66 protein-coding genes, 1 other RNA gene, 2 pseudogenes and 2 riboswitches (1 of these 71 running past the window's edge) are annotated in these 57,671 nt (G+C 37.4%); of the genes and pseudogenes, 14 read left to right on the top strand and 55 right to left on the bottom strand.

What is annotated here, in order from left to right; all coding sequences use genetic code 11:
• Positions 1 to 111: 111 nt before the first annotated feature.
• Positions 112 to 369 (bottom strand): hypothetical protein, encoded by a 258-nt coding sequence (locus J416_RS04325; RefSeq protein ID WP_156809508.1) that lies wholly within the window; start codon positions 367 to 369, stop codon positions 112 to 114.
• 131 nt (positions 370 to 500) lie between these two features.
• Between J416_RS04325 and J416_RS04330 the strand changes: the two genes are divergently transcribed.
• Together J416_RS04330 and J416_RS15895 are read left to right on the top strand one after the other, a co-directional pair.
• Positions 501 to 1,289 carry an alpha/beta hydrolase gene (locus J416_RS04330; protein ID WP_003466004.1) on the top strand — a complete coding sequence of 263 codons (789 nt, stop codon included), beginning with the start codon at positions 501 to 503 and terminating at the stop codon, positions 1,287 to 1,289.
• Between the two features lie 19 nt (positions 1,290 to 1,308).
• The gene (locus J416_RS15895; RefSeq protein WP_003466005.1) at positions 1,309 to 1,467 is read left to right on the top strand and encodes a hypothetical protein; all 159 of its coding nucleotides are present in this window, start codon (positions 1,309 to 1,311) and stop codon (positions 1,465 to 1,467) included.
• Here J416_RS15895 and J416_RS04335 read toward each other — a convergent pair.
• Both J416_RS04335 and dapA read right to left on the bottom strand, forming a co-directional pair.
• Positions 1,464 to 1,913: a YaiI/YqxD family protein gene (locus J416_RS04335; RefSeq protein WP_003466006.1), complete on the bottom strand. Its 450-nt coding sequence runs from the start codon at positions 1,911 to 1,913 to the stop codon at positions 1,464 to 1,466. The genes J416_RS15895 and J416_RS04335 overlap by 4 nt on opposite strands.
• Before the next feature lie 101 nt (positions 1,914 to 2,014).
• Complete coding sequence (gene dapA, locus J416_RS04340; protein WP_003466010.1) at positions 2,015 to 2,905, bottom strand: 4-hydroxy-tetrahydrodipicolinate synthase; 891 nt, start codon at positions 2,903 to 2,905, stop codon at positions 2,015 to 2,017.
• 140 nt (positions 2,906 to 3,045) lie between these two features.
• Positions 3,046 to 3,229: riboswitch (Lysine riboswitch) on the bottom strand.
• A 155-nt stretch (positions 3,230 to 3,384) separates the two neighbouring features.
• Positions 3,385 to 3,491: riboswitch (TPP riboswitch) on the top strand.
• Between the two features lie 82 nt (positions 3,492 to 3,573).
• Between dapA and tenA the strand changes: the two genes are divergently transcribed.
• The 5 genes from tenA to J416_RS04365 all read left to right on the top strand — a co-directional run bounded on the left by tenA (position 3,574) and on the right by J416_RS04365 (position 7,524).
• Positions 3,574 to 4,269, top strand: coding sequence for a thiaminase II (tenA, locus tag J416_RS04345; RefSeq protein WP_003466013.1), 696 nt, complete (start codon positions 3,574 to 3,576; stop codon positions 4,267 to 4,269).
• A complete protein-coding gene (locus J416_RS04350; RefSeq protein ID WP_003466016.1) occupies positions 4,262 to 4,849 on the top strand; it encodes an ECF transporter S component in 588 nt (195 codons plus the stop codon). The genes tenA and J416_RS04350 overlap by 8 nt, the downstream gene beginning before the upstream one ends.
• 4 nt (positions 4,850 to 4,853) lie before the next feature.
• The gene (locus tag J416_RS04355) at positions 4,854 to 6,314 is read left to right on the top strand and encodes an ABC transporter ATP-binding protein (RefSeq protein WP_003466019.1); all 1,461 of its coding nucleotides are present in this window, start codon (positions 4,854 to 4,856) and stop codon (positions 6,312 to 6,314) included.
• On the top strand, positions 6,304 to 7,101 hold the full coding sequence (locus J416_RS04360) for an energy-coupling factor transporter transmembrane component T family protein (protein ID WP_003466022.1): 798 nt from the start codon (positions 6,304 to 6,306) through the stop codon (positions 7,099 to 7,101). The genes J416_RS04355 and J416_RS04360 overlap by 11 nt, the downstream gene beginning before the upstream one ends.
• Positions 7,102 to 7,209: 108 nt before the next feature.
• Positions 7,210 to 7,524 (top strand): DUF2680 domain-containing protein, encoded by a 315-nt coding sequence (locus J416_RS04365; protein WP_003466025.1) that lies wholly within the window; start codon positions 7,210 to 7,212, stop codon positions 7,522 to 7,524.
• Between the two features lie 34 nt (positions 7,525 to 7,558).
• Here the strand turns inward: J416_RS04365 and J416_RS04370 are convergent, their stop codons facing one another.
• Positions 7,559 to 8,689, bottom strand: coding sequence for a CAP domain-containing protein (locus J416_RS04370; RefSeq protein ID WP_003466032.1), 1,131 nt, complete (start codon positions 8,687 to 8,689; stop codon positions 7,559 to 7,561).
• 313 nt (positions 8,690 to 9,002) lie between these two features.
• On the bottom strand, positions 9,003 to 10,517 hold the full coding sequence (locus J416_RS04375; RefSeq protein ID WP_003466033.1) for an FAD-dependent oxidoreductase: 1,515 nt from the start codon (positions 10,515 to 10,517) through the stop codon (positions 9,003 to 9,005).
• A gap of 196 nt (positions 10,518 to 10,713) precedes the next feature.
• Between J416_RS04375 and J416_RS04380 the strand changes: the two genes are divergently transcribed.
• On the top strand, positions 10,714 to 10,989 hold the full coding sequence (locus J416_RS04380; protein ID WP_003466040.1) for an acylphosphatase: 276 nt from the start codon (positions 10,714 to 10,716) through the stop codon (positions 10,987 to 10,989).
• Between the two features lie 34 nt (positions 10,990 to 11,023).
• Here J416_RS04380 and J416_RS04385 read toward each other — a convergent pair whose 3' ends face one another.
• The 8 genes from J416_RS04385 to J416_RS04420 all read right to left on the bottom strand — a co-directional run bounded on the left by J416_RS04385 (position 11,024) and on the right by J416_RS04420 (position 19,470).
• Positions 11,024 to 11,263 carry an indolepyruvate ferredoxin oxidoreductase subunit alpha gene (locus tag J416_RS04385; protein WP_003466042.1) on the bottom strand — a complete coding sequence of 80 codons (240 nt, stop codon included), beginning with the start codon at positions 11,261 to 11,263 and terminating at the stop codon, positions 11,024 to 11,026.
• A 116-nt stretch (positions 11,264 to 11,379) separates the two neighbouring features.
• On the bottom strand, positions 11,380 to 11,943 hold the full coding sequence (locus J416_RS04390; protein WP_003466043.1) for a histidine phosphatase family protein: 564 nt from the start codon (positions 11,941 to 11,943) through the stop codon (positions 11,380 to 11,382).
• A gap of 99 nt (positions 11,944 to 12,042) precedes the next feature.
• Positions 12,043 to 12,246, bottom strand: a complete 204-nt coding sequence (locus J416_RS04395; RefSeq protein ID WP_003466044.1) for a DUF6501 family protein — start codon at positions 12,244 to 12,246, stop codon at positions 12,043 to 12,045.
• Between the two features lie 86 nt (positions 12,247 to 12,332).
• On the bottom strand, positions 12,333 to 13,379 hold the full coding sequence (locus J416_RS04400) for an AbrB family transcriptional regulator (RefSeq protein ID WP_003466045.1): 1,047 nt from the start codon (positions 13,377 to 13,379) through the stop codon (positions 12,333 to 12,335).
• 59 nt (positions 13,380 to 13,438) lie between these two features.
• Entirely contained in the window at positions 13,439 to 14,398 is a 960-nt protein-coding gene (msrA, locus tag J416_RS04405) for a peptide-methionine (S)-S-oxide reductase MsrA (RefSeq protein ID WP_003466046.1), read from the bottom strand.
• An 82-nt stretch (positions 14,399 to 14,480) separates the two neighbouring features.
• Positions 14,481 to 15,017: a VrrA/YqfQ family protein gene (gene vrrA, locus J416_RS15035; protein ID WP_169331760.1), complete on the bottom strand. Its 537-nt coding sequence runs from the start codon at positions 15,015 to 15,017 to the stop codon at positions 14,481 to 14,483.
• Positions 15,018 to 15,212: 195 nt separating this feature from the next.
• On the bottom strand, positions 15,213 to 18,314 hold the full coding sequence (locus J416_RS04415; RefSeq protein ID WP_003466048.1) for an AAA family ATPase: 3,102 nt from the start codon (positions 18,312 to 18,314) through the stop codon (positions 15,213 to 15,215).
• A gap of 1 nt (position 18,315) precedes the next feature.
• Complete coding sequence (locus J416_RS04420; RefSeq protein ID WP_040512992.1) at positions 18,316 to 19,470, bottom strand: exonuclease SbcCD subunit D; 1,155 nt, start codon at positions 19,468 to 19,470, stop codon at positions 18,316 to 18,318.
• A gap of 112 nt (positions 19,471 to 19,582) precedes the next feature.
• On the opposite strand from J416_RS04420, the gene J416_RS04425 reads away from it, so the two are divergent.
• On the top strand, positions 19,583 to 19,918 hold the full coding sequence (locus tag J416_RS04425) for a YolD-like family protein (protein WP_003466050.1): 336 nt from the start codon (positions 19,583 to 19,585) through the stop codon (positions 19,916 to 19,918).
• 21 nt (positions 19,919 to 19,939) lie between these two features.
• Here J416_RS04425 and J416_RS04430 read toward each other — a convergent pair whose 3' ends face one another.
• From J416_RS04430 to J416_RS04455, 6 genes are all read right to left on the bottom strand, one after another.
• Positions 19,940 to 20,161, bottom strand: coding sequence for a YozE family protein (locus J416_RS04430; protein ID WP_003466051.1), 222 nt, complete (start codon positions 20,159 to 20,161; stop codon positions 19,940 to 19,942).
• Positions 20,162 to 20,173: 12 nt separating this feature from the next.
• Positions 20,174 to 20,926, bottom strand: coding sequence for a twin-arginine translocase subunit TatC (gene tatC, locus J416_RS04435; RefSeq protein WP_003466053.1), 753 nt, complete (start codon positions 20,924 to 20,926; stop codon positions 20,174 to 20,176).
• A 71-nt stretch (positions 20,927 to 20,997) separates the two neighbouring features.
• Complete coding sequence (locus J416_RS04440; protein WP_003466054.1) at positions 20,998 to 21,183, bottom strand: twin-arginine translocase TatA/TatE family subunit; 186 nt, start codon at positions 21,181 to 21,183, stop codon at positions 20,998 to 21,000.
• A gap of 34 nt (positions 21,184 to 21,217) precedes the next feature.
• Positions 21,218 to 21,382, bottom strand: a complete 165-nt coding sequence (gene tatA, locus J416_RS04445) for a twin-arginine translocase TatA/TatE family subunit (protein ID WP_003466055.1) — start codon at positions 21,380 to 21,382, stop codon at positions 21,218 to 21,220.
• A 68-nt stretch (positions 21,383 to 21,450) separates the two neighbouring features.
• Complete coding sequence (locus tag J416_RS04450; RefSeq protein WP_003466057.1) at positions 21,451 to 21,942, bottom strand: dihydrofolate reductase; 492 nt, start codon at positions 21,940 to 21,942, stop codon at positions 21,451 to 21,453.
• 15 nt (positions 21,943 to 21,957) lie between these two features.
• Positions 21,958 to 22,914, bottom strand: coding sequence for a thymidylate synthase (locus J416_RS04455; RefSeq protein ID WP_003466059.1), 957 nt, complete (start codon positions 22,912 to 22,914; stop codon positions 21,958 to 21,960).
• Positions 22,915 to 23,046: 132 nt separating this feature from the next.
• Here J416_RS04455 and J416_RS16410 point away from each other — a divergent pair, with 132 nt between their 5' ends.
• Entirely contained in the window at positions 23,047 to 24,033 is a 987-nt protein-coding gene (locus J416_RS16410) for a C40 family peptidase (protein WP_003466060.1), read from the top strand.
• Here J416_RS16410 and J416_RS04465 read toward each other — a convergent pair.
• Positions 24,025 to 24,879, bottom strand: a complete 855-nt coding sequence (locus J416_RS04465) for a DUF72 domain-containing protein (RefSeq protein WP_003466062.1) — start codon at positions 24,877 to 24,879, stop codon at positions 24,025 to 24,027. The genes J416_RS16410 and J416_RS04465 overlap by 9 nt on opposite strands.
• 291 nt (positions 24,880 to 25,170) lie before the next feature.
• Between J416_RS04465 and J416_RS04470 the strand changes: the two genes are divergently transcribed.
• The gene (locus tag J416_RS04470) at positions 25,171 to 25,371 is read left to right on the top strand and encodes a cold-shock protein (RefSeq protein ID WP_003466063.1); all 201 of its coding nucleotides are present in this window, start codon (positions 25,171 to 25,173) and stop codon (positions 25,369 to 25,371) included.
• Positions 25,372 to 25,451: 80 nt separating this feature from the next.
• Positions 25,452 to 25,841: a ribonuclease HI family protein gene (locus J416_RS04475; RefSeq protein WP_003466064.1), complete on the top strand. Its 390-nt coding sequence runs from the start codon at positions 25,452 to 25,454 to the stop codon at positions 25,839 to 25,841.
• Here the strand turns inward: J416_RS04475 and J416_RS04480 are convergent, their stop codons facing one another.
• From J416_RS04480 to J416_RS15685, 8 genes are all read right to left on the bottom strand, one after another.
• Positions 25,842 to 26,123, bottom strand: coding sequence for a DUF6123 family protein (locus J416_RS04480; RefSeq protein WP_003466067.1), 282 nt, complete (start codon positions 26,121 to 26,123; stop codon positions 25,842 to 25,844).
• A gap of 53 nt (positions 26,124 to 26,176) precedes the next feature.
• Positions 26,177 to 27,310, bottom strand: a complete 1,134-nt coding sequence (locus J416_RS04485; protein ID WP_040512995.1) for a THUMP domain-containing class I SAM-dependent RNA methyltransferase — start codon at positions 27,308 to 27,310, stop codon at positions 26,177 to 26,179.
• Positions 27,311 to 27,422: 112 nt separating this feature from the next.
• Positions 27,423 to 27,819, bottom strand: an RNA gene (gene rnpB / locus J416_RS15340) — RNase P RNA component class B.
• A gap of 80 nt (positions 27,820 to 27,899) precedes the next feature.
• Positions 27,900 to 28,190 carry a cell division regulator GpsB gene (gene gpsB / locus J416_RS04490; RefSeq protein ID WP_003466072.1) on the bottom strand — a complete coding sequence of 97 codons (291 nt, stop codon included), beginning with the start codon at positions 28,188 to 28,190 and terminating at the stop codon, positions 27,900 to 27,902.
• Positions 28,191 to 28,250: 60 nt separating this feature from the next.
• On the bottom strand, positions 28,251 to 28,796 hold the full coding sequence (locus tag J416_RS04495) for an SLOG family protein (RefSeq protein ID WP_003466075.1): 546 nt from the start codon (positions 28,794 to 28,796) through the stop codon (positions 28,251 to 28,253).
• 164 nt (positions 28,797 to 28,960) lie between these two features.
• Positions 28,961 to 29,287, bottom strand: coding sequence for a CotD family spore coat protein (locus tag J416_RS15345; protein WP_240407253.1), 327 nt, complete (start codon positions 29,285 to 29,287; stop codon positions 28,961 to 28,963).
• 105 nt (positions 29,288 to 29,392) lie between these two features.
• Positions 29,393 to 29,773 (bottom strand): DUF1798 family protein, encoded by a 381-nt coding sequence (locus J416_RS04500; RefSeq protein WP_003466078.1) that lies wholly within the window; start codon positions 29,771 to 29,773, stop codon positions 29,393 to 29,395.
• Between the two features lie 78 nt (positions 29,774 to 29,851).
• Positions 29,852 to 30,013, bottom strand: coding sequence for a hypothetical protein (locus J416_RS15685; protein ID WP_156809510.1), 162 nt, complete (start codon positions 30,011 to 30,013; stop codon positions 29,852 to 29,854).
• Positions 30,014 to 30,521: 508 nt separating this feature from the next.
• Between J416_RS15685 and recU the strand changes: the two genes are divergently transcribed.
• Both recU and J416_RS04510 read left to right on the top strand, forming a co-directional pair.
• Entirely contained in the window at positions 30,522 to 31,109 is a 588-nt protein-coding gene (recU, locus tag J416_RS04505) for a Holliday junction resolvase RecU (RefSeq protein WP_003466080.1), read from the top strand.
• A 16-nt stretch (positions 31,110 to 31,125) separates the two neighbouring features.
• Positions 31,126 to 33,882, top strand: a complete 2,757-nt coding sequence (locus J416_RS04510) for a penicillin-binding protein 1A (protein ID WP_003466082.1) — start codon at positions 31,126 to 31,128, stop codon at positions 33,880 to 33,882.
• Positions 33,883 to 33,927: 45 nt separating this feature from the next.
• On the opposite strand, the gene nth is transcribed toward J416_RS04510, so the two are convergent.
• From nth to J416_RS04645, 27 genes and pseudogenes are all read right to left on the bottom strand, one after another.
• Complete coding sequence (nth, locus tag J416_RS04515; protein ID WP_003466083.1) at positions 33,928 to 34,581, bottom strand: endonuclease III; 654 nt, start codon at positions 34,579 to 34,581, stop codon at positions 33,928 to 33,930.
• A 9-nt stretch (positions 34,582 to 34,590) separates the two neighbouring features.
• Entirely contained in the window at positions 34,591 to 35,268 is a 678-nt protein-coding gene (locus J416_RS04520; protein WP_003466084.1) for a DnaD domain-containing protein, read from the bottom strand.
• A 73-nt stretch (positions 35,269 to 35,341) separates the two neighbouring features.
• Positions 35,342 to 36,631 carry an asparagine--tRNA ligase gene (gene asnS / locus J416_RS04525; RefSeq protein WP_003466085.1) on the bottom strand — a complete coding sequence of 430 codons (1,290 nt, stop codon included), beginning with the start codon at positions 36,629 to 36,631 and terminating at the stop codon, positions 35,342 to 35,344.
• 25 nt (positions 36,632 to 36,656) lie between these two features.
• Entirely contained in the window at positions 36,657 to 37,838 is a 1,182-nt protein-coding gene (locus J416_RS04530; protein ID WP_003466086.1) for a pyridoxal phosphate-dependent aminotransferase, read from the bottom strand.
• 18 nt (positions 37,839 to 37,856) lie between these two features.
• Complete coding sequence (locus J416_RS04535; protein ID WP_003466087.1) at positions 37,857 to 38,375, bottom strand: cell wall elongation regulator TseB-like domain-containing protein; 519 nt, start codon at positions 38,373 to 38,375, stop codon at positions 37,857 to 37,859.
• Between the two features lie 121 nt (positions 38,376 to 38,496).
• Positions 38,497 to 39,288 carry a ComEC/Rec2 family competence protein gene (locus tag J416_RS04540; RefSeq protein WP_156809513.1) on the bottom strand — a complete coding sequence of 264 codons (792 nt, stop codon included), beginning with the start codon at positions 39,286 to 39,288 and terminating at the stop codon, positions 38,497 to 38,499.
• Between the two features lie 56 nt (positions 39,289 to 39,344).
• Positions 39,345 to 42,026 carry an ATP-dependent DNA helicase DinG gene (dinG, locus tag J416_RS04545; RefSeq protein ID WP_003466089.1) on the bottom strand — a complete coding sequence of 894 codons (2,682 nt, stop codon included), beginning with the start codon at positions 42,024 to 42,026 and terminating at the stop codon, positions 39,345 to 39,347.
• Between the two features lie 28 nt (positions 42,027 to 42,054).
• Entirely contained in the window at positions 42,055 to 42,438 is a 384-nt protein-coding gene (panD, locus tag J416_RS04550; RefSeq protein WP_003466091.1) for an aspartate 1-decarboxylase, read from the bottom strand.
• Between the two features lie 13 nt (positions 42,439 to 42,451).
• Positions 42,452 to 43,318 (bottom strand): pantoate--beta-alanine ligase, encoded by an 867-nt coding sequence (gene panC / locus J416_RS04555; RefSeq protein WP_003466092.1) that lies wholly within the window; start codon positions 43,316 to 43,318, stop codon positions 42,452 to 42,454.
• A complete protein-coding gene (panB, locus tag J416_RS04560; protein ID WP_003466103.1) occupies positions 43,318 to 44,157 on the bottom strand; it encodes a 3-methyl-2-oxobutanoate hydroxymethyltransferase in 840 nt (279 codons plus the stop codon). The genes panC and panB overlap by 1 nt, the downstream gene beginning before the upstream one ends.
• Before the next feature lie 13 nt (positions 44,158 to 44,170).
• Entirely contained in the window at positions 44,171 to 45,148 is a 978-nt protein-coding gene (locus J416_RS04565; RefSeq protein ID WP_003466104.1) for a biotin--[acetyl-CoA-carboxylase] ligase, read from the bottom strand.
• The gene (locus tag J416_RS04570) at positions 45,129 to 46,325 is read right to left on the bottom strand and encodes a CCA tRNA nucleotidyltransferase (protein WP_003466105.1); all 1,197 of its coding nucleotides are present in this window, start codon (positions 46,323 to 46,325) and stop codon (positions 45,129 to 45,131) included. The genes J416_RS04565 and J416_RS04570 overlap by 20 nt, the downstream gene beginning before the upstream one ends.
• On the bottom strand, positions 46,318 to 47,454 hold the full coding sequence (gene bshA / locus J416_RS04575) for an N-acetyl-alpha-D-glucosaminyl L-malate synthase BshA (RefSeq protein WP_003466106.1): 1,137 nt from the start codon (positions 47,452 to 47,454) through the stop codon (positions 46,318 to 46,320). Before bshA ends, J416_RS04570 begins: the two co-directional genes overlap by 8 nt.
• A gap of 40 nt (positions 47,455 to 47,494) precedes the next feature.
• A complete protein-coding gene (gene mgsA, locus J416_RS04580) occupies positions 47,495 to 47,887 on the bottom strand; it encodes a methylglyoxal synthase (protein ID WP_003466107.1) in 393 nt (130 codons plus the stop codon).
• Between the two features lie 8 nt (positions 47,888 to 47,895).
• Positions 47,896 to 48,690, bottom strand: coding sequence for a 4-hydroxy-tetrahydrodipicolinate reductase (dapB, locus tag J416_RS04585; RefSeq protein ID WP_003466109.1), 795 nt, complete (start codon positions 48,688 to 48,690; stop codon positions 47,896 to 47,898).
• The gene (locus J416_RS04590; protein ID WP_003466112.1) at positions 48,690 to 49,034 is read right to left on the bottom strand and encodes a nucleotide pyrophosphohydrolase; all 345 of its coding nucleotides are present in this window, start codon (positions 49,032 to 49,034) and stop codon (positions 48,690 to 48,692) included. The genes dapB and J416_RS04590 overlap by 1 nt, the downstream gene beginning before the upstream one ends.
• 168 nt (positions 49,035 to 49,202) lie before the next feature.
• Positions 49,203 to 49,876, bottom strand: a pseudogene (locus tag J416_RS04595) (zinc metallopeptidase).
• Positions 49,877 to 49,937: 61 nt separating this feature from the next.
• Positions 49,938 to 50,648: a sporulation protein YpjB gene (locus J416_RS04600; RefSeq protein ID WP_003466114.1), complete on the bottom strand. Its 711-nt coding sequence runs from the start codon at positions 50,646 to 50,648 to the stop codon at positions 49,938 to 49,940.
• Between the two features lie 65 nt (positions 50,649 to 50,713).
• Positions 50,714 to 51,288, bottom strand: a pseudogene (lhaT, locus tag J416_RS04605) (lipoprotein heptaprenylglyceryl N-acetyltransferase LhaT).
• A gap of 67 nt (positions 51,289 to 51,355) precedes the next feature.
• Positions 51,356 to 52,147: a menaquinol-cytochrome c reductase cytochrome b/c subunit gene (locus J416_RS04610; protein ID WP_003466117.1), complete on the bottom strand. Its 792-nt coding sequence runs from the start codon at positions 52,145 to 52,147 to the stop codon at positions 51,356 to 51,358.
• 30 nt (positions 52,148 to 52,177) lie between these two features.
• Positions 52,178 to 52,852: a menaquinol-cytochrome c reductase cytochrome b subunit gene (qcrB, locus tag J416_RS04615; protein WP_003466120.1), complete on the bottom strand. Its 675-nt coding sequence runs from the start codon at positions 52,850 to 52,852 to the stop codon at positions 52,178 to 52,180.
• 2 nt (positions 52,853 to 52,854) lie between these two features.
• A complete protein-coding gene (locus J416_RS04620; protein ID WP_003466124.1) occupies positions 52,855 to 53,364 on the bottom strand; it encodes a QcrA and Rieske domain-containing protein in 510 nt (169 codons plus the stop codon).
• Between the two features lie 132 nt (positions 53,365 to 53,496).
• Positions 53,497 to 53,952 (bottom strand): DUF2487 family protein, encoded by a 456-nt coding sequence (locus J416_RS04625; RefSeq protein ID WP_003466127.1) that lies wholly within the window; start codon positions 53,950 to 53,952, stop codon positions 53,497 to 53,499.
• 69 nt (positions 53,953 to 54,021) lie between these two features.
• Positions 54,022 to 54,573 (bottom strand): ReoY family proteolytic degradation factor, encoded by a 552-nt coding sequence (locus J416_RS04630; protein ID WP_003466130.1) that lies wholly within the window; start codon positions 54,571 to 54,573, stop codon positions 54,022 to 54,024.
• A 21-nt stretch (positions 54,574 to 54,594) separates the two neighbouring features.
• Complete coding sequence (locus J416_RS04635; RefSeq protein WP_003466134.1) at positions 54,595 to 55,866, bottom strand: tetratricopeptide repeat protein; 1,272 nt, start codon at positions 55,864 to 55,866, stop codon at positions 54,595 to 54,597.
• Between the two features lie 152 nt (positions 55,867 to 56,018).
• The gene (aroA, locus tag J416_RS04640; RefSeq protein WP_003466137.1) at positions 56,019 to 57,311 is read right to left on the bottom strand and encodes a 3-phosphoshikimate 1-carboxyvinyltransferase; all 1,293 of its coding nucleotides are present in this window, start codon (positions 57,309 to 57,311) and stop codon (positions 56,019 to 56,021) included.
• Between the two features lie 13 nt (positions 57,312 to 57,324).
• Positions 57,325 to 57,671, bottom strand: the 3' portion of a protein-coding gene (locus tag J416_RS04645) for a prephenate dehydrogenase (protein ID WP_003466141.1). The gene runs 754 nt beyond the window's last position; 347 of the gene's 1,101 nt are visible here — the last part of the coding sequence; the start codon falls outside the window, past its right edge — the gene reads right to left on this strand; its stop codon occupies positions 57,325 to 57,327.

Below are 57,671 nucleotides of genomic sequence, written 5' to 3' on the forward strand. Positions count from 1 at the left end.
ACCTTTTAGAAAACAGCGATAAGTAAAAAACAAAACAGGGATGGTGAAACCTATCCCTGTTTTAGCATGTATCTTTTAGAAACCAGCGTTTAGGAAATACAAATGTTGACTTTAAAACGGTCCTGGGCCGTAATAAGGTCCGTAAGGAGGTCCTTGAGGTCCATACGGGCCCGGTCCGTATCCATATGGAGAGTAAGGTCCAGGACCATAGGGACCATATGGACCGGGGCCATCAATTAATTCTCCTCCGAGAAATCCTAGGCCAAACCCTAATAAACCAGCACCTAAAGGTCCTATGGGTCCAAAAAATCGCTGATCGTGCTCCTCAGTATAAGGTTGGAATTGACGCTGAACGGGTGGATGCATCATAATTGTGCTCCTTTCAAATCTGAGTTAAAGATAACTATCTCAATAGTAGCCTATGCATGAATGACAAATTAGCTAGGGTATGTGCCCATTTTTTGTTATAATAATAGAAAAAGAGAGAGGATGGTTTATGGGTGAAGGTCTTAACGCAAGAAGAATGTAATCAAGAGGACGTGGATGTAAATGAAGCATGCCCAAGTATGACAACCTATTTGCTTAGTGACGCACCGAACGCGCCGATGATTATTGTAATTCCTGGTGGTGCGTACCATCATCGAGCCTATCATGAAGGTGAACCTGTGGCAAAATGGCTCAACCAGGCTGGTTATCATGCTTGCGTACTCCGCTACCACGTCGCCCCTTTTCATTATCCAATCCAATTACAGGACGGACAATATGCCATTCGCTATGTTCGGTACCATTTGCCAAACTGGGGAATTTCTTCTCAAAGCAAAGTAGGCGTTTTAGGTTTTTCTGCAGGTGGACATCTAGCAGCAATGCTCAGTACGATGTTTGATGATGGCATTGAATCGCCGGAAGATCCAATTGAACGTCAATCAAGTCGCCCTGACTTTCAAATTTTGTGTTATCCAGTAATTACAATGGGGGAGTACACACATGAAGGGAGCAAGCAAAATTTGCTAGGTGAAACACAAGATGCGTCAATCATCAAGCAATTATCTTGTGAGAACCTCGTTAGCGATCATACACCACCTGCTTTTATTTGGTCGACAGCTGAAGACCAAGCTGTTTCTTCGATGAATAGCTTGCTTTATGTGCAAGCGTTACAAAAACGTAGCATTCCTTATGATTTACATATTTACCAAGAAGGAAGACATGGGCTTGGCTTAGCTAATGATCAACATCATACGCGTACATGGAAGGATGCATGTTTGGATTGGATGGAACATTATATCAAGTAATTGTTGGAGGTAAAAAATCATGAAAATAAAAATGCTCGTACAGTCTACGTATCAGGACCAGCTACTTCGTGCAGGTAAAATCTATGAAATAAATGATGAGACTGCTAATCGATGGGTTGTAAGTGGCATCGCTGAAAGGGTAGATGACACAACACAAAAACACGAAACGACAAACTAATATGTATAATCTTGTAATAGCTTTCGTAATGTCTTGCGAAAGCTCATTTTTTGTTCTGCCGTTAATTTTTTCGGTCCTTTTGTTCGATGACCAGCTTTTCTTGCTTTCGCATTGATGTGTCTTTCTTGTAGCATCTGGTCAATGCGTTCGGATTTATAAATAAAACCCGAGTGATGGATGACTGTACAACCTTGTTCCAACCCTAATGCAGCTAACCCATAATCTTGCGTGACAATGATATCTCCAGGAGTAGACAATTGTACGATTTTATAATCGGCAGCATCTGCACCACTATCGACATAGGATACAGTTACAAATGACGGGTACATTTGCATAGAAAAATGATTGTAACTGCGCACTAATGTAACGGGTAGCTGGTATGGTTCTACTTCTTCAATGATCGTATCTACGACTGGGCACGCATCAGCGTCGACTAAAATTTTCATAAAATGAACACTTCCTTCGATTCATTTATACATGCTATGTAAACAGAAAAACTCACTAGACGAAAAGTAGAAGAGTGGAGGTCTAGTGAGCGTTTATTGATTTATCCCGCATCATAGTTTTGATGGACGAAGTAAAGTTCGTCTTTTAAGCGTTCAGTTTCCTCTTGATTTAATGGAATCATTGGTAACCGAACAGAACCAACATCCATTCCTGAAAAAGCTAATGCAGCTTTCACCGGTGTTGGACTTGGTGCCATAAACAAGGCTTTCATGATCGGATGAATCTGCTGGTGAAGCGATGCCACTTGTTGATTTTCTCCATCTACATACGCCTGTACCATTTGTTTCATTTCATTACCAATGATATGAGAAGAAACCGAAATCACGCCGTAACCACCAACGGAAAGAATCGGTAATGTCATATTATCATCACCGCTGTAGAGAAGAAAATCATCACTTGTTTCACGACAAATTTTTGTGATGTTATCAAGATCACTACTTGCTTCTTTTACCGCGACAATATTATCGATTTGTGATAAGCGAATAATAGTTTCTGGTTGAACGTTGACGCCCGTTCGTCCTGGGATATTATAAAGAATAACAGGTAACGTCGTTTCGTTCGCGATCGTTGCAAAATGTTGATAAATTCCTTCCTGAGAAGGTTTGTTATAATAAGGTGTGACTAACATAACCCCGTCCACACCGATTGTTTCGGCTTGACGCGTTAATTCAATCGATGCTTGTGTGTTATTTGACCCTGTACCTGCGATCACAGGTACACGACCGTTAACGGTTTTGACAACAAACTGAAGTAGTGACAATTTCTCTTCTTTTGTTAATGTCGGTGATTCACCGGTTGTTCCTGCAACAACTAATCCATCGGTTCCATTAGCTAACAAATGATGAATTAATCGTTCTGTTTTATGAAAATCAATTTGTCCTTGTTGATCGAATGGTGTGACCATTGCTGTTAAAATACGTCCAAAATCCATGATTTCTCCACCTCTATTCATCGTTTTTGTTAAAGATTACGAATATGAATAGAGGGTATCTCATCACCATTGATGCCTTTACGAAAAAAGATGCAACAATGAGGGTATCATTGTTGCATCATCTTGTTATGGTATATGATGCGTGAGATAGCCCTCCATATAGTATTCCACTATATGACAGCCCAGCATTTCTTCAATGGTGGACCAGTGAAATAAAATGATGTTATTTCTATTTCACTTCGGCAAATTCCCCTTTCAATACCTATCTACAGGAACATCACCTTCAAGATATTTACTCATGGTCATCGCGCCTCTACTCTCACTTCAATTAAATTGAAGTAATACTATGGAATTGTATATATACCATAACAGAGATATGAATAGATTGCAAGTGAAAATCATTTTGAAATAAATCTTAAAAGTGAATTGACAAATTGGAAGTATTTGATAAAATATACATGAATAAAAAAATATTGCGCATCAACCACTAGGGGTGTCTTGTGAAGACTGAGATTAAAGTGACACTTTAAGACCCTTGGAACCTGATCTGGTTCATACCAGCGTAGGGAAGTGGTGGTCATACTTATATATTATTCTGTAAGTGTATACCACTATCCCTATGTCGACGTATGGATAGTGGTTTTTTGCGTATAAGGGAGGAAATAGTTATGAAATTTTCAGAGCAATTACGAAAAGAAGTCGATGCAGTATGGCAGGCGAGTTTTCAACATCCATTTGTGCAAGGAATCGGGAATGGGACCTTACCAGTGGAGAAATTTAAGTATTATGTATTACAAGATGCTTATTATTTATCCCACTTTGCTCGTGTACAATCACTCGGTGCAGCTAAAGCTGATTCATTTGAACGAACGAACCGAATGGCTGCTCATGCACAAGGTACGTATGAAGCAGAGCTTGAGTTACACAGAACATTTACAGAAATGTTAAATATAACAGAAGAAGAGAAGAGCGACTTCCAACCATCTCCAACAGCTTATGCCTATACTTCACACCTCTATCGTGCGGCTTATCATGGACATTTAGGTGATGTAATTGCTGTCATTTTACCATGTTATTGGCTCTATTATGAGGTGGGAGAAGAACTTAAAGATAAACAACCTGAACATCCAGTCTATCAAAAGTGGATAGAGGCTTACGGTGGTGACTGGTTCAAACAATTAGTTAAGGAACAAATTGATCGCTTAGATGAGATAGCAACGCAAGTAACTTCAAATGACTTGGAACGAATGAAAGAGCATTTTGTGATCAGCAGTAATTATGAATACATGTTTTGGGACATGGCTTATCATTTGGAATCATGGGATCAATTATTAAATACGAAAGTTGGTGGGACGAATGAGTAAAAAGTTAACCCTTACGGATGTACTTGTCACAGTTGTTATCGCTCTTGTTTTCAGTCTGATTTATAAAATTTGGGGTCCGCTTTATAGTTTTCTGTCCGTATTCGGCTTACACATTGACCAACTGATATACGGGATGTGGTTTATGGCGGCAACCGTTGCTTTTCTCATTATTCAGAAGCCAGGTGTGGGTCTGCTTGCAGAAATTGCAGCTGCCCAAGGTGAGTTTATGTTTGGTGGCCAATGGGGGATCTCTCTTTTACTCTATGGTTTCATCCAAGGGCTAGGCTGCGAAGTGATTTTCGCACTATTTCGCTACAAGAGTTATCGACTCGTTGTTATGTGCTTGGCTGGTATTCTAGCTGGTATTGGATCTTTATGGCTCGATACGTATTACGGATATATCGGAGATTTAGCGCTATGGAATTTACTTTTATATATTGGCGCTCGCCTTATTGGATCGATCGTCATTACGGGTGTGTTTGCTTATTATCTTGTCCAAGCATTAGAAAAAACGGGTGTAACCAATCTTGTCAGACCCGTATCCCGTGATGATTATCGTGCATTAGAGGATGGAAGGTGATTTCGTGACGTGTGAAAACGCAATTTCTGTAGATCATCTCCGTTTAAAATTTAGTGGGGAAAAATCCTTTTTAATGAAGGATTTTTCTCTTTCCATACAAAAGAATGAAAAAGTATTAATTGTAGGGCCATCAGGATCAGGGAAGTCGACATTACTGCAAGTGTTATCCGGGTTGATCCCAAATAGTGTAGAAGTTCCTGTCACTTATCAATCGCGTACTTTACCTAATGCATATGGGTATGTATTTCAAGATCCGGACGCTCAATTTTGTATGCCTTACGTAGATGAAGAATTAGCCTTTGTTCTTGAAAACATGCAAGTTCCACACATTGAAATGGAGGACTATATTCAGTATTATCTGCATCTTGTCGGCTTGAAATTGACGAATGCTCATACGAAAATCTCGGAACTCTCAGGTGGCATGAAGCAACGACTAGCGATTGCCTCAGCAATGGCGTTACAGCCTGATATATTGTTTCTGGATGAACCAACTGCGATGCTTGATCCAGAGGGGACTCAACGGGTATGGGACACCATAAAGCAAGTAAGTAAAGAACAAACAGTTGTAATCGTTGAACATAAGATCGAAAAAGTTCTTGATTATGTAGATCGAGTAGTCTTTATCAACCAAAAAGGACAAATCGTTGCAGATGACAATCCGCAAACAGTATGGCAACAACATCGAAGTCAATGGAAAGAACATGGTATTTGGTATCCAGGCGTATGGAATGATTATATCCGCTCTCATTCATTTCATCAGTTTGCTGACATAGACCATAAAGACGCAGATGTTCTTGTTCAATTGTCTGACTTCAAAGTTTATCGGAATAAAAAAGAACAGGTTTCGGTTGATAATATGACAATTGCGAAAGGTGACTTGATCGCAATTCGCGGGATAAACGGATCAGGAAAAAGTACGTTCTTATTAGGATTAATCGAACTGTTGTCGACAGCTGGTACTTGTATCTATAATCCTGACTCATTTGTCGATCATCAGCCTATTTATCAGCAAATTGGCTTTGTCTTTCAAAATCCAGAATTACAATTTGTCACTGATCAAGTATACAAAGAGCTTGAATTCTCACTAACTAACATCGATCTCACTGATGAAGAAAAGCATGATTGGATTGACGAAATGTTGCAACAAATTCATTTAAAACATACCCAAAAGAAGCATCCTTATGAGCTTTCAACAGGGGAAAAGAAAAGGTTAAGTATAGCGACTGCCATCATCAATCGTCCACCGCTTGTATTGTTGGATGAACCTACGTTCGGACAAGATGCGCGTAATACGTTTGAAATTATGAACATGATTCAACAATTACAAAAACTAGGAACTGCCATTGTGATGGTGACACACGATGATGCGATTTCAAACCAGTTTGCCACTCAGAAAGGATACATGCATCAAGGAAACTTGTCGATGCGATCGTTAAAAGAGGTGACATTTACCAATGCAACTTAATTTCTCGTATCGAACGACTTGGTTGCATCAAGTCAATCCGAGCGTAAAACTTTCAATACTTATGATCATTTTTATTGGGTTAATTTTTATTCATAACCCGAATATGATTGTCTATATTGGAATGGGCACCAGTTTGTTGTACGTTTTTTATACAGGGCATCGCTGGGTGACGATTGGCCTTCTTTTTGCGCCGTTTATCTTGATTTTCGTGACAACTTCTGTGGCAATGGTGTTATTCGGTGATGGTGAGACCACATGGTTTCGTTTCGGGATAATTCATATTACAGAGGAAAGTTTTTATCGAGGGTTACATTTAGGACTTCGGAGCATTGTTTTTGGCTTATTTGGCTTGATTTTTGCATTAACGACGCGACCTGTTTTACTTTTTTATTCATTAATGCAGCAATTCAAACTGCATCCAAAGTATGCGTACAGTTTTATGGCAGCTATTCGTATGTTGCCAATTATTGCGGAAGAGTTTCAAGTTTTAAGGCAGGCTTTGAAAATTCGTGGGATAAATTATGAAAAGGGAATTAAAGGTGTTTATCAACGTATTCGATTGTACGCTATTCCTTTATTAGCACAAAGTATTCGCCGAGCCCATCGCATTGCTGTAGCGATGGAGGCTAAGCAATTTTCACAATCGGAGCAAGGGAGGACGTATTATTATCCATTAACTTACTCATTTTATGACCTGCTCTTTTTCGTTATCGTATCTGGTTTACTCGTTTGTTCTTTATATCTTGCTATTTCATTTCCAATTTTTCCAGTTGTCAATGTACGTTAATGAGAGTGATCCGGAACTAAAAAATTTATATTAATTGTTAAAAGTACGGATATAAAAGAAATTTTTACACATGATATGATTAGCGATAGCTAACGAGGAGGTATAAAGATGAAGCGTTTTATAATGATGATTGTTATGGTGTTTGGTTTGGTAGGCATTGGTGCTGTTTCAGTAACCGCTGAACAGCATCAAGATGTGGAATTAACAAACGAACAACAAAATGAGATGGCTAAACTCCAGCAACAAGCACTAGAACAACAGGTGAAAATTGTTGAGAAATACGTTGAATACGGTGTATATTCAGAGGAAAAGGGAGGAAAGATTATTTCTCATTTAGAAGAACATTACGAAAAACTGAAAGAAAATGATTTTGTCCCACAATGGGATAGAAAGCATGGTAAAAAGCCGCACGATAAAAATTAATATGAAAAAGTCAACACTTCAATGGTGTTGACTTTTACTTTGTAAGAAACGTTTCTGTATAAAACGGTTGTGCCTCTTCATTGAACGCTACGCCTACTGAAAGTGTTTCAAATCCTTCTTTTAATATATTCTCTCTGTGTCCTTTGGAATTCATCAATCCAGCGTGTGCGTAAATACTACTCGGTTGGCCAGAAGCCAAATTTTCACCAGCCATGCGGTACGTCACACCGTCTTCCTCAAGTCGGTCAAATGGGCTTTGACCATCAAGGTTCGTATGTCCGAAATAATGATTATGTGCCATATCTTCACTGTGATCACGAGAAGTTGTTAGAGTTGAGTGATCCCAAGATAAAGGGGAGAGGCCATGCTTGATTCTGCTAGCATTGACTAGATCAAATAATTGTTTTTCCAACCCATTTCTCAATTCATTACTTGGTTCACCGAAATATTCTTCTTTTTGTTGTTCAAGATCTTCCCGGATAATTTGTATAGCAGCAATTTTCCAATTGTCATGTTTGTCATAGAAGATCGTGACATAGTTTTGATCGATTTGAAAAATGTCGTATTCGCCCGTATCATCGACTTGATATTGAACAAGTCCTTTTCGCATCGTTTGAATCGGTTCGTTTAATGTAGATAATACGGTATCCTTGTTCGTTTCAAAACTAATTTCTTTTTCAGAAGAGAGGAGGTCTTGATTCGTATAAAGTCCAGCCACTTTATTTTCTTGATCATATGCTACCATGAAAAAGTTATGATACTCATCGTGATAGGTAAACCAGTTGGCTCCATAATCATTCTCCGAAGATCTCTGAGGGTTGCCGACTTTTTCCTCGACTTCCGAACGATTATCATTAATTTCGACATTATGGATGGAAAAAGTTTGTTCCGATGGCTGATTAAGTTTAGGCTGTTCAGGCGTATCGCTTTCAGAATTATTTTTATCTTCATTAAGATGACTTAATCTTTCGAGTAAGCGTTCTGTATACGCAGATATGGCGTGCAACGTGTTTTGAAATTCAGGTTGTGTCACGAAATCACTTACGTCTGTACGAATGTTTTTTGCAACACCTGATAGACCCGAACGTTCATATGTATCACCATAAAAATACCAGAAACCAACCGCGATCAACAATAGGGCGATGATACTTTTTAATTTTAGCAAAATTACACTCCTGACAAATCATTTCTTTAAATTATCATAGCAACAACGACGGAGGTAAGCAATATAAAAAACGTCAAATAAGTGATAATCAAACCAATAAATATATATGTGAAACAGTTTAACCAATATATTCTATAGTAAAACAGATATTCATATAGAAGAGGGTAAAAGATATATAACATGGACACACTATAAAAATTATTTTCTAGTTTACATAATATACATTATCGGAAGTAATTTAGAAGGAGTGTCTCAATATCTCAAATAACAAGTATACTTAAGATAGTGAGACAAAATAAAAAATGATCGAGTATTAATCATTATTATACGGAACTTTTGGTAAATCTTTAATTGCTGGGCCTTCAATTACTTTGCCTTCTGGTGTAAATCGTGATCCATGACACGGACAGTCCCACGATTTCTCCGTATCATTCCAGTTCACTTCACAGCCTAAATGTGTGCATGTTGTGTCAATGGCATGTACTTTATGTTCGTTATCCTTGTATAATCCGATGACTTGGCCGTTTTGTTTGGTTTTCAACGCTGAACCTGGCTTGATTTCATTTTCTGTATGCCTTTCTTGTGCAAATTTTCCTCGTATATATTCAGTTGCTACATTTGTGTTCGTTGTGATCAGTTTCCTTAAACTTGGATCAGCTTGGAATCTCGTCGGCCTATATAAATCGATATAACGTGACTCTTTGTCTAATATCATTTTTGACAGCAAATCAGCAGCGACCGTGCTGTTTGTCATCCCCCATTTACGAAATCCTGTAGCAATTAAAATTTCTGGACGATTTTTATTTAAACGTCCAATATATGGCATCTTATCTAACGTTGTATAGTCTTGCGCTGACCATTGATATTCCCAGTTTCCAACAGGTAAATAATTTTCCGCGAATTGCTGTAATAATTGATATGGTGACGTTTGCTTTTTATATTGACCAGTTTTATGGTTCTCGCCACCAACGATCCATAACTCTTTTCCGTTATGTGTGACGGTTCGCAAGGTTTTTTTCGGCTGGTCAATACTTAGATACATACCTCCGGGATACATCTCCTTAGATGAAAATGCAGCAAGATACGAACGGCTAGGATACATTCTAGCGCTATAAAAGGCTTCTCCTTCATAGAATGGAAAATGTGACGCTTGTACGACATAATCACAGACAATCGTATGCTGTGTGTTTGTACGAACGATCGTGTGATCACTGTTTTCAATATCTACAGCTTCTGTTTGTTCATATATTTCAATGTCATTTCTCGCTAATTCATCAATCATCCCCTTTACATATAAGATGGGATGAAATTGTGCCTGGTTTGACATTTTCAATGCGAAGGAAGCTGGAATGTGAAATGGTAATTCGCTCACCTCGTTCCCTTTAATGTCTAACTGTTGATATGCGGTTAGCTCCTTTTCTAGTTTCTTTTGTTGTTTTTCATCATTAGTGTATAAAATCGCATCTTGTTTTTCGTACTGACAATCAATTTGTAACGATTCAATGATCGATTCAATTTGACGCATTGCTTCTTTTTGACTTTCGTAATACAGACGAGCATATTCTGTACCGAAATGTTGGATGAATTCATCATAGATCATACCGTGTTGTGCTGTTACCTTCGCTGTTGTATGCCCGGTTGTCCCATTAGCTACGCGATTTCTATCAATTAATACAACGCGTACGCCTTGCTGTGATAATAAAAATGCAGTTGTGATCCCAGTGATTCCACCACCGATAATCGTTACATCTGTTTTCTTATCTTCATTCAGTTTAGGAAACTCTTGGATTACTTGTTCGGATTGCCATAATGGTATATGTCGGTTCATGAAAAAATCCCCTTCCACCTACGTTCAGTTACCTTGTAGAATTATTATTACCAATAAAGTTGAGAATATGTAAAATACACGGAAATTGTTTCATTACTCTGTAAGGTTATATTTTAATTATGAGTAATACGATTGCTTTATCTATTGAGCGACGAATGGTTATAATAGGGATAGATAAAGAAGTGAGGTGATTTTTATGGAACGGATTCACGCAATTGTTACTGGAAGGGTTCAAGGTGTCGGATTTAGACAATTCACGTATCAAACGGCTCTGGAGCATAACATCAAAGGTTGGGTGCGTAATTTACAAGATGGATCAGTAGAAATCGAAGCTCAAGGTGATGAACAATCTCTTTCAGACTTCTTCCGAGCGATTCATAAAGGGCCATCGTTCTTTGCTAAAGTAAAAAACGTTCAAAAGACTAAAATTCATAAGCTTGAAGATTTCAAAAAGTTTAAAATTATATATTAAAAAACCGCTATGTTGAACATAGCGGTTTTCTCTTCTATTCTTCCTGGAAGAATTTACGATTCAGTTCAATATATTTTGTTTCTTCTTCTGGTACTTCATCTTCCATATAAATCGCTTCGACTGGACATACAGCCTCACATGCGCCGCAATCGATGCATATGTCTGGATCGATATAAAACATATCTTTCCCTTCTTCTATACAATCAACAGGGCAAACTTCTACACATTCGCCTGCTTTTTCTGTTTCACAAGGTGATGTAATAACAAATGCCAAGATTGTTCCCCTCCTTCTTACGTAAAACTTTATATTTTATGTACGACTTTGTACACATTGAATTCTAATTGCCATTATAGCTTATTTGTTTGCCGTTGTAAAACAAACGAAAAAGTTTACCATTGGTTCGGTTCTTCCCATAATCGTTCAACCATATATTCTCCACCAATTCGTTGAACAACATACACATCAGGGTTTGATAAATTCTTCCAATCTTGAAACCCTACATCCGCATGGAACTTTTTCAGCATAAGTGTTAACAGATTGCCATGAGTAACCAAAAGAAAATTTTCATTTGTTGCATTTGTCATGCACTCATCTAATAGTTCATTGGCACGCAAAAAAGCATCATTTGATGATTCCCCGCCAGGAAGCTTTAGCTGATAATTTTGAAATGACTCCTCTAGAATTTCCAACCAATCATCAACTGGCTCTTCGCTTAGCACTCGTTCTTTTAATCGTTCATCCGTTTTAATAGATATATTCATCCGATTAGCAAACGGACGAATGCTTTCTACAGAACGTAAGTACGGACTACAAATGATATGATCAATAGAAAAACTTTGTCTTTCTAACAAACGAGCTAACTCATAAGCCTGTTGCAACCCTTTTTTCGTCAAGGGTGAATCTTTATGTTGACCGAGTGCATCACAATGACGTACAAGCAAGATTCGTTTCATACTATCAGCTCCTAGTTGGGGGATCCTAAAATCGTTAAAACCTATTCATCTATTATTTCCCGCTTTGCTATCGATTAAACCTTATCTAAGGCTTTGTCGTTACAGTTCTTTAAAATATTCCTTTTTAAATCCAGCGATGCGATTTGTATTATCTATGACAAAATAAAACTCATCTGTTTCATTTTTCACTTCGTAAGTATTCCCAGGAGTTAATACGGTATCTACTTTAAATTTTTGTGCATTTGTATGAACGCATTCAATCGTTTTGATTGTTCGATTACTTTCCCAGTCTTGATGGATCATTTACATTCCCTCCCTCTTCTCTATAATAAAGGCTTTACGAACGAATGACAAGTAACAGTATAATAGTTTACATAATATGATTATCGTCAATAAGTTTTAATGAATGGTTTTAAACCAATGGGTAAAATGAGAATAATAAATAACATGCGGATTAATTGTAAGGAACCAACAATCGATGGATCTCCATTGACTTCGTTAGCTGTTAAGGCCATTTCAATTAGTCCGCCTGGCGCAAGACTTAACATCGCAGTTGCTACGTCTAATGTTGAGTAATGTGCAAATAATATACCTAAGATGACTGAAAAGAAAATGAGAAAACAACTTAATCCTAAATAAATAAATGTATATTTGCCAGCTTTTTTTAAATCGCTGATGAGAATCGATAATCCAAGGTGCATCCCAATCGTCATTTGGGCAAAATGAAAAATAGATTCATGTAGAGAAATCAGTGGGAATTCTAGTAATTGACTAGCAGCTACGAAAAACATAGGAATGATCACAAAAGCCGCTGGAACTTTAAAACGAAATATGTATGCGATGATAAAAAAGATAACATAAAAACCTACCGTCCACCATGCTGGATGACTATTATGGATCACGTCAATCTGACTTGCTGTTTCTTGGGAGCCTTCCTGTAGAAAAAATTGACTGGCTATGAGTGGGACAATAAACAACACAGCCATTAAACGAATAGTGTGAAAAATGGCAACAAGTCCCGTATTGGCATTCGTTGAATCACTCATCGCGACCATTACAGATAATCCACCTGGTATACTCCCTAACAAGCTTGTCGGTAAATGAATGTCTGTCCACTTTGCAATGGCGTATCCGCTTGCAATACAGACGCCTATGATCACACATGTTAACAAGGTGAAAGGTAGAAAGTATGGAACGACTTTATCAATTGTTGTTGCCGTAAAAGTAGCACCAATTTGTATACCTGTAATCGTAAAGCTGATGTTACGTAACATGGGATGCATCAAAAATTGTTGTTGATGAATCTGTTTCAGAACAAAAATGGCAACAAGTGGTCCTAAAATCCAAGGTAGCGGGATATGTAATAATAAAAACAAACTGGTCCCCACTAGGGATATAGAATAAATATACATATACGAAAATAGCTGATTTTTCATATAATGCCACAACCTCACATGTACGAAAAGCTCCCCTCTTAGAAAGGGAAGCTTCGTTATTATTCAAATAAATGTTTATATTGTTCAAAGCCTTCTTTTGTTAAATCTTCTTTCGGTATAAAACGAAGTGCCGCTGAATTAATACAATAGCGCATACCACCTTGATCTATCGGACCATCATCAAAGACGTGACCGAGATGCGAATCCGCTTCATCACTTCGTACTTCAATTCGTCTCATGCCATGGGATGTATCTAAATTTTCTTTTAACGCATTCCGATTGAGTGGTTGAGTAAAACTTGGCCAGCCACATCCTGCGTCATACTGTTCATTGGTTGTAAATAACGGTTCTCCGCTCACGATATCGACATACAGACCTTCTTTTTGGTTATTCCAATATTCATTATCGAACGGGCGCTCGGTTCCATTTTCTTGTGTTACATGATACTGAATAGGAGTAAGTTTCTTTTTTAGTTCTTCTTTAGAATCAATGTCTTTCCAATATTTCTTAATAAAGTCAGCTCTGCCTGAACCTTTCTTATACAACTGATAATGAAATGATTGTTTTTTATAATAATCTTGATGTTCTTCTTCAGCTGAATAAAATGTTTTGGCAGGCAAAATATCTGTCACTATCGGTTCTTGGAATGTTCCGCTTTCTTCTAGTCGTTGTTTTGACTGCTCAGCTAATCGCTTTTGTTCTTCATTATGATAAAAGATGGCTGTTTTATAGGAGTCGCCTCGATCATTAAATTGACCGCCTGCATCGGTTGGATCAATTTGTTGCCAAAAGATGTCTAATAATTTCTGATACGAAAATACATGAGGGTCAAAAGTGATTTGAACCGCTTCTCTGTGGCCCGTTGTATTCGTACATACTTCCTCATATGTTGGGTTCGGCTTGTCACCACCTGTATAACCAGATACGACTTCAATGATCCCTGGTTGTTGATCAAATGGCTCTACCATACACCAAAAACAGCCACCTGCAAACGTTGCTTTTTCGTAGGATGCTACCATGCAAAAAGCCTCCTCTATCCATTGTTACCTATTATTTTGCTACGTTCATTGTAAAAATGCAAGCGCTCCGCATATGGAATGATTATATAAATAACTTCGGTTTCGATTGTCCGTTCTCTTTCTTTGGCTTTATTTCTTTCAATTCATCTTCATTCACTTGTTCATCTATATCATCAAGAATAGTGTCTAATTCTTCATCCGATTCATTGATATTCACTTTCTCTTTACCGTCATCCGAATCAGCTATTGCATTTTCATCATCTTCCTCGTTATTGATCTCATTTAGGGCTTTCATCATTTGGATCAACTTTGGCGCATTTTTAACCATTGGTCCGTATTCTTTAATTAATGGTGTTGCTTGTTGAGCCACTTTTAGTGCTTGTTGGACATTATTCAATGTATTCATTATATTTCCCCCACTACTTGTTACACCAGATCCAGGTGGCATGAACCCAGGTGTTGAAGATGAAGAAGAAAACAGACGCTGCAAGATTCCTTGTAATCCACTTGGGCCTTGCCCTGGTATTGGCCCTCTACTTGGCAATCCACTAAAGAACCCTTGATTTTGGAATGGCTGTTGAGGAAACATGTTTGGCGGTTGATGTGGTGGTCGAAACATATGCATCTCCTTCCCATACTCTTTATTACTAGCATATGTGTCGGCGGATGAATTGATATAGGCACCACTCATATTTCCTCTTCATTACCGGTTTATTTCCCGGGCAAGCGCAAGAAGCGACAAGATATTGAATGAATTGACTAGCGTATATGTGTGATCATGTTTGTTCTTGCTTGAAATTGTCTATTCGTATGATTAATCAAATTGAAACGTAGCAGTTGAACCATGATTTGAAGTCTCTACAACGAGTTTGGCTTTAATTTCTTCTTTTAGTTGGTGCACATGAGATATGACACCGATTAAGCGATGATCTTGTTGCAGATCTTTCAAACATTTTATCGCTTGTTCTAATGATATCTCATCTAATGTGCCAAATCCTTCATCAATAAATAATGTATCTAACTGAACACCGCCTGCATGTGCCTGTATAATATCTGCCATACCAAGAGCTAAGCTTAACGCTGCTTTAAATCCTTCCCCTCCAGACAATGTTTTCACTGAACGCTTACTCCCTGTAAAATGGTCTAACACTTCTAAATCTAGTCCGCTTTGCGCACCACGTTTGGCGAGTTCATCACTGCGTACGAGTTGATAACGATGGTCGGTCATCTCATCAAAGCGTAAATTGGCTTGCAATAATATTTCATCAAGAAATGTCGCTAATACAAAACGTTCGAGTGATAGACGTGCTGCATTATCACCACGTGCTAACTGTGCCAATTCGCCAACATCATAATATTTTTCTTCTAACGCTTGATATTCCTTGGACCATTGATGTAATTGTTCTTTTGTTTCTTGTAACTGTTGTAACTTTAATTTTATCGTTTGTAGTCCCTTTGTTCGTTCATCTTGCTTGTCTGCTATCTCTTGTATCTTTGTTTCTAGTTCGTATAAGTCTGGTTTTTCTTTATTTTCTAATGCTGTTTTTAATTCGTTTACTCGGTTCGTAACGATTTGTTTTCTTTCCTGATAGTACTGAATCTCTTTTTCAAGGCGCTCTCGCTCATTTTTATCAAGTTTTGCCGATTGGTAATCTTGAGTAGATGTAAATCCTTTTTCGCTGATCGCTCGGTAAAATTTATCCGCTTCAGTTTGATAAGTAGACTTTAATGTGTCAGCAAAAATTTGAGCTTGTTCTAATTTGGTTTGTTGCTCAGTGAGTGCTAATTTTTCTTGCTCATATTGCTGTTGAACATTTCGCCAATTCTCAAGCATCTGTTGATACGTTTGCTTCTTCTGCTCCAACTCTTGATAAAATTGCGCCACCGAATCAAAATCATCAGGCAAAGACTCTTCTAGTGCCGTCACTTTATAGTGTAACTCTTGATAGGATTGTTTGGACGTTTCAAGGCGCTCGGAAGTTTCCTCTTTTTTTTGTTTCAGTTGATCGATCTGTTCTTGTATATCGTTAATTTGTTGAACTTCTTTTTTCAATTGTTGTAAATTCGTCTGTTCTTTTTGCTGGTAATCATAAAGAGTTGACAATCGATTCGACAATTGCTTAGATAAATCCTTCCATGTGTCGACTTGATAGTATGTTAACTCCTCAATAATTGTTTGTTCAAAGCGTTGAACGACTTCTTTTTTGGCTTCACCTTTTTCGCGAACTTGAATGAGTTGTTCATCTATTTTCCGTTTTTCCTCTTCTTGTTTTAAGACTTCTTGATAGGCGTTTTCTACCATTTCATCTGTGATTACATTTGCTGTTTGATTGGCTTTTTCCGGGTGATGTGTCGATCCACATACGGGGCACGGTGCATCTGATTGCAATTCTTCCGCTAACATGACAGCAGCATGTGCTTTTCGTTCTTTATCAAGTTGTTCGTAACGTTGTTTTTGGTAGGTTAGCTGTTGATCAAGCTTTTGACTTTCATTATTTATTTGCTTATATTGCTGTCGAAAATGTTTTAATTGTTCGGCCTCTTCGATCAACTCTTGGCATGTGCTTTGTTTTTGTTTCACATATTCGAGTTGATGAGTATACTCTTGCATGCGTTGTGTGACCTCATGGATGTGTTGTTGCTTTTGATATTGATTGTCTTTTTCTTGCTCAAGTTGTTGTATTTGTTCTGTTTTCGTTTTCTCTTGTGACTGAAGTTGTTTTATTGTCTCCTCTAGTTGTTTTAATTGATCGGTATTTGATTGATAGTCTGTTAGTTTTTCTGCGAGAGATTGCTGTTCATGAATTGTCTTTTTTAGCGCTTCGCGTGTTTCTTCCTTTTCTTGTTCACGTTGGTAGTTCCGCTCAATGGTCATAAAATCGTTCGTTTGCTTCTCTAATTGTTGCTGCATCGTTTGAACTTGCTCTTCTTGTGTACTCCACTCTTGTTTACGCTGATTAAATTGTTGCTCTAAAGGTTCTAATTGTTCAGCACGCGCCGCTCGTTCGATGTGCGTTTGCTTATCATTGATCTCTTTTTCTTTATCCGCTAGTTGCTTTCGTTCAAGCTTCTTTTCTTCTAATTCTTGAAACCATTCATTGATTTTTTGTTTTTCATAAAATTCTTTACGTAACTGTTCCAATTGTTCTTTCATTTGTTTGAGTTCAGACTCTTGTTGCTTTTGTGCTTGTTTTTGTGTTTCGATATTGGTTTCTACACGTTGAAAAAGGTTTGAATCACCCTCCTCATCTTCCTCATTCAAGATGCTCACTGTTTCTTGTTTCATTTTCCATTGAATCTCATTCATAGCTTCTTGTAACTGTTTAGATTCTTGTCTCATTTTCTCAGTTAAATCCCGATAAAAATACGTATGAAATATTTTTTGCAAAACCTCCTCTCGCTCTTTACTATTTTCAGATATTAGTTTACGGAATTCGCCTTGGGGGATCATCATCATTTTTCGAAATTGCTCATAATCTAATCCGATTAAGTCATAGATCACTTCATTTACTTCTTTTATTTTTGACTCGACTAATTTCCATGTACCATCTGGATCTTTTTGATATAAACTAGCACTTGCAGGTTCTTCAGTATACCCTTCCCCGCGAACTTTTGGCTTTAATTGTTTGGGCCAGCGTTTTATTTGATAAACCTTCTGATGTAACATAAAGCTAAAGGCAACACTTGTCCGTTCATCATTGGTTGCAAAATGACTACGTAAGCTATCTTGGTCCCGCTCACTCCCACTGGCTCTCCCGTATAAACTAAAACAAATCGCATCAAAAATCGTCGTTTTTCCAGCTCCCGTTGGTCCAGTAATTAAAAAAATCGGTTCTTTCTCCAATTGATTAAAATCGATCACTTGTTTTTGTCGATAGGGTCCGAAAGCATGCATTTCTAAACGTATCGCTCGCATATTAGTGATTTCTCTCCTCTTTCATTAAAGATTGAATCCATTTGTATACATAACGCTCTCTTTCTTTTGGCATTTCTTCCCCTTTTATTTCTTTGTAAAATGCCGCGAATAATTCTTCATGTGTCATCGTTTGTCTTTCTTTCATTTGCTGAATGTCCGTTAACGACTGTTGTGTAAAAAAGTTTTTTCGTTCCAAGCGTAAAATATTAGGAAACAACTCTCGCAGTCTTGATACAGGATCGTTAATTTGTCCATCGTCGAGCAATTGGATATGAAGATAATCTTCTGTCTTACGAATCACACGTTCCTCGATGAAATCATTAAAGTAACCTTCAACGATTCGCATATCGCGGCGAGGATGTAGTGGTATTTTCTCACATTCGACCTTTTGATGTTCATCGATTTCAAGCAGTGTTATACTTTTTTGATGATTGGCTTCTGAGAATGAATATTTAAGGATTGATCCAGAATATCGAAGGTGTGGTGAAGTAATTTTTTGCGCTTGATGCAGATGGCCTAAAGCCACATAATCAAATGAATCCAGCAATTCTGCCTCCACATAAGGTGTGCCACCAATCACCGTCAATCTCTCCTCCGATTCAGTTTCTTCTCCTCCACGTAAAAACGTATGCCCAATGAAGATGTTGCGGTGATTTGTGTTCATGGTTGCCTCAATTTCTTGTACCATTCTCTCCATGGCTTTATGATGTGTATCAATATGATCATCTTCGAAAAACGCGGCGACTTCTTCTGGTTCAGTATAAGGTACTGCATAAAAATCAATGGCCCCTGCTCCATCTTCTAATGTTATAGGAGTCAGTGCTTGACCTATTTCTGTATGAATATATAATTGTTGCCCGCGAAAAAGTGAAGCACCAAAACCGAGCCGATCGGCACTGTCATGATTTCCCGATATTGCCAGTACAGGGGTGTTTTGCTGCACACAAATCGCTGTAAGTGCATCATTTAACAGTTCGACCGCATCTTTTGGTGGAACGGAACGATCATACAAATCCCCCGCGATAATCACAACATCTGGTTGTTCTTTTTCAACGCATTGAATGATTTGATCGATCACATATTTTTGATCCTCTGTCATATGAATTCCATGTACAATTTTTCCTAAATGCCAATCGCCTGTATGTAATATCTTCATGGGTTTCACCAATCCTTTCCCCTAATGTATTATCTATTATAATCGAACATACAATCGTTGTCTATTGTATAAGAACATATGTTTGTGTTAAAGTAATGAAGAGGTGATGCAAATGATTTATGATCGTGGCGCGATCAAATGGACGTCTTTAATGTTACCAGAACACGCGGAAAAGCTAGAGAGAATGGTTGAAGAGGATCAAAAGCAAAAGAGACCGATTTTAGACCCAGACTACTTAACAGAATTGAATGAACGTTTGCATGATGCTGTGAACGAACAATCCCACGTGGAAATCAAATTATATAAAAATGGCTATTTTCACACAATGATGGGACGCATCCAATCACTTGACCTCCACCGTCAGGCCATCTACTTTAACAATAACGGATCGGGTGAATCTGTGTGGTTACCGGTTGGAAATATTGTTGACATCCAAACGATGAATTAAGAAAACCATGAGCTCACTCTTTTACTCATGGTTTTCTTCTTCTTGGTATTCGTCCCAAAGCCTGTCAAAAGTAGCGATCGCTTTTGTGAAAGGACTGTGCCATTCTAAATATTGACTAATTGTATGATAATCAGTTGCTTGTTTTGGAAAATCGTGTTCATGAAACATCCAATTTGCTAATTGATTCGTATGATTCGTCCCGCTTCCTCGATAACGCATCATAAAATGGTAAAAAGATTTCATACACATCACCCTTTACTCTTCTAATGTTGCTTGTTGTTTCGCTTGCTTCTTGCGATATACAATCCGTGATAAGATGATACTAATTTCATATAAAACAATTAAAGGAATCGCAACAACAATTTGTAATATAAAATCTGGTGGTGAAATCATGGTTCCAATTATAATCAAAATAAAATAAGCGTATTTACGCATTTTGTGTAAAAAGAACGGCGTTACGACTCCTAAACTGGTTAAGAACATCGATATGATTGGCACTTCAAAAAATACAGCAAACGGCAATGTCACTCGGAACATAAAACGAAAATAATTTTGTACGGTAATCATCGTTTCAAACATACCATCATTTAATGATAAAACGAACGGTAGAATTAATTGAATAAAAATAAAATATCCAAATATTAAGCCACCAAGAAATAATAAAAATACAGCAGGAATATATGCTAATGATACTCGTTTTTCATGTGCTGTTAAACCAGGTCGAACGAATAACCAAATTTGCAAACATAGAAACGGTAATGTTCCTGCAAGCGCAACAATAAACGCAATCATAATAATGATCCAAATAATTTCTTCTGGTGCAATCAGATGAAGTGTTAGATCTGTATCACGTAAGAAGAAATCTCGAATATCCTCAACAAAATAAATACCTAGACCAAAGAAACCGACAAAAATAAGCGCCGTCCAAACCAGACGTTTGCGCAACTCAGAAAAATGGTCCAAGTATCCCATTTCTTTTTGATCTTGTAATTGTTTGTCTTCCGTCATATATGTTCCTTCCCTTCACCATGTCACTGCCAATACGTGAAAAAAGATGTAAAAGTTAGACCTTTTACATCTTATTGTTTCTTCTGATCTGAACGATTCGATTCATCGTCATCCATTATATCTTTGGTTGCTTTTTTAAACTCTTTTAACGAACTTCCGACAGCTTTACCGATTTCAGGCAATTTTGATGGACCAAAGATCACAAGTGCAATAATTAAAATAAGAATCAAACCGGGGAAACCAATATTTGATAACATTTTCTCACCTCTTTAGCAGACCTAATCTGTATCGTTACTTTTGTTCCTCATTTTCATTCGATTCACGCGTTGATTGCTTGAATTCTTTTAATGTATCTCCTGTTGCTCGTCCAATTTCAGGTAACTTAGACGGACCAAAAATCAGTAGTGCGATAATTAAGATTAGAATTAATCCAGGAAATCCGATTGTACTAAACATATGTATCCACCCCGTTCCTACCTATTTTCATCATATCATGTTTTGCAACACTTGTCTTTTGTATCATACTATTTTTTTCGATCGTATGTAATAAAATAGTGGTCGTATTTGTTTTTTTCATCTGTAACGCCCATTTGTTTATCTGTCATTTCCCAATTGGAGCCATCAAATGTTGGGAAAAAAGTATCCCCTTCAAAGCTAGCGTCAATATAGGTCATATAAATCCGATCAGCAAAATCAAGGACTTGACGAAAAATTTCCTCGCCACCAATGACAAACCATTCTTGATTCGGTTGCTCTTGGTTTAATTTCTGAATATCTTCGATGTTGTGTATCACCTTACAATCCGGATGTGTGAAACTTTGATCATGAGTGATGACAATGTTGTTTCGATTCGGCAATGGACCGTTCATCGAATCAAACGTTTTCCGTCCCATTATAATGGTCTGTGACGTGGTGAGTCGTTTAAAAAATTTTAAATCATTCGGTAAATACCAAGGTAAAGTATGATCTTTTCCAATGACTCGATTTTTATCCATTGCAAAAAGTAATGAGATCAACAAAAACACTCCTTTCTAAACCGCAATGGGTGCTTTAATCGCAGGATGTGGTTCATAATCTTCAATCATAATATCTTCAACCTGTAAATCAAATATCGATTGCTTGGCTGAATTAATTGATAAAGTCGGCAACTGACGCGGTGATCGGTTTAATTGAGTTTGGACTTGTTGCAAATGATTGGTATAAATATGGGCATCGCCAATTGTATGGATGAATTCACCTACTTCAAGCTGACATTCATGAGCGACCAAATGTGTTAAGAGCGCATAGCTAGCAATATTAAACGGAATGCCAATAAAAATATCACCACTTCTTTGGTATAATTGACAACTTAACTTCCCGTCAGCTACATAAAATTGAAACAATGTATGACAAGGGGGAAGCGCCATGTGTGGTACGTCTTCTGGATTCCATGCCGTTACGATATGACGACGAGAATCAGGCTTTTCTTTAATCGATTGAATCACTTGTTTGAATTGATCGATCGTTTCACCTTGTGATGTTTTCCAGTCTCGCCATTGTGCACCATATACATTGCCTAAGTCGCCAAAACGCTGCGCAAATTTATCATCTGATAAGATCATTTCTTTAAAATGTTCCATTTGTTGATGATACCTATCACGAAAATGTGGATCATTTTGTGAGCGATGACCGAAATCTGTCATATCTGGTCCATCGTATTCTTCACTTTCAATCCATTGTTTAAATGCCCATTCATTCCAAATATTATTATTGTGCTCTAATAAATAACGAATATTGGTGTCACCTTTCATAAACCATAATAATTCACTGACAATCAATCGAAATGGTATGTATTTCGTAGTTAACAATGGAAATCCGTCACGTAAAGAAAATCGCATTTGATGACCAAACACCGATAATGTACCAGTGTTCGTACGGTCTGATTTTTTATTTCCTTCATTGAGTACTTTGTTACAAAGATCCAAGTAGGCCTGTTCACTTGTTTGCATCTATATCTTCTCCTTGTTCACAAATCTATAACATTTTATTACAAACACGTAACAAAAGTGAGATTTTATCATAGTCTGATTTATTTTAACATAAATTTTCTTGAAAAGTAATTACGACAAAGGGGTGGTTTTATGTTTTTGCAAAATCAATTGTCACAAGTAGTAAAACACTCCGTTGCGTATGGTTTTGCCTTTAGTCAGCCGTTCGCATTATATGTAGATGCTTATCCAATGATGCAAAATCAAATATTAGAACAATCCGATATGTTGAAATATGGGCAGCAACATGATTCTGTCCGTATGTTACAATTTAAGCTACAAAAGCTTTCTTATTATGATTCTTCGTTGGATGGTGAGTTCGGTATTTTAACAGAATATGCGTTAAAAAAATTCCAACGAGATCATCAACTTGAAGCAAACGGTGAGGCCGATTCAAATACAGTTACGAAAATCATTGATGAAGAAGAGGAAACTTATCAAGACATATTAACACAAGAAGATGATTTGACACTAGGGGCAACTGGTGATCGAGTCCGATCGATCCAAGAAGCACTTTACTACTTTGGCTATTATAAGGGATCTATTGATGGCATTTATGGTAAAAAAACAGATCACGCTTTACAAATGTACCGTGAGGACCGGGGATTAGAAGCGGTTCATATTGAAGCAGAGCCAAAGGCTGATACATCGCAAACTTCAACAACCTTTGATACGAAACGTTCGGAACAATCATCATCAAAACTAATAATGGCCTCAGGTGATGCTTCAGCTATCGTGCGTATCGCCAAGGATTATATTGGAACCCCATATATATGGGGAGGAACAACCGCCAATGGCTTTGATTGCAGTGGATATCTGCAATACGTATATAATAAAGCAGGCAAGTCGCTCCCCAGAACTGTGAATCAAATTTACAATAGTGGCCAATCGATTGAAAAACCATCTGTCGGTGATATCGTTTTTTTCGAAACCTATAAGCCAGGTCCTTCACACGCAGGGATTTATCTAGGAAACAATCAATTTATTCATGCAGGTGAATCAAACGGTGTGGCCATTAGTAACTTAGAAGAGTCTTACTGGAATCAACGTTACTTGGGTGCCAAACGGGTATTACAGTAAGTCCTCAAATAAGTTCATTTGTTTCGGATGCAACCCATCATATGAAATATCAAGTATATCCATAAATTGTTTGGCATTGTCATAAGCATCTCCACCTGAATTATTATTAAACAAAATCGTTATATCGTTTGTCTTCTGTTTGAGATGTTGTATTCTTTCTGCCCATTCTTCTAATTCGGTTTGGCGATAACGATATAAAAAACGTACTTCTCGCCAATTTTCTTGGCCGTGGTTGTTCCATCCATGAACATTTCTTCCGTGAAATCGAATTAAAACTTTTGATTGATTCGATTCGGGAAAAACAATCGGAATCGAACTTTCACCTGCTTGAGGCTCATCACATATTGTATGGATCCAGTTTTCTTCCTGTAAAAACATCATCGTATCTCTCGTATATTTACCGAACCACGTACGATTTCGAAATTCAATGGAAGCGGGAATATCACCAATCCAATCTTTAAGCTTGATTAACTTCTGAATATTTGATTTGTTTAAACGGAACCAAGGCGGAAACTGGAATAATACAGAGTGTAACTTATTGGATTCAATAACAGGTTGAATGGATTCGATAAAGGACTGAACCATTTCTTTTACTTCAAAATTGCTACGTTCTTTTCGGTCATGCCCTGTTAAGGCTTGAAATGCCTTGATAACAAATTGAAACCGGTTAGGGGTTTGCGCTATCCATTGGTGATAATTTTTTGCGGGTTGAATGGCATAAAATGAACTATCAACCTCCACAACAGGAAAATGCGAACTGTATCGATATAATTTATGTTCATTCGCTTGTCGCTCCGCTGTAATTGCTGGGTGATCACCCCAACCCGTTAGACCAATCAATATCATTATGCTTACCTTCCCTATCTCGTATGTTTGTTTTGAATAAGATATCATATAAGTCGGTGAATAGTGAATCGAGAAATGGATTTTTCTTATGATTTCTTGACGTTTTTGTGAATTTACGCTATAGTAGGAATAAGCAAAGAAGAGGTTTGGGTTCATTATTATCAAGTAGCTTCCATAGAAGTCAAAGGAATGGTGATCCTATACTTCTGTAGAAGCTATTTTTTGTATCCAGCACCATCTTGTTTGTATTAACACGTGCTTTACGTGAAAGGTTTTAGGAGGAAAAGAAACATGGAAAACGGTACAGTAAAATGGTTTAACGCGGAAAAAGGTTATGGTTTTATCCAACTTGAAGAAGGAAATGACGTATTTGTACACTATTCCGCTATTCAAGAAGAAGGTTTCAAAACGTTAGAAGAAGGTCAAAACGTTACTTTCGATATTGTTGAAGGTGAAAGAGGCCCACAAGCAGCTAATGTAGTAAAACAATAAATTGTAAATGACAGGCGGTGGTTTTTACCATCGCCTTTTGTAATAGAACAGAATTCATACGGTTAGGAGGAAATGACGTTTTGTTAGAAGTTTATACTGACGCTGCAACCAAAGGGAATCCTGGTCCAAGTGCTATTGCGATTGTATGGAAAAAAGACAAACAACAGGAAGTCATGACCGAAGCAATTGGTACCTATTCCAATCATGAAGCTGAGTTTTACGCTGTCGAACGAGCATTACAGTTATCGATTGAGTATTACCCTCATGAAATTCTCTCTTTTAGGTCCGATTCTAAAGTCGTTGTTGATACCATCGAAAAAAATTATACGGGCAATGCGCAATTTCAGCCGTACTTAGCACGTATTACACAGCTGGCCGATGCTGTTCCGTATTTTTTTATCAAGTGGATCCCAGAAAAACAAAACGGCCAAGCGGATAAACTTGCGCGCCAAACGCTAAAGGATATGTAATCACTTTTCTTTCATCATGCCTGTTTCTATTAATAATTGGCGCGCTTCTGCAGTTTGGACAACGGCATGTTTTTCAAATAATTCTAATAAACTTATATAAAAGCTTCGATCAAATGATAACTGAAGTTGAAGCGTAAAAGTAACAGCTAATTTGACTTGCGAAACCGATGCATTCGTATATTTTTTTCCAAAATAAATGAAACGTACTTCTTCGTCTGTTAATTTAAACCCTTTTGTCCATAGATGTTCTAAAAAGTAAGCTAGCACCTCGTGTTCGTCCAAGCATATCCCCCGCTTATCGTTATGTTCCCTTGGTTTCTCGACGCTCTCTCGTTTTAGATTCGTTTTCCGAAATATTGATAGTAATCCGTTTTAATAAAGCCATTAAACAGTTTCCGTTTCTTGGTTGCCTTTTGTCCAAACAATGATTCAAATTGTTCATTAGCTGTTAACATATAAATGCTCCAACCGGGATAATCGCGTAATACAGTGCCTAATTGTTTGTATGTTTCTTCTATTTTTTTCTTGTCACCTAATCGTTCGCCATATGGTGGATTACTGACGATATAGCCAATCGATTGATCCGAGGCAAAATCTGATGCTTGCATTTGTTTCCATTGAATGAGGTCACCTAAACCTGCTTCAAACGCATTAGTTTTTGACGCTTCAACCATTTCATGACGAATATCAGAACCGTAAATGGCTAATGGTTGATCATAATTCGCTAGATCCTCGGCCTCTTCTAAACCACGCTCCCAAGCTTCTGAAGATACCCACTCCCATTCTTCAGAAACAAATGAACGATTAAATCCTGGCGCAATATTTTGTCCGATTAGTGCAGCCTCAATCGGTATCGTTCCTGACCCGCAAAAAAGGTCGTAAAATGGTTGATCCGGATGCCAATTCGTTAATTGAATTAAAGCTGCAGCAAGAGTTTCTTTTAATGGTGCATCTCCTTGCTGATAGCGGTAGCCTCTTTTATGTAAACCGGATCCTGAACTATCGAGCGTTAACTCCACTTTATTTTTATGTAGGGCCACTTCCACTCGGTATAATGAACCTGTCTCTGGTAACCATTGGGCAATGCCATGTTGTTTCTTTAATTTTTCGACGATTGCCTTTTTTACAATTGATTGACAATCTGGCACGCTATATAGTTTTGACTTGACGGACTTACCGATGACTGGAAACTCACCATCTTCTGGGATATAGTCACCCCATGGTAAGGATTTTGTTTGTTCGAACAACTCATCATAAGAAGTTGCCTCAAATTCACCAATTAGAATCTTCACTCGATCTGCAGAACGTAGCCACAGATTACATCGAATAACCGCTTGAATATCTGCTTCAAAGCGAACCTTACCATTTTCTACATTCACTTCAGAATACCCTAATCTTTTTACTTCTTGGGCTACAATTGATTCAAGTCCCATTGCTGCAGTTGCAATAATAGTTATATATGAGTTCATCACCGGACGTCCTTCCTGTGCAAATATGTATATTATAGACTTTTTATATAAAACAACCCCCTTTTACTGTAAAGGGGATTTTGAAAATGCAAGTATAGTCGACCGAATGAATGTCTGTAAGCCATGTTCTGTCCTATCGTACTATCTAGCGGTGGTCAGCCTCGTACGGATAGGCGTAATCATCTGTCTACAAGCATCGAAACAATGCTTGTCCTTCATTCGGTTGATTTCCCTAATAGAAGGTGCCCCTACCAATATTTGGGTTGCTCACTCGAGGGGTTTACCGCGTTCCACCTAAATAGTTTCCTATTTAGCTTCGTCACTGTGGCACTTTCAAAGTATTCATACCATATCCCATTAGGACACAGGTATTTTTCCTGCCGTTAACCTTTTCGAAGAAGGTTACCTTGACTTATGGTTTCGTCAAGCACGAACACTACAAGCATCTCAGCATGTGTGAGCATGGACTTTCCTCTACACAAATCACTGTGCAGCGATTACGAGACATCCATTCCTTCTATAAACACTAATATTCATTATAACATAACCAATACAACGTTCAATAGTAATAATTACTACCACTTACATCTTATGAATCTTCTTCATATTTTTTCCCAAACACCGCTTTTTCTAAATTGGACAGTCTTTTGAGAATATCATAGTTCACTTGATGATTCGATGGTGTGGTTCGCATTCTGGTTTCTGATTGTTTCTTCATGCGATCATTCTCTTGTTTCAATTGATGAATTTCTTGTTGAAAGTATTCATAATCTTGGATAATCATATCTAAAAACTCATCCACTTCTTCTTGATTATAACCACGCATCGAAGTTTTAAAGTTTTTCTCCAAAATATCTTTGCCTGTTAACTGATTTGCCATATCTTCTCACCTCATTGTCATTATTGCTTTTTGTTCGATTGATGTACGATTTACTCTGATTTACATATCGTCTGATTCTTCTCTTACCAATTCCTCTAAATCAAGTGGAGTGATCAATTGAATGATGTAATTAGTCGATTCTTGGGCTGATTTTGCCTTATCCATAAAATATTTTACACTACCTGGGTACTCTTCATCTACTAGTATTACACATCCATCCGTTTTATGAATCAACCAATAATCTTTTTGAATAAATTGACTCCGACTTTGATATGTTTGATTGTGTAATGGTTTGTAAAAGTCGGCACCGCTTGCAACTTGTTGAAATTGTTGTTGATAATGCTCAGGCCAGCGTGATTCAACATCTAAAAACGGCGGTATCATGGCTAATTTAATCGGATAATCTTTTTTTAATTGTAACACAATTTCTCCAGCCCACAATTCAACTCCCATTTGACCAGAGATAATGACCCACTCTAAGCCATTGTCTAACAAGGCTTCTACTCGTTGACGAATGGCTTTTTTTATGTAACGAATACGTTCATCTTTTTCATTACGGATATTTAATTCCATTGGTTTATTTCCAGTAATTGTAATGATGTTCATGACGAATTATCCAATCCATTGATTTGTTTGAAACCATCTCTAGTATAAAGGAATTTTCGTGAATTATCTAGGCAAAGTTTGTTATTTGGTCGACGATCGTAAAATAAAAAGAGGACTGCTAGTAAAGATTGAGAAATCATTACTAACAGTCAACGTCACTTCAATTAACGAGGGCAATTACCAAAAGGAGAATTTCCTTGTGTCATTGGATTTTGTCCCATCGGATTTTGATTCATTGGGTTTTGATTCATAGGATTCCCTGGCCCTGCATTCATGTTTACTTGATTAACCGTGTTCTCATACGAAGTAGTATGCGGATAATGATGTTTATTTTTTACCAAGTGGTGGTTAACGACTGTCGTATGGGACGGATGAATATAATTGACTTCACTTTCACTACAAGTGTGAACGACATTTGATTTAGTTGGGCAGACGACGGTATTGGATGGCATCTGACATCTCGGTCTACCAAACGGTCTCATGTGTCTCATTTCATCACCTCACTAGTTATTTGGTCTATACTAGCGTATGTCCCATAGTGAAAGTTGTCTATGGCAGTTACCTATATTTGATAATTTTAAAAAATTTTTAATGACTCAGTGTGATTGATTGGCTAATGAAGGGTTATTGGCAATATCATTCTCTATAAGTTGAAACACGTATAACACCGAGTGATATAATTCCATATAACGTTTACGTCGCACATCAATATAGTAACTGTGTAATAAAAGGAGCTTTACATTCTCAGCAGTATCTTCTACTTGCTGTGGATGAACGTTCACTTCTCGATGCTGAACAAATTTTTCAGCTTCTTTTTGCCACTGATCAATGTGTTCGAATAATGGTGTTGTTTCTTCCTTTACATATTGAAAGAAATCTGGATCTTTTTTATTTTCAGGCTTATCATGTGTGATATAATGTTGTCTTAATTTTTCTAATGAAGAACGTAATTCATTCGTTTGGTTTTGCAAAGACACAATCGTACCTCCCTCTGTTCATCTTCACAATACTACTGTATCACGAAAGAAACATTTGGTATAGCGAGAGAATACCGATCATGAGATTTTTACATTCTGGTTTACCAATTTATGAAATGTTTGCGTGTTTGGATATTCAAGTTGTCTTTCCATACGATGTTCAATGTGTTCCATCATATAAATCATCTGTTCGATTCGATTCACGACTTCCATTTTCGTATATGTTTTCTCATTTTTCATTCTATTTCTCCCTCCCTTATTATGTCTAATTCATGAATAAAAGTGATATTCCTTCATGAGTGACAAAACTAGAAAGAAACAGACAATTCTTTTCAAGTTGTGCATAGCTTTAGCATAGATTGTCAAACTAACAATAAAGGAGGGATATCGATGCGTGTAAACAAAGGGAAAAAATCTAAAATGAAACGTGAGGCTCGTAACAAAGAAATTCCTACCCAAGGTGAAAAGAAAATCGATGGCCCAAACCGACCATCAACATAGGTTATGACAGAATAATTAGACATTCACTTAAAAACTTGGTGCTTTTTCATGCATCAAGTTTTCTTTTTCCCCCCTAAATGATGAATATGTTTGCGAATATATAAGTTAGGAAATAATGAGTAATAACGACTTCTAACGTTGCATAATGATTGACAATCGCGTAATATATAGCTAGCAATAACCCATCATTTTCAAATCCTCTATCTTTTCTATATAATAGTAATAGATTAGCATAAGGAGGATAACGATGCATTATCCAAATGGAAAGAAGTCATCTAAATTTTCAGCTTCCTTAAAAGGACAAAAACCAGTGTACAGCAACCGTGGGATGACACTTGAACAAGATATTAATATCACCAACCAATATTATCAAGAACAAAACATGGCAGTCATTCATAAAAAACCGACACCTGTACAAATTGTACATGTTGATTATCCGAAAAGAAGTGCAGCTGTCATCAAAGAAGCCTATTTTAAGCAACCGTCAACTACGGATTATAATGGTATTTATCAAGGGAGATATATTGATTTTGAAGCAAAAGAAACCAAAAGTAAACATTCATTTCCGTTAAGTAACATTCATACGCATCAAATTGAACATATGAGACAAGTCAGTCATCATGAAGCCATTTGTTTTTTGATCATACGATTTAGTTCATATCAAGAAACGTTTTTCTATCCTGTTGAGCGGTTATTTACTCATTGGGATCAGCAATTTGATGGTGGCAGAAAATCTATACGCTATGAAACTATTCAGAAGGAAGGCTATATAATACCGATTCAATATCACGCAAGAGTCAATTATTTAGATATTATTGATAAGTATTATATATAGAACGGAGGAACGAATAATGGCAAATAAGAACCAATCTAGAATAGAAAGAAGAAAGCAAAAACAACAAAGCAAACAAAAAAAGCCTATGTGGAAACGAATTATAAAGATCGCCATGTTATGTGTACTGTTAATCGGCATTGGGTTCGGTGCTTTATTTACTTATTATATTGCTACTGCTCCTGATATTAATGCAGATAAGCTGTCTGCTCCTGCATCAACCAAGTTATATGATACGAACGGTGAGCAATTTGCAAATTTAGGAACAGAGAAACGAACAAAAATTGATTATGATGATTTACCGCCCGTTTTATTAGATGCCATTATTGCTACAGAAGATGCTAGATTTAAGGATCATATTGGAATTGATTTTAGAAGAATTGGTGCAGCTGTCATTGCCAATTTCCGTAATGGCTTTGGGTCACAAGGAGCTAGTACGATCACACAACAAGTCGTCAAGCGTGCATTTTTATCGAATGATAAAAGGTTGAAACGAAAGGTTCAAGAACAATGGCTTGCGTTAAAATTAGATCGACAATATTCTAAACAAGAAATTATGGAAATGTATGTGAATGAAATTTATTATGGCTCTGGGGCATATGGTGTTGCTACGGCTAGTGAAGTTTATTTTGATAAAGAATTAAATGAATTAACACTAGCTGAAGCTGCCATATTGGCAGGACTTCCACAGCGCCCCACCGCCTATGATCCGTTTGTTAATCCAGACTTAGCAAAAGAACGGATGAATACGGTACTTGATTTAATGGTACAACATAATAAAATTACGCAAGATAAAGCAGATGAAGCACGTAATGTAGATATTTCATCATTGTTAACGGAAAAGACTTCAGATTTCGTGAAATATGAAGGATTTATCCAACAAGTGCGCGATGAAGTTATGGAAAAGACAGGTGCTGACATTTACAAAGATAGTTTAAATGTTTATACGACGCTTGATCCTAATGCCCAAGAACATGTCGAGTTTTTATTAAGTAATAAAGAGGATAATCCGATTGATTATTCTTCTGATGAGGAGATGCAAGTTGGTCTAACTGTTGTCGATACACAGACGGGTGCCATTCGTGCCATTGGTGGTGGAAGAAACAGAGAACAAAACGGATGGAACTATGCGATTGATGGGAACGGTCGACAAGGTGGTTCAACGATGAAACCGGTTGTTTCATATGGTCCAGCCATTGAAAATTTACAGTGGTCGACCTACCACCAATTAAATGACGATGAACCATACCCAATTGAAGGTACAAATGCGGTTATCGAAAATTACAATCATAGCTATCAAGGATGGATGACTGCTCGCTATGCATTAAAAGAATCATTAAACGTACCTGCAGTCAAAACGTTAGAAGCTGTTGGTTACAGTAAAGCCCAATCCTTTGCTGAAGGTCTTGGTATTGAATTTGCTACAGATCCCATTAAAATTGGTGATGCAATCGGCGGAACAGGAACAGGCGTGTTGCCAATAGAAATGGCTGGTGCTTATGCTGCTTTCGGAAATGGTGGGACATATAATGAACCATATGCTGTGACAAAAATTGAATATACAGATGAAAATCGCACTGAGGAATATGAAGCCGAATCATCCCAAGCAATGGAAGATTATACCTCATATATGATTACAGATATGCTTCAATCAGTTGTACAAAGTGGTACAGGAACAAGAGCAAATGTCAGTGGCGTACCGATAGCTGGTAAAACAGGAACAACAAACCTTGAAGACATAAATGGTAGTCCTGATTCATGGTTTACAGGATACTCTACGAATTATACGATTTCTGTATGGACTGGTTATGAACGAAAGTCAGAAAAAGAAGAACAGAAGGTGATTCAGAACACAAAACTGGCCCAAGATATATTTAGGGAAACAATGGCATATATCTCACAAGACGAAGAGACAGCCAATTTTGAGCAACCAGATTCAGTCGTTGAAGCAGATGTTGAAAAAGGAAGTAGACCTGCAAAACGACCAAGTGAATACACACCTGAGTCGGAAATTGTAACCGAATTGTTTGTCGAAGGGAATGAACCGAGCGAGGTTTCTGAAAAATACGACCAGCCAGATCCTGTCGAAAACTTACAAGCTAATTATTCTCAAGAGGATGAGCGAATCTCCGTGAGTTGGGAATATGATTCGGAAGATGAAACAACATTTGATGTATCAGCCGGTACTGGTGAATCTATGGAAAATATTACTACAACAGAAGAAACGCAAACGGAAATTCGAAATGTTGAACAAGGAGAAACCTACACTATTGAAGTGGTAGCCATTCAAAATGATACAAATAGCGAACCTGTCACGGTTACGGTTAACATACCAGAAGATGAACCAGAAAAATTACCAGCAGTCCAGTCATTAAACCAAAATCTTAACCCTGAAGATAGTTCTGTTCTCGTAAGCTGGGAATATCAACAAGAAGGTCCGATTACATTTGATGTCACAATTAATGAAAATGGAAATATGATTGATGAGTACACAACAAATAACACATCATTAAATATTTCTGAATTACAAGCTAACCGACAGTACACCATTACAGTGACACCGAGAATGAGAAACGATGAGAGTATTCCTGGAGAACCAGCATCAATTCAATTATCAACAGAAAATTTTGGACAAGGAAATAATAACGAAAATAACGAGACAGATGAAGAATCCTCTGAGACTGAGGATAACCAATCCGATAATAATTCTGAAGACGGACAGAATCCAGAAGATACAAACGATGATAGCAATCAAAATGGAACACAAACCAATTGAGCATTGATATAAAAAAACGCAGGCGAGTCGCGCCTGCGTTTTTTATCAAACTTGATTATGTTTCATTCGTTTTTGTCCTTCACGGCATATTTCTAGTAATGGACAGATGTCACACTGAGGATTTTTTGATTTGCAGTGATACCGACCAAAAAAAATCAATCGATGATGAGTTTGACTCCATTCATTTTTAGGGATCTTTTGCATTAGTGTATGTTCGACTTCTTTCACAGTATCTTTCCACCGACAAATACCTAAACGCTTGGAAACACGTTCGACGTGCGTATCTACTGCAATCGCTGGTTCATCAAATGCAACAGATGCAACCACATTAGCCGTTTTCCTTCCAACACCAGCCAATTTCTCTAATTCTGTCTTAGAATGTGGAACCTCCCCATTATATTGGTCAATTAAGGTTTGGCACATTTTACGAATATTTTTGGATTTATTGCGGTACAAACCAATTGACTTAATATCTGTTTGTAATTCTTCTAGTGGTACATGCAAATAATCTTCAGGCGTTTTATATTTTTTGAAGAGATCGACAGTTACCTTATTTACTAAAGCATCCGTACATTGTGCTGAAAGAATGACTGCTACTAATAGCTCGAATGGATTTTGATGGTTCAACTCACATTTCGCATCTGGATACATGGATTCGATGGTATCAAGAACGGTTCGTATTTGTTTTTTTGTTAACATGGACATCCCCTACTCTTCTAACCAATTGTAATATAATGATTTATCATATGGATGATTTTGTTGTGTCTGCCTTGTTGTTTGATGTTGATGGTACGTTTTACTTGCTTGTTTTGCTTGATCAACCGTTTTTATACCCTTTCTTTTCCATTCTAATAATATGCGATCAATGTATTTAAAGTTTAGTTTACTCATTAACACAGCTTCTCTTAATGCTGCATGAATTAATGAAAGTTCAATTCTCTCTTCATCAATCCATGAATTCACTAATTCAATTTCAAATGGTGATAATGGTCGTCCAAATTCTTGTTCAAAGCGTTGGAAAATTTCCCCGGCCTCTTGGTCTGTATTATCTTCATAACTTTCCTCCGCACGGAATAAACTTTGCCATAACGGTTCTAATGAATAATATTCTTTAATAATATCATCATTGTTTTCTTCCTCAATCGATAAAAATTGTCGTTGAATGAGATAACGTAATTCTTTTGAACAAGCTTCACTAGACATCGTCATATGTTCTGCTAATTGTTCTGGCGTTGGAAAGGAATGGCCTTCTTGTTGGTAAGCATAAATTTGTAGTAACAACATAACTTGTTCTTCATTCAACCCAAGCAAGCTGTATTTTTGAAATAGCGTTATCGGAAGATTGAGTTGGTTTTGTAACATTGAACTAATTGACGGTTCACTCACAGCGACACACCTCTTTATCTGAATCATTTATAAACGTACCCTCCGCTCGGTGATAGCAAAGGATACGTGTGTTTTACGGATATAATCGATTGAGTAATCGTGGAAACGGAATGGTTTCTCTTACGTGCTCAACACCGCTAAGCCATGCGACGGTACGTTCTAAACCTAAACCAAAACCGGCATGTGGTACACTACCATACTTTCGCAAATCTAAATACCACTTATAACTGTCACCACTTAATTGGTGTTCCTTATATCTTTCTTCGAGTAAAGACAAATCATCAATACGTGCGGAGCCACCGATAATTTCACCATATCCTTCAGGAGCAATTAAATCAGCACATTGTACCAGTTCTTCTCTTTGTGGATCTGGCTTCATATAAAATGGTTTAATTTCCTTCGGGTAATGTGTAATAAAGACAGGTTTATCATATATTTCGGCAATCGCTGTTTCATGAGGTGCTCCAAAATCTTCTCCCCATTCAATTTCAAAACCTTGCTCTTGTAACCAACGAATCGCCTCGTCATACGTAATTCGAGGAAAAGGCGAGCGAATTTGTTCTAACACTTGTTTATCTCGCTTTAATATATCTAATTCCAATGAACAATTGTCGAGTACATGCGTAACGATAAAAGTAATATATTCTTCTTGTAACGTTAAACTTTCTTCATGTGTAAAAAACGCCATTTCTGGTTCAATCATCCAAAACTCAATTAAATGTCTCCTTGTTTTGGATTTTTCTGCACGAAATGTTGGACCAAATGAAAATACTCGTCCGAACGCCATGGCCGCTGCTTCCATATAGAGTTGCCCACTTTGTGATAGATAGGCTTCTTGATCAAAATATTTCGTATGGAACAATTCTGTCGTATCTTCAGCAGCTGATCCCGTCAATATCGGAGGATCGACTTTAACAAAATCTTCTTTTTGAAAAAATTGATAAGAAGCTTGAATGACTTGATTACGAATTTTCATAATTGCGTGTTGTTTTTTCGACCGTAACCATAAATGGCGATGATCCATCAAAAATTCGGTGCCATGTTCTTTTGGTGTAATGGGGTAATCTGTTGCCTCATGAATCAGTGACAATTCGGTTACTTGTAATTCATAACCAAATGGTGAACGCGTATCTTCGACGACTTTTCCTGTGACATACATCGACGACTCTTGTGGTAGTGAACGAGCTAATTCAAATGTTTGCTCAGTTACAGCTGATTTTGCAACCACTCCTTGAATAAAACCCGTTCCGTCTCGTAATTGCAAAAAAGCGATCTTACCACTAGACCGTTTATTGCTAAGCCAAACGCCAATTGTCACTTCCTGTTCCAGGTAATTCGCTACTTGATGAATCGTCGTTTTCATAGCGGATACCTCCAAATTTAAAGAATTATTGATGTGCTTCCACAAAACGCCTGATTCGTTTTGAGGCTTCTTCCAATTGTTCGAGAGAAATCGCATATGATAAACGAACATTTTCTGGAGCACCAAATCCTGTTCCAGGCACCAGTGCTACTTTCTCTTCTTCAAGTAATGCTTTTACCCATTCATCCACAGATTCAAATCCATTCATCTTAACTGCCTGACTTACATTTGGAAAAAGGTAAAAAGCTCCTTTCGGCTTCACACATTCAATACCTGGGATATCTGTTATCCATCGATACAGTTTTTCTAACCTTTCTTGAAATGCGATCCTCATCGTTTCAACTGCTTCTTGGGAATGAGTATAAGCTGCTTCTGCTGCAACTTGTGCAATTGAAGTCGGATTTGAGGTCGAATGTGATGCCATACCTGACATCGCTTGAATGATCTCTTTATTCCCTACAGCATATCCAATACGCCAACCTGTCATCGAATGTGATTTTGATACACCGTTTATAATCACAGTTTGTTCTTTTAATTCGTCAGAAAGTTCAGCAATTGATACATGTTTGGTAGATGTATAGATTAACTTTTCATAGATTTCATCAGAAACCGCTAAAATATTATGTTTCACACATACATCACCTAAAGCTTGCAATTCAGTTTGGTTATACATCACGCCAGTAGGATTACTTGGAGAATTTATAATCACCGCTTTTGTTTTATCTGTAATCGCAGTTTCTAATTGTTCAGGTGTGATTTTAAATTCATTTTCTTCCTTAGCCTCAATATACACAGGTTTTCCTTCTGCTAGTTTAATCTGTTCGGGATAGCTTACCCAATAAGGAGATGGGACAATCACTTCATCCCCTTTATTTAATAACACTTGAAATAATGTATAAAGGGCATGCTTTGCTCCCGTCGTTACAATCACTTGATCATTATCATATGTTAGCCCTTGATCACTCTTTAATTTCTGACAAATTGCCCGTTTTAATTCGATTGTCCCTCCAGCTGGTGTATATTTGGTAAACCCTTCACGCATTGCTTTTTCACTAGCGTCAAGAATGTGTTCTGGCGTATTGAAATCCGGTTCACCTGCTCCTAGCCCGATCACGTCATGCCCAGCTTGCTTCAATTCTTTTGCCTTTGCTGTAATCGCTAATGTTGCAGATGGCGTTAACGTTTGTACTCGATTTGCTAATTCCATAAGTTATAATCACCTTTCTTATTCAATATTAGGTTTTAATGTCAATTTATAATGAGACATATCATCTAACAAGACATGTTCATACACAAGAAGATCTTGGTTATTTTTGTAAGTAACTTCAACAATTGGATACCCATTTGCAAAACCAATATCCGAATCGAGTAACTCACACTGATCACATCGATTCTGCCAATCGTTTATGATTTCTTGTTTTGAATATAAGGGTGCTTTTTCAAACATCGTGTAATCGAATGTATCCTCTGTTTCACTAACAAATACGTAATATGAAGTGTCTTGACTTTTCCCTTGTACCACGTAGTATAATTGCTCTCCATGATATCTAGATATTTGATCGATGGCATTAATTTTTGTTTCGTCTAACACGGAGGATGTTACCGTATCGAATCCTTCGACTTTATCAGCCATAATATCTTGGTAAAGTCGAAGTCCAAAAAATGATACAACCAAAAGTAAAAATAACAGTCCACCGATCACCCCATACATTATTTTCTTACCAGTTGTTACGGATGGTTTCATGTTTTCGATCTACCTCATTTACGTAAAATTCGTCACTGTGTACCGTAAGTATAAATATTAACTCGATTTGGCTCTCTCTCTATTTTGTTCCACTTCCTAAAAAAATTCAACAAGCAAATGATCAACTTAACACTTCATAATCATGTTTTGTTAAACGAATCACTGTTGTCCCCGTTTGTTTTAAAAAATAGACGTCGATCCATGTTGCGTTCAAACGTTCAATTAATCCTTCATTTACTTGATGTGTTTGGCTGTGAAAAATAATACTGATATATGGATCCACTTGTTCTAAGAATTGCTCTGTCGGCGAATGTCCGCTAGCAAATGCAGCTATTTTCACAATATCAGTTTGGATATTGAAATCAATCAGTCGTTGTTCGATGTCGATTTCCTTATTATTTAGGAATAGGATTGACTCATCACCAAAAGACAACAAGAAACTAATATCTCCATCAGATGTTTCATCTAATACGTTTACTTTTAAATCTTCCCACAAAGTGTACTGATTTTCAACCGTCCATGTCTGAATTTTCGAATCACCCATCCATTGTGACTGTATGCGTTGGGGCACGATGATTTGTTCCGTGTTGTAGCGTTTCATTACATCATCGACATTTCCACTATATTCATCGGAATTACTCGTAATAATGACGGTTTCGATCGTGTTCACATGTAATTTATCTAATTGGCGAAATAAACTTTCTTGACTTTTATCGGAACCCGTATTAATTAATATATGTTCTCCTTGATGATTTCGGAGTAATGTTGACTCACCATGAGGTAAATCGAAAAAAATCACTTCGACTTCTTCTGGTTTTTGCATACTTTCGTTTGCAGCTATAACTTCAACAGAAAAGTAGGAAACCATCATGAAAAAGATGATGAACCATCTCAACCCTTTTGTCTGCATCATACATCCTACCTTTCGTGTGATTATCGTTTTTAGGATTTCACAAAATGCAGACTTTATCAGAGCCAACTTTCTACTTCTTCTAATAATGTTGACAATGGTTCATATAATATGGGTACATTAGGGACTGAATCAATAAACGATTGACCGTATCGTTTCGTCATCAACCGATCGTCTAACACAAGAATCACACCACGATCTGTACGTTTTCGTATTAACCGACCAAACCCTTGTTTAAATCGTAGAACAGCTTGTGGTAACGATAAGTTCAAGAAAGGGTTTTTCCCATTATTTTTAAGAACATCAGCTTTTTTTATAACGAATGGATCTTGCGGTGGCGGGAAAGGCAGTTTCACAATTATGACACAATTTACATCCTTACCCGGTAAGTCAACGCCTTCCCAATATGCATTCGTACCTAGTAAAATCGATTGTTGAAATGATTGAAATTGCTTCATTAACCGATTCCTGCTACCTGAAGAAACCCCTTGACCAATGACAATGTAGTCCGTTAACGCTTCAGATTCGTGTAGTAAATGGTACGTCCTTCGAAGCATATCATATGACGTAAATAAGACTAACATTCTTCCCTTCATCCGATGAGCAAAAGATATAATGGCCTCTGCTATCGCATAAAGGAATTCTTCATGGTCAGGATATTTAATGGATGGCAAATCATTTGGAATAAGCATTTGAACTTGATTTTGATAATCGAAGCTTGATCCAAACCTTCGCGTATATAAACGTTCATATGGTAAACCTAAGATGTCGATGATAAATTGGAATGAATGTTTCATTGTTAACGTGGCACTCGTTAAAATAACACTTTGTTTTCGGTTGAATAAGTATTGTGACAGTTCATTTTGTACATTAATGGGTTCTTGATACAAATAAGCAGCATTTTTCGCCCCATAAGGTTCAATTTCTAACCAACTTACGGAATGTTCCTGCTCTGTTAAAAGAATGTTTTTTAACGTGTGCCGAATGTTTACTAACTGATCTTTTATTACTTGCAATTGATCATCCGTTTTATGATCAAGAACATTGTGCATTTGTTTACATAATAAATCCAACCGTTTCGTTTGTTCACTTATCAAATGGGCTGAATGGCTGTCCTCTTGATGATTCCAAACCATTTGAACTCTGCCAACATCATTCTTCGATTTTTGTTTTGACGATTGATGCTTCACATATTGGAAGATATGACGAAATAACATATCGAGTTCATATTGAATATCAAGCGTAATTTTTTTAAGCGTTGAAAAGGATGCAGCAGAAAATTGATCTTCCCAGTGTTGCAATTGTGCACGAATTTCAAAATAACTGATCCTTTGACCAAAATGCTTTCGAGCGACGCTTTCTAAATGGTGTGCTTCATCAACGATCAACTTTTGATAATTTGGTAATTGCCCACCTTCTTGTAAATCGATCCCAAGCAAAGCATGATTGGTGATCACAAGTGTTGCTTTTTCCGCTTGTCGTTTCATTCTTTGGTAAAAACAATAATCTTTCCAATGAGGTAACGTGTCCCCTCGATCAACAACTAATTGGTTAATAATTTGTTGATCTTTTCGTTGGAATTGAATCTCATCTAAGTCACCTGTAACGGTTTCTGTTAGCCATACCAAAATTTTCAGTTTAAGCAATATATCTTGATACTTAGACTGTTCCCGATCAAGAAAATAGGCTTCAAACTTTTCTAAGCTTAAATAATGTGATTTCCCTTTCACAATAGCAGTTGGTATGGGGCGATCAAAGTAGGCGTTCAATTTATCGATATCTTTTTCTACTAATTGTGATTGTAAATGCGTGGTAGAAGTGCTAATGACAATGGTCTCATCGTATTGATTTGCTTGATAGATGGCAGGTACCAAATAAGCAATCGTCTTACCAATCCCTGTACCAGCCTCAATTAACCCATGTTCATGAGATTGAAAACAATCATAAATGGTTTGACTCATTTCTATTTGTTCATTTCTCGTTTCATAAGCGTCAATCGTTTGTGATAAATAGCCTAATGGGGCATAAATTTGTTCGATATACGTGTGAAACGAAGTAGATTTCCAATGATGGTCATCACCCTGTTTTTTCGGATATTTTAAAAATAAGCCGCGATAATAAAATAGATCATGCCGTTCTACACTAGATGTAGGAATCAACGATAAAAAAGAAACATCTGACTTCAATAGATGTGAATAGCGATTCATTTCTTCGATAATAGCCTCAGGTAAGGTTTTAATCTTTTCTAACAGTACCAAAAATAATTCTGCAGTAACGAACGCATCTGATATCGCACGGTGCGGGTGTTGATGTTGGATCGCCAAATAACTTGCTAAGTCATTTAATCTGTAACTCGGCGCTTGCGGGAAGAATATCCGTGCAAATTCGACCGTATCTAACACTGGATTCGTCAGCATTTCCCTTCCAATCTGCTCTAATTCAGCATTGATAAAAGGTAAGTCAAAATCAATATTATGAGCGACGATTGTCGCATCTTTACAATAAGAAAGAAGCGTATCTGCAATCATCTCAAAAAATGGCTGATGTTCTACATCTTCTTGCCGAATATTTGTTAATTCTGTTATAAAAGGAGGAATTATCTTACCCGGATGAATCAATTGATTGTATTCTTGTGTGATCTTACTATTTTCAACTAATACAAGACCAATTTCAATGATTCGATCACCTTTTGCGGGGGTATGTCCTGTTGTTTCTATATCGATAATGGCAAATTTCTGCACTTGATCATCCCCGTTTACTCTGTTATTTCTACATACCTGTTAATGGCGGCTCATGATTAATGATATTTTCAATCTCATTATTCTCGTTCATTACCGCAACCTTTGGTTCGAAGCTGGCCAACTCTTCATTATTTACAATCGCATAAGAAATAATAATGACAACATCACCTGGCTGAACGAGCCTAGCTGCTGCGCCATTTAAGCAAACAACTTTACTTCCCCTTTGACCAGGAATCACATATGTTTCCAGTCTAGCACCGTTATTATTATTAACGATTTGTACCTTTTCATGTGGTAATATTCCCACTTGTTCGATAAGTGCTTCATCAATAGTAACACTACCTACATAATGTAAGTTGGCTTCGGTTACACGTGCTTGATGAATTTTGGACTTCATCATAGTACGCATCATGACGCTCTCCCCCTTAAAATAGCTGTTCGGGTATAAAACCTTTCTCGGATACGATCAGATTGTCAATTAGTCTTGCTTGAGAAAAATAAACGGCGACTGCTATAATCACGGTTCTATCAATCGTCTCAATAGGCTGTAATGCGGGATATGTTAATATTTCGACATAATCTATTTTGGCAGACGTGTACATTTCTATATATCGTTTTATTTTCTCTCTAATGATAACAGGATTTTTCTCACCGTCAATCATATCCTGTTGAGCATTAGTTAACGCTGTATAAAGCTGTGTTGCTTCTTGTCGTTCATTTGCTGATAGATAGACATTTCGGCTACTTTTCGCTAAGCCATCTTTTTCTCTAACAGTTGGGACACCAACAATTTTCGTTGTGAAATGAAAATCGTTGATCAGTCCATCAACCACTGCCACTTGTTGTGCATCTTTTAAACCGAAATAGGCATACGTCGCATTGGAAATATGAAATAATTTAACTAGCACTGTGGCAACACCATCAAAATGGCCTGGACGACTTTTCCCGCAGAGAACATTGGTCCGGTTTTTTACAGTGACTTGTACGGTCGGTTCGTCATTATACATTTCTTCCACCGTAGGCATAAACAAATAATCAACCCCGTGTTGCTGAGCGATTTCTATATCTCGTTGTTCATCTCTAGGGTAGCGGTCAAAATCTTCGTTTGGCCCAAATTGTAATGGATTCACAAAAATACTTACAATGACAATGTCTGATTCTTGGCGTGCTCGATCGATTAATGCTGTATGACCTTCATGTAAATACCCCATTGTCGGAACAAAACCGATCGTATGATGTTGTTGCTTGTACGTCACATGCTGCATTTCCGCTACCGTCTGAATGATATCCATTATGAATCCTCCAGTTTCAAATCTTGCACAAGCGTTTTATCCATAACAAATGATTGCTCTTGATTTGGGAAGTTTTGTTCTTTAACATCCCGATCAAATTGTGATAAGGCTGATTGAATGATATGATTCACATCGGCATATTGTTGGACAAAAGAAGGAGAATCGTCAGCGCCATATGTTAAAAGATCATGATAAACTAACACTTGACCATCACACTTCTTCCCTGCCCCTATGCCAATTGTCGGAATGGACAGTTGACTACTGATATGGCTTGCTAATTCATTCGGTACACACTCTAACACAACTTGAATCGCTCCACTTGTTTCTAACTTCTTGGCGTCTTCAATTAATGCTAATGCAGTTTGTTTATCTTTTCCTTGCACCCGATATCCACCCAATACATGTACAGATTGCGGTGTTAATCCAATATGACCGATCACAGGAACGCCTGCTTCTGTAAGTCGTTGGATTAGTTGCAATGTATGGTTGGAAGCACCTTCTACTTTTAGAGCATGAGCATTTGTTTGTTGCATCATATATTGTGCTTGACGCATTCCCTCTTCTACAGATATATGATAAGACATAAATGGCATATCAACAACAATAAACGTATCTGGAGCCCCTCTTTTCACAGCTTTTCCGTGGTGAACCATATCCTCTACCGTTACTTGGATGGTTGAGTCATAACCAAGTACAACATTTCCTAAAGAATCACCGACTAAAATCATATCGATACCACTCGATTCAGCCAATCTAGCGGATGGATAGTCATAGGCTGTTACCATCGTAATTTTTTCATTTTGCTGCTTCATTTTCTGTAATTGAACCGATGTTTTCATCTGTTACCTCTCCTTACCAATGAATTTCAGCGCTGTAGATCACTTCTTTTTCACCATTTTCATTTAACACAATTAACGCACCATCTGCTGAGATTCCATCAATAATTCCAAAAAAGCTACGGTGTGGTGTAATGATTTTCACTTCTTCCCCGAGTTTATACGCATAATGTAACCATTTTTTTCTTATATAAGAGAAGCCCTCTTGTTGATATTTATAATAATTCGTCTCAAAGTCTTCTAAAATGGCCTGTAACAATTGAATACGATCCCATGTCCTGTTAGATTCAAGTGATAAAGAAGTAGAACGTTCACGAATCGCATCGGTAAAATGATCTTCGGTTTGATTTACATTTAAACCAAATCCGATAATAATATAGTTGACTGATTCCAACTCCGCCTGCATTTCCGTTAGAATCCCGCAAACCTTTCTATTTCTTATATATAAATCATTCGGCCACTTAATATGGATGGTTAATCCCGTCAATTTTTGCAATGTTTCAACTAACGAAACGGCCGTAAATAAGGTGAATTGTGAAGCTTCAAACGGAGACAATTCAGGACGAAGAATCATACTCAACCAAAGTCCCTCTGCGTGATCAGAAGCCCAAATTCGATTGCGACGACCTCTTCCTTTTAATTGCTTATCCGTTACCACGATCGTTCCGTGTTCTGCGCCTTTTTGAGCTGTTTTATGTGCTACATCTTGTGTGGAATCTACAACTTCCTCGAATACAACTGTTTGGCCCAGCCACTTTGTTTGTAACCCCCATTTTATAGTACTTGCATTAAACCTGTGATTCGGCGAGGCAATTCGGTATCCTTTTTTTGGATATGCTTCAATGTGATACCCATCCTTTTCAAGCTCTTTCATGTGCTTCCAAATAGCCGTACGGGAGATATGCAGTCGTTCGGATAACGCCTGACCTGAAATATATTCATGTTCATGTTCCATTAATAATTTAATTAATTGATCACGTGTCGTTACTTTCATTTTTTATCCACTCACTTATTTCGGTATGATCATTTGAAAGTTCTCCATCAACAACAGCTTCCTCTATGTATGCTAACCATTGACTAATCCAAGGGCCTTTCGGTTGATTGGGAAACCAGTTCATCAAGTCATTGCCGTTTACTTTCAGTTCATTTCTTGTTTGGATGGGAAGCTGTTCTTGAACGCTCGCTAGCTTACTACTCTGAACGTGTATGCCTTGATAAGTCATTAATACTAATGAAAAACTATTGAACAATGAATCAGGCAATTGGTACACAATCCAGTTCATACTTTTATTAGCCTCCCAATTGTTAACAGCTCTTACAAGAGAAATAACCTGATTGACCGTTTGGTTCGATAGTTTCCATTGCTTCTGCCAGTATTGAATAGGAATCTTTGGCTGTTTTACATGGCAAATCGCAAGAAATGTGGCAAGGTGATCTAGCGGTTGTTCTAAAGATTCTACCGTTTGACGGATGAAGTCGTCTTCTGAAAAGACGGGTATATAGTATATAAGACGTGATGTTAAAAACTGAGAAATGGCTTTTTTGACATAAGAACCGCTGATTAGTTTTTCCCATTCAACAGCAATTCGTTCCATAGCAATATATTGTAACAACTCTGCGTTTTTTTGAATCGCATGAAGAGTACGCTCGTTCATATGAAATCCAATTTGACTCACAAATCGAATCCCACGCATCATTCGTAAAGGATCCTCTGTAAATCGTTCATTTGGAGGACCTACAGTACGAATTGTTGCTTGTTTCAAATCGATTTCTCCTTCAAATGGGTCAATCCGTTCAAAATGCTGATTCATTGCGATGGCGTTGATCGTATAATCTCTACGGGCAAGATCAGTATAAATATCACCGACATATTCGACTACATCCGGGTGACGAAAATCACTATATGAGCTTTCTGTACGAAAAGTTGTCACTTCAAAAGATTCCGATTCATAACGGACGATTACAGTACCATGCTCAATACCAACAGGAATGACTTTTTCAAATATCGACATCATATCTTCAGGTGTTGCAGAAGAAGCGATATCAATATCTTCAACGGGGCGTCCTAACAAATAGTCTCGCACGGCCCCACCGACAATATAAGCTTGAAAACCTGCTTTTTCAATAGCAAAAAGTACATTCGCAGCTTTATCAAATAATTCTTTACTCATCGACTTCACCGATTACTTGATCATATAGCGTTTCATATTGTTGAAGAATTGATTGGGAAGCAAATTCCTCTTTCACCGTTTTTTCAGCTTGTTGTGAGAAGTCATTCCATTTTTCTGAATCGGACAATAAAGAGATGGCTCGATTGGCAAAACTATCAATATCTCCTAGCTTTTCTATATATCCATTACGTTGATGTTGGATTACTTCAGGAATCCCACCCACGTCTGAGCCAATACAAGGTACACCACAAGCCATCGCTTCTAGCAACACTAAACCAAAGCTTTCTTTTTCTGAAAGTAATAATTTGAGATCAGAAATGGACAGCAACTCTGGGATATTCTTTTGTTTGCCTAAAAAATGAACATGGTCTTCTAAATTCATTTGACGAACAAGCTCATAGACTGTACTATATTCAGGACCATCGCCAATCAATAATAAACGGGATGGCATGTTTCGATTGATTTTTTCAAACGTTTGGACTACATCTTGGACGCGTTTTACTTTTCGGAAATTTGATATATGAATCAATACCTTTTCTTCATTCGAAATATTGTATTTTGCTTTGACATGCTCTTCTGCTTGACGAGGATAATACTCTTCTTCATTAATAAAATTATAAATCACTTTCATCGGCTTTTGAACGTCTAACATTTGCTTCGTCTGTTTTACTAAACTGCTCGAAACGGCGGTCACTGCATCAGACTGCTCAATACCAAATTCGATCATTTTTTTTAAACTACGGTCAATGCCTAACACTGTAATATCTGTACCATGCAATGTGGTTACGATTCTTACTGGATGTTTTGCCATTTGCTTGGCAAGTATCGCACAAATCGCGTGAGGCATAGCATAATGAGCATGAATCACATCAATTCCCTCTGTATCAATCACTTCTGCAATCTTAGTGGCAAGCGCCAAATCATATGGTGGATACTGAAAGACAGGATAATGATTCATTTCAATTTCGTGAAAAAATATATTTGAATAAAAGGTATCAAGTCGAAACGGTACACTCGAAGTAATGAAGTGAACTTCATGCCCTTTGTTTGCAAACATTTTACCTAATTCTGTAGCGATAATTCCTGATCCGCCCACTGACGGATAGCAAACCACACCAATTTTTAACATAATACATACCTACCCTACCATTTTCTCATATAAAAACGTCTCATTGTAAGTTACGCCAATCAAAAAAACCAGCATCTAACGCTCGTATCATAATTTCTGCACCACCTAGATTCGTAACGAGTGGAATTTGGTACACATCACATAAGCGCATCAGTGCACTAATATCTGGTTCATGCGGTTGAGCAGTTAATGGATCTCGGAAGAACAATACAAGATCCATTTCATTATCAGCAATTCTAGATCCGATTTGCTGATCCCCGCCTAACGGACCTGATTGAAAACGTTGTACACGCAAGCCTGTTTCATTGCTAATACGTTTTCCTGTAGTCCCTGTTGCAAACAAAGTATGATGCTTTAAGATCCTCTCATAGGCAATCGTAAAGTTAACCATATCTTCCTTCTTTTTGTCGTGTGCAATTAAAGCGATTTTCATGGTTTCACCTACTCTAATAAATTTTCTAAGCCATAAACGAGAATATCTAACTTCATGACGTGATCGATTGCTAGTTTCACACCAGTCATAAACGATTCGCGATGGAAGGAATCATGTTTAATTGTTAAATTCTCCCCATTCGATCCAAATACAACTTCTTGATGTGCCACTAAGCCAGGCAGTCTCATACTATGTATTTTCATACCGTCTATATCTGCACCACGTGCTCCCATGATCGTTTCTTTTTCATCGGGATGACCTTGCTTTTTCGTTTCACGTACGTCCTGAATTAATTGAGCTGTTTTAGCTGCTGTTCCAGATGGCGCATCTAATTTTTTATCATGATGCTTTTCAATAATTTCAACATCTTGAAAATACTTTGCTGCCCATTTAGCAAATTGCATCATTAACACGGCACCTAGCGCAAAATTCGGTGCAATGACAACGCCAGTTTCTTTGTCTTCAGCCATATCTGTTAATTCTTGTAATTGTTCGTCCGTAAAACCTGTCGTTCCTACGACTGGTCGAATACCATATTCAAGAGCTGTTTTCGTATGAATATATCCATATTCTGGTGTCGTCAAATCAACGAGTACATCAGCAGAAACAGCATTGAAACAAGTTTGAATATCGTCATAAAAGGTAGCATCCAAATGTGGTAATTCATCAAAGTCCTTTACTTGACTACCTGCGTATTTATGATCAAGGCAAGCGACTAATTCAAGATCTTCTTGTTTCTCGATCATGCGTAAAGCTTCACTGCCCATTTTTCCTCTAGGTCCTGCTACAATCACTCTTGTCATCATGAGTCCTCCTTGTTTTCTTTCCGCGTCCATCGATCATGATCTCTCGTTTCGATTTTTTGCATCGTCTGTTCAAAGGCTTCTGTTAAATCAATGTTTTGTGAGTTGGCAAAGCACATCATCACAAATAGAAGATCACCTAACTCGGCTTCGATAGAATTCTCTTTTTCATTTGACTTTTTCGGTTTTTCACCGTACTGATGATTAATTTCTCTTGCTAGTTCGCCAATTTCTTCGGTAAACCGTGCCAACATACTTAATGGCGAAAAATAGCCTTCTTTAAACTGCGATATGTATTCATCGACTCTTTTTTGCATCTGTTCCATGTCCTGTGTCTGTACCATAAAAAAAGACCTCCGTATCAACCTAATTCTATGTAGGTAATGGTCATGAATGTGTTTAGGTTTCTTCTATTATCGTAGCTAAAGTTCGTACATTTGACAAATATTTCACCTTTTATACGTTGGTTGAAAAGAAAAGACAGATGCACGAAGCACCTGCCTTGTATTTCATTACTCGTCTTGAAGGAAAAATATCGAAGCAAAGCGAATTAATTCGGCTAAAGCAACTGCAGCAGCAGCAACATACGTAAGCGCAGCAGCATTTAATACTTTCTTTGTCTGTTTTTCCTCATTATTTCGGATAATACCCGTGGAAACCAGTTGGTTCATCGCCCGATTTGAGGCGTCAAACTCGACTGGTAATGTAACGAATTGAAATAATACGGCAAAAGCATGAAAATGACACCGACGAGCAATAATCCCATTGCTTGAAAAATTAACCCAGCGATAATAAAAACAAATGCCATTTTGTCACCGAAGCTGGCAACAGGGACTAACGCATGACGGAAGCGTAAAAATGCATAGTCTTGTGCATCTTGAATCGCATGTCCGACTTCATGCGCTGCAATGGCTGCAGCAGCTGCCGAATAACCATGATAATTATCACTGGATAAACGGACAACTTTTTTTCTAGGGTCATAATGGTCCGATAGCGTCCCTTTCACTTCTTCTATTCGAACATCAAATAAGCCATTGTCATTCAATATCTTCCGTGCGACTTGTGCACCTGTGATCATATTCGAGTTCATTACTTTAGAATATTTTTTGTAGGTGCTTTTCACTTTTGACTGTGCCCACAATGGAACAATCAACAATATTGCAAAATATAGAAGCATTCCTAACATCTTTTCATTCCTCCATCAATTCCATCTCTAAGGTCAATTTTAGTCAAGTCTTGTGAAAATGTCAATTCGAATGTCCTGACTTCCCTTCTGCTCTGTATTTTACCCAAGCGACATAAGATAATGAGACGAATAAAAATCCTGCCACAATGATGAGTAACCAAACGAAGTATTCTTGATAACTGGTGTAATGGAACTGATTTAGATCGATCAAAGAAACTTGTTCAAAGGCTTCTTCTACTTGCTCTTTGTGTTGACCTAACGACAGAAAACTTTCCTCAATGCTTTGGTATCGTTCCTCAGATAAATGCGCTTCAAATACTGGTGAAAGCACTTCCCATTGGCGTTGTAACTGTAATATCTCTGACTGATCGATGGTATCTTCATTCGAAAGTTTTTCTAAATCGTAAGTAAGTTCCTGTTTCCAAGTCACCCAACGTGCATCTTTTTCTGTTATTATCGAATCATAAAGCAAGAGTAATTGCTGTGCTCGTATAGTCACTACATGTTTTTGTATATCCTGTTGATGTAGAACTTGCATATTTTCATCGATATATTTTTGCACGATATCAACATGAACCGGCGCACGCTCATTTATATTCTTTAACATATCTTCTTCTATTAGTTGCAGAAGTTCTTTCGCTTCATCGTATCGATTTTCTTGGATATAACGCTCATATTGGTATACATTTGAATCAGCCTGTAAGTATAAAGGAAACACAAGTATAGCAATGAGTATGAACAAAATCAAGCTACCGTATGTCTTAACATGCACAAAAATCCCTTCTTCCTAACGTCCTTTTCACAAATATATGAATCGTTAGAAAGGGTTATGCATTATCAATTGAACTGAGTTTGCTGACGAAATTGTTGACGATACACAAAAATAATTACGACAATACTTAACCAAAAAGTAAAATACCCTATTTCGTTACTATATTCAGATAAACTGCCATAAACAGGCATCATACCAAAGACATAGTCTATGATTTCATTATGTAATAGCCACACCGCAGCGATCATGAGATGTGAAAAGTGAAATCGATATAAAGGACTGTACAAATATGCCTGCAGCGCCATAGCGCCATGTGATAGCATAAGCATATACCCGTCCATGGCAAAGATCCATCTACATACCATGTTAGTGCATTCATAACAACTGCCCAAATTCCGTATTTTAGTAACGATACATAAGCAAATGCTTCAATTAATTTGAACTGCTTGCCATATAAATAACAACATAAAAAAATGGTAAAAAATAAGCTTGCTGTTGGACTGTCAGGAACAAAGGCTAAAAATATAAGCGGTGTTTGTTCTAATTGATCCCCATACCAAAAGTATCCATAAATTGTTCCCAATAAATTGACAAAGAATAGAATTGCGATGATAGTGGGATGAAATAATAATTGTTTCATGTCCTTACCACCTCCACTACGTGCTTTTCAAAAAATTTACCCCTCGTCTATAAACGAGGGGGTTAGATTATTCTTCTGATGAAGCTTGTTCATTTACCGAAACAATAAAATCGGCTAATTGCTGTAATTCTTCATCCGATCCTTGGAATTGACCAGCAGGCATATTTCCGATACCATTTTGAGCAATATCTTTAATTTCATCAGCGCTGTAGTCAATGCCAATCAATGTTGGACCAGCTTGCCCCTCTAAGTTACCACCATGACAACTTAGACAATTATTTTCGTATACAGCATAACCTTCTGATTCTTTGTCAATTTCAACACTCGGTCCACTGTCTGGCCATTCCGGTTTATTATTCGCTGCTTTCTCTTCCCAGTCGACATGTGCAGCCGCTTCATAAGTTAACCAAAAGACAGCGATGATACTTAGTAACATTAAAGAAACGGTTATTGGCCGTTTATGCGGTCGACGTTCTTTCCCGCGATCTAAGAAAGGCGCTAAGAATAAAGCCCCGAATGCAAGACCTGGTATAACAATCGCTCCTAATACGAAAAACGGTCCACTGGCAAATTTATACTTGAGTAGTTGATATAAAAATAAGAAATACCAATCTGGCAATGGCAAATAAGACGCATCTGTCGGATCTGCCATTTTCTCTAAAGGAGCTGGGTGTGCGATCGTTAAACATAAAAAACCAACTAGAAACACAGCACCTACTAGCCATTCCTTTAGTAGAAAGTTCGGCCAAAATGGCTCCGTTCTCCCAGGATACTCCGAATAATCCTTAGGAATAAATTTGTTCTTTTCGGCGGGTACACGAGAATCACCGACAAACTTCATACCTTTTCCTCGCTTCATCACTATCCCTCCTTTTACAAAACGATAATTTTATAGTGGTCCAGAAATCCCTTGTTTACGAATCATAATAAAGTGAATACCCATTAATACAAATAATGCTGCCGGTAAGAAGAATACATGAATAGCGAAAAAACGAGTGAGTGTTTGCGCACCGACAATCGTTGGGTCACCACCCAATAATGTTTTTGTCATTTCACCAATAAGTGGTACATCACCAGCAATATTAAGTGTAACAACTGTTGCAAAGTAAGCCTTGTTATCCCAAGGTAATAAATACCCCGTCAAACCTAACGCAAGCATAACAAAAAAGATAAGTACACCAACCATCCAATTTAGCTCACGCGGTTTCTTATAAGCTCCTTGAAAGAATACACGTAACGTATGTAAAAATAACATGACAATAACCACACTAGCGCCCCAATGGTGCATGCCTCGTACAATTTGACCGTGAGCAACTTCAGTTTGTAAATAATAGACCGATCGCCATGCGTTTTCAATATCTGGGACGTAATACATTGTTAAAAACATTCCAGATAAGATTTGGATAACCGTCACAAAAAATGTTAATCCGCCAAAACAATAAACAAACGCAGAAAAATGGTGAGCTGGGTTGACGTGTTCTGGAACCTCATGATCGGCAATATCACGCCATAGAGGTGTTATATCAACACGGTCATCAATCCAGTCATAGACTTTTTGTAGCATTTTTACGCCTCCTCTCTTGCCACAGCATTACCAAGATATAATTTTCCATCCCTTACTTCTTTTTGATAAACATCTAATGCAGCATTTGGTGGTGTATTTGGTACGTTTACGCCATCTTTGTAATAACGACCACCGTGACAAGGACAGAAAAATTGATTAGGGTGATCTTCGCTACCAGCCCAATTAATCGTACAACCTAAGTGTTTACACACAGGTGATAATGCTACAACTTCGTCATTTTCATCCAAATATACCCAGGCACTCTTTGTAACCTCTGAAGTATACCAAGCATCCACTTGTTCAATCGTCCAATCAAATCGCTGAGGTTCGTTCGTTAGTTCACTCATATCTGCGACTGCTTTCATATCACTTGATCCAGACGCTTGTAAAACAGGATCAATTGCAAAGCGAACCATTGGTGCAAGCATTCCAGCAGCCATAAAACCGCCCACTCCAGTTAATGTATAATTTAAAAATTGGCGACGGGAAACTTGTTGTTTTTTCTCAGCCATCCTTTACCCCCCTCTACACAAAATCCGACTTCATGGTATAATATATCTCAAGATACTAGGACAGTACTATGATAGCGCAAACTTAGACTGTGGTCAATAAAATTAATCTGAATTCGACAAAAGTTTATCTTTTTACCAAAAAGATTGAATTAATTCACTCACTTGACTTTTTTGATCTGTGACCCATTCTTTAGCCTCATTTGAATCTACATTTTCTATGTAGCGACTAGGTAACCAAATGAGTGTAGAAGATAACGTTCCTTCTCGTTTTTTCCAATGTACATCAAATGTTAACAAAAATTTGTGCCTAAACTTATCCCCCATCTCTTCTGTCCATTGATTGATTCGTTGTACTTCTTCATCATAGTCATTTTCCACAAAATATGTATAGGGTGTACTTAAAAATATTCTTCCCATAAAATCTCGTTCTAATTCGTGGGTTAAAATTTGTAACAGCTCAGCTTGATTGGCATATTTTTTTGCATCTGACTCTGTTTTGAATGTAACAGGTAATAAAGGAATGCATAACGTATCAATATATTGCTGTTCTTGAAAAAACGTCTCGATTGAGCTAGTTTCCCATTTCATGGCCTGTCCCTCATTTCTAACTTCTTTCATTACAATGTATGACGTAGGAAAAAAGCAAGCGCTTCTTCCCTACTTATAATGTTCCATTAACTGCTGTAGTTGTTCAGACAATTGATAAAATCGTTCCATGTCGTGTTGGTCTAATGCTTCATCAATTTTGCTTTTCAACTTTTCCGTTTGATACAGGTAAATCGAATGATCTAACCAGTCATGAATCAATTTTTTATCACGATAATTAATAAAATAATCATCCGGTATAAATGGATTATCCTCCAACACTTTCATATAAGGGATGCTTTGTTTTGAGTATTTAAAGTTAAGTTGAATATAAATCGGTTCTTTTGCATGCAATCGAATGTCGTGAAAGGACTTATCAGCATCTGTCGTCACAATGTGCTTTTTATAGAAGCGAAAGGCAATTTCTTTGGAGCAATGGGTGGAAATAATCATCGCTCTTGGGCAAAATCGAGCTTCTAATACGAAATGCACATTTGCTAATAACGACTCATGATTCATTAAATAATTCAAAATCCATACACTTTCCCGTTTTTTTAATTGATAACGCCCTAAAAACCATTGAATAAAATCTTTCTTATCTTGTGAACTAATTGAAGTTTCCAAATCGAATTTCCCCTCCGTATATTAAAAGAGAGTATCATCACTTTGACTTTTAAGACGATCGACATATTGTTGAATATCAAAATCTGATGGTTCTAATTTGATATAGGATTCAAAGATTCGAATCGCTTCATCGATCCTCCCTTCTTCCACTAAGAAATATCCATAGTCTTTCAAAAAGTCAACATCTGCTTCTAACGTATTATATGCGGTTTGATAAGCAATTAATGCATCGGAAAACTGCTCTTGTTCATTCAATGCTTGTGCTAATTCCCAGTGAAAAATACCTTCCATTTGATCAAGATCAATCTGGTTGGTCAGTAGATCAATAATTTGTTCGTAGTTTTCTTCTCGCTTATATGCTTCAATTAAAAATAAGAGCGGATCCTTATATTCAGGATCAAGTTTCAATGATTCATGCATGTATTCATAGGCTTTATTCGTATCACCATATTGATGAACAATTTGGCCAGCAATAAACCACATTTCTTTATTAAATGGATCCATTTCAACCCCGTCTATCGCTGCCTGATACGCTTCTTCCATCATTCCTTCTTGCTCATAGGCTTGTGATAAATAAGGGTACACTGTAGGATATTCAATTTCATTCTCTAACAGTTGTTCCCACACTTGAATGGCAATTTCATATCGTTCCGCTCGATAAGCTAAATATCCATAGCGAAATAATGTTTCTGAATCATCGGTTTCAAACGATTGATAAGCTTCAAGAGATCGTTCAAACTCACCATTAATTGCGTACGCTTCCGCTAGGCGGGCATGAATATTGACATCAGAAAATTCTTCTGTTTCTTGTAATACTTTCTCATAATAGATAATCGATTTTTTATAATCTCCAGTTGAAAACAATAATTCTGCCAATCCAAAGTCAATAATAATCTCTTCTGGGGCAAGATTTTTGGCTTTGAGCAGTTTTTCTTCAGCCACTTCAAATAATCCTTGTGATTGATACAAATCTGCCAGTTGTACTAAGGCTTGCATATAGTTTTCATCTTCTTCAGAAAATGTGTCTAATATTGAGATCGCCTTTTCATCTTCATTTTGGTCAATATATATATCAGCTAGCAGTAAACTCGCTTCTTCGTGATAAGGTTGTTCAGCTAAAATTTCTTCTAATATATGTTGCGCTGCATCTTGGACCCCTAATTCCACATAAATTTGTGCAATATCTACTTTTTCCTCAGCTGTTGCGCGTTCTGCAACTTGCTGTAAAATTTGTAATCCTTTTTCTACTTCACCCGTCTGAATAAGTTGTATCGCTTCATCAACTGTAACCACTATTTTCAACCTTTCTGCAATGATTAGACATAGATTTTTTCTTTTTATGGTAACGAATGAAACCTCATCACGCAACTAATCTGCGACTGATATGATCAAAAACATGACACTAAGTGAACATCCATGTGCTAATAGCTACATGGATGCCCTGACTACGATAATAGTTTTTGTAAATCATCAAAAAATTGAGGATAAGAAACTGCAATACAATCTTGATCACGTAAGATTACTTCATCTTCAACAAGAAGAGAAGCAATAGCAATCATCATACCAATGCGATGATCCCCATATGAATGCACATCACACCCATGTAATTGACTTTCTCCTTTAATAATCATACCGTCATGTGTACCTTCAATATGAGCACCAAATTGCTGTAACGTATTCACCACTGATTCAATTCGGTCCGTTTCTTTATATCGTAATTCTTCTGCATCTTTTATGACGGTTTCACCTTTTGCTTGAGTTGCTAGAAGCGCAATAATAGGAATTTCGTCAATAATTCTTGGAATGATATCACCGTCGATGGTCGTCCCTTGAATGGATGATGCATTCACAGTAATATCACCAATTGGTTCACCACCAACTGTTCGTTGATGATTGACTTGAATATCCACTTTCATTTGCTGTAACACTTCAACAATGCCTGTACGTGTCGGATTTAATCCCACATCTTGAATTGTCACAGAGCTATTGGGGGTGATCGCTGCTGCTACGAGAAAGAAAGCCGCAGAAGAAATATCTCCTGGGACTTCGATGTCACAGGCCTTCAGTGATTGTTCCCCTTCAATTGTCACTTGATTGTCATTCGTTTGTAACCTCGCACCAAAAGCTTGAAGCATGTTTTCCGTATGATCCCTTGTTTTTGTTGTTTCTGTAACTGATGTACTTCCTTTTGCCAGCAATCCTGCTAATAGTACGCCTGATTTGACTTGAGCACTTTTAACCGGTGGATGATAATTGATTGGCTGAAGCTGGCCACCACGAATCGATATTGGCAACAGGCGTCCGTTGTCCCGTCCGTCAATCTTTGCCCCCATTTGGTGTAATGGTACTATGATTCGATCCATCGGTCGTTTTGACAGGGAAGCATCACCATATAAACTAAAATGATACGGTAACCCTGCTAAAATGCCCATTAACAATCGAGCAGTTGTGCCCGAATTTCCTAAGTCAATCGGTTCTGACGGTTCTTGTAACGATTGAATTCCATTTGATTCCACGACGACCGTATCATCAAATCGCTCAATTGTTACCCCCATTTTCTGAAAGGCAGCAATCGTCGATAAGCAATCCTCACCTGCTAAAAAATTGGTAATCGTGGCTTTGCCTTCTGCTAACGATGCAAACATAACAGCACGATGAGATATCGACTTATCACCTGGCACTGAGATTGTTCCAGATAGCGATTGATCTTGAAAGTGTAAACGCTTCTTCGACACCATATCATTCTCCTCCCTATTCATCAATCATCGTACTGTAACCGTATTTTTGAAGTAATGCGTCACTCATCTGTTGATCATTCTTGTCTTGAAAACTTAATCGTAGAACACCTGTGATGCCTTCACGGATTTCCAAGATTTCAATGTTTCGTAGACTGATGTCATGCTTGGCAAGTAATTCGATCACTTTTAAAATAGCGCCTGGTTGGTCAAAAATATCAACATAGATATCATAATACGATAATATGGCACCTTTTTTCTTACTATCCAATCCATCACGATAATCTTTCGCTTCATCTAGGTATGCATATATTTGATCTTGGCCACCCGTATCGATTAGTTCTTTTAAATCTTTCATTTCGT

The organism is Gracilibacillus halophilus YIM-C55.5 (assembly GCF_000359605.1).
GTDB classification, from domain to species: domain Bacteria; phylum Bacillota; class Bacilli; order Bacillales; family Amphibacillaceae; genus Gracilibacillus; species Gracilibacillus halophilus.

Coding starts and splice junctions, on each gene's coding strand:
- aroA (WP_003466137.1), bottom strand. CDS start 57,311: ATGGTGTCGAAGAAGCGTTTACACTTTCAAGATCAATCGCTATCTGGA.
- J416_RS16410 (WP_003466060.1), top strand. CDS start 23,047: ATGTTTTTGCAAAATCAATTGTCACAAGTAGTAAAACACTCCGTTGCG.
- J416_RS04510 (WP_003466082.1), top strand. CDS start 31,126: ATGGCAAATAAGAACCAATCTAGAATAGAAAGAAGAAAGCAAAAACAA.
- J416_RS04570 (WP_003466105.1), bottom strand. CDS start 46,325: ATGAGTAAAGAATTATTTGATAAAGCTGCGAATGTACTTTTTGCTATT.
- J416_RS04455 (WP_003466059.1), bottom strand. CDS start 22,914: ATGCAAACAAGTGAACAGGCCTACTTGGATCTTTGTAACAAAGTACTC.
- J416_RS04425 (WP_003466050.1), top strand. CDS start 19,583: ATGATTTATGATCGTGGCGCGATCAAATGGACGTCTTTAATGTTACCA.
- vrrA (WP_169331760.1), bottom strand. CDS start 15,017: ATGTTTCGACCACCACATCAACCGCCAAACATGTTTCCTCAACAGCCA.
- dapA (WP_003466010.1), bottom strand. CDS start 2,905: ATGGATTTTGGACGTATTTTAACAGCAATGGTCACACCATTCGATCAA.
- J416_RS04590 (WP_003466112.1), bottom strand. CDS start 49,034: ATGGTACAGACACAGGACATGGAACAGATGCAAAAAAGAGTCGATGAA.
- J416_RS04415 (WP_003466048.1), bottom strand. CDS start 18,314: ATGCGAGCGATACGTTTAGAAATGCATGCTTTCGGACCCTATCGACAA.
- J416_RS04360 (WP_003466022.1), top strand. CDS start 6,304: ATGCAACTTAATTTCTCGTATCGAACGACTTGGTTGCATCAAGTCAAT.
- msrA (WP_003466046.1), bottom strand. CDS start 14,398: ATGGTAGCATCCTACGAAAAAGCAACGTTTGCAGGTGGCTGTTTTTGG.
- J416_RS04400 (WP_003466045.1), bottom strand. CDS start 13,379: ATGAAAAATCAGCTATTTTCGTATATGTATATTTATTCTATATCCCTA.
- J416_RS04495 (WP_003466075.1), bottom strand. CDS start 28,796: ATGAACATCATTACAATTACTGGAAATAAACCAATGGAATTAAATATC.
- J416_RS04335 (WP_003466006.1), bottom strand. CDS start 1,913: ATGAAAATTTTAGTCGACGCTGATGCGTGCCCAGTCGTAGATACGATC.
- J416_RS04395 (WP_003466044.1), bottom strand. CDS start 12,246: ATGATCCATCAAGACTGGGAAAGTAATCGAACAATCAAAACGATTGAA.
- panB (WP_003466103.1), bottom strand. CDS start 44,157: ATGAAAACATCGGTTCAATTACAGAAAATGAAGCAGCAAAATGAAAAA.
- J416_RS15895 (WP_003466005.1), top strand. CDS start 1,309: ATGAAAATAAAAATGCTCGTACAGTCTACGTATCAGGACCAGCTACTT.
- J416_RS15345 (WP_240407253.1), bottom strand. CDS start 29,287: ATGAGACACATGAGACCGTTTGGTAGACCGAGATGTCAGATGCCATCC.
- J416_RS04530 (WP_003466086.1), bottom strand. CDS start 37,838: ATGGAATTAGCAAATCGAGTACAAACGTTAACGCCATCTGCAACATTA.
- panC (WP_003466092.1), bottom strand. CDS start 43,318: ATGGATATCATTCAGACGGTAGCGGAAATGCAGCATGTGACGTACAAG.
- J416_RS04440 (WP_003466054.1), bottom strand. CDS start 21,183: ATGTTATCAAATATTGGTTTCCCCGGTTTGATTCTTATTTTAATTATT.
- tatC (WP_003466053.1), bottom strand. CDS start 20,926: ATGACGGAAGACAAACAATTACAAGATCAAAAAGAAATGGGATACTTG.
- J416_RS04325 (WP_156809508.1), bottom strand. CDS start 369: ATGATGCATCCACCCGTTCAGCGTCAATTCCAACCTTATACTGAGGAG.
- J416_RS04620 (WP_003466124.1), bottom strand. CDS start 53,364: ATGGCTGAGAAAAAACAACAAGTTTCCCGTCGCCAATTTTTAAATTAT.
- J416_RS04540 (WP_156809513.1), bottom strand. CDS start 39,288: ATGATGCAGACAAAAGGGTTGAGATGGTTCATCATCTTTTTCATGATG.
- asnS (WP_003466085.1), bottom strand. CDS start 36,631: ATGAAAACGACGATTCATCAAGTAGCGAATTACCTGGAACAGGAAGTG.
- J416_RS04420 (WP_040512992.1), bottom strand. CDS start 19,470: ATGAAGATATTACATACAGGCGATTGGCATTTAGGAAAAATTGTACAT.
- J416_RS04390 (WP_003466043.1), bottom strand. CDS start 11,943: ATGAAACGAATCTTGCTTGTACGTCATTGTGATGCACTCGGTCAACAT.
- gpsB (WP_003466072.1), bottom strand. CDS start 28,190: ATGGCAAATCAGTTAACAGGCAAAGATATTTTGGAGAAAAACTTTAAA.
- recU (WP_003466080.1), top strand. CDS start 30,522: ATGCATTATCCAAATGGAAAGAAGTCATCTAAATTTTCAGCTTCCTTA.
- J416_RS04465 (WP_003466062.1), bottom strand. CDS start 24,879: ATGATATTGATTGGTCTAACGGGTTGGGGTGATCACCCAGCAATTACA.
- qcrB (WP_003466120.1), bottom strand. CDS start 52,852: ATGCTACAAAAAGTCTATGACTGGATTGATGACCGTGTTGATATAACA.
- J416_RS04535 (WP_003466087.1), bottom strand. CDS start 38,375: ATGAAACCATCCGTAACAACTGGTAAGAAAATAATGTATGGGGTGATC.
- tatA (WP_003466055.1), bottom strand. CDS start 21,382: ATGTTTAGTACAATCGGATTTCCTGGATTAATTCTAATCTTAATTATC.
- J416_RS04430 (WP_003466051.1), bottom strand. CDS start 20,161: ATGAAATCTTTTTACCATTTTATGATGCGTTATCGAGGAAGCGGGACG.
- J416_RS04610 (WP_003466117.1), bottom strand. CDS start 52,147: ATGAAGCGAGGAAAAGGTATGAAGTTTGTCGGTGATTCTCGTGTACCC.
- J416_RS15685 (WP_156809510.1), bottom strand. CDS start 30,013: ATGAAAAATGAGAAAACATATACGAAAATGGAAGTCGTGAATCGAATC.
- J416_RS04485 (WP_040512995.1), bottom strand. CDS start 27,310: ATGAACTCATATATAACTATTATTGCAACTGCAGCAATGGGACTTGAA.
- J416_RS04380 (WP_003466040.1), top strand. CDS start 10,714: ATGGAACGGATTCACGCAATTGTTACTGGAAGGGTTCAAGGTGTCGGA.
- J416_RS04375 (WP_003466033.1), bottom strand. CDS start 10,517: ATGAACCGACATATACCATTATGGCAATCCGAACAAGTAATCCAAGAG.
- mgsA (WP_003466107.1), bottom strand. CDS start 47,887: ATGAAAATCGCTTTAATTGCACACGACAAAAAGAAGGAAGATATGGTT.
- dapB (WP_003466109.1), bottom strand. CDS start 48,690: ATGACAAGAGTGATTGTAGCAGGACCTAGAGGAAAAATGGGCAGTGAA.
- nth (WP_003466083.1), bottom strand. CDS start 34,581: ATGTTAACAAAAAAACAAATACGAACCGTTCTTGATACCATCGAATCC.
- bshA (WP_003466106.1), bottom strand. CDS start 47,454: ATGTTAAAAATTGGTGTGGTTTGCTATCCGTCAGTGGGCGGATCAGGA.
- J416_RS04365 (WP_003466025.1), top strand. CDS start 7,210: ATGAAGCGTTTTATAATGATGATTGTTATGGTGTTTGGTTTGGTAGGC.
- panD (WP_003466091.1), bottom strand. CDS start 42,438: ATGATGCGTACTATGATGAAGTCCAAAATTCATCAAGCACGTGTAACC.
- tenA (WP_003466013.1), top strand. CDS start 3,574: ATGAAATTTTCAGAGCAATTACGAAAAGAAGTCGATGCAGTATGGCAG.
- J416_RS04565 (WP_003466104.1), bottom strand. CDS start 45,148: ATGAAAGTAACGACACGTGATCAATTAATTAAATTATTAATGGAACAT.
- J416_RS04350 (WP_003466016.1), top strand. CDS start 4,262: ATGAGTAAAAAGTTAACCCTTACGGATGTACTTGTCACAGTTGTTATC.
- J416_RS04625 (WP_003466127.1), bottom strand. CDS start 53,952: ATGAAATGGGAAACTAGCTCAATCGAGACGTTTTTTCAAGAACAGCAA.
- J416_RS04470 (WP_003466063.1), top strand. CDS start 25,171: ATGGAAAACGGTACAGTAAAATGGTTTAACGCGGAAAAAGGTTATGGT.